The 56669-nt window shown below is 58.7% G+C and carries 57 protein-coding genes (2 of these 57 only partly in view); 11 read left to right on the top strand and 46 right to left on the bottom strand.

The window, feature by feature from the left end; translation table 11 throughout:
* On the bottom strand, positions 1 to 41 hold the start of the coding sequence (gene ccmB / locus QPL94_RS10310; protein ID WP_285357176.1) for a heme exporter protein CcmB. Its footprint begins 685 nt before the window's first position; the window shows 41 of its 726 coding nt (coding positions 1-41); it begins with the start codon at positions 39 to 41; its stop codon lies beyond the left edge, outside the window.
* Positions 31 to 669: a cytochrome c biogenesis heme-transporting ATPase CcmA gene (ccmA, locus tag QPL94_RS10305; protein ID WP_285357174.1), complete on the bottom strand. Its 639-nt coding sequence runs from the start codon at positions 667 to 669 to the stop codon at positions 31 to 33. Before ccmA ends, ccmB begins: the two co-directional genes overlap by 11 nt.
* Before the next feature lie 131 nt (positions 670 to 800).
* Between ccmA and fliK the strand changes: the two genes are divergently transcribed.
* Both fliK and QPL94_RS10295 read left to right on the top strand, forming a co-directional pair.
* Positions 801 to 2153 (top strand): flagellar hook-length control protein FliK, encoded by a 1353-nt coding sequence (gene fliK / locus QPL94_RS10300; RefSeq protein ID WP_285357898.1) that lies wholly within the window; start codon positions 801 to 803, stop codon positions 2151 to 2153.
* Positions 2150 to 2464 (top strand): EscU/YscU/HrcU family type III secretion system export apparatus switch protein, encoded by a 315-nt coding sequence (locus QPL94_RS10295; protein ID WP_137434953.1) that lies wholly within the window; start codon positions 2150 to 2152, stop codon positions 2462 to 2464. The genes fliK and QPL94_RS10295 overlap by 4 nt, the downstream gene beginning before the upstream one ends.
* Here QPL94_RS10295 and QPL94_RS10290 read toward each other — a convergent pair.
* The 16 genes from QPL94_RS10290 to flhA form a co-directional block, all read right to left on the bottom strand.
* Positions 2450 to 3553 carry an ATP-binding protein gene (locus QPL94_RS10290; protein WP_285357172.1) on the bottom strand — a complete coding sequence of 368 codons (1104 nt, stop codon included), beginning with the start codon at positions 3551 to 3553 and terminating at the stop codon, positions 2450 to 2452. The two genes, QPL94_RS10295 and QPL94_RS10290, sit on opposite strands and share 15 nt — an antisense overlap.
* Entirely contained in the window at positions 3550 to 5832 is a 2283-nt protein-coding gene (locus QPL94_RS10285) for an ATPase, T2SS/T4P/T4SS family (protein ID WP_285357170.1), read from the bottom strand. Before QPL94_RS10285 ends, QPL94_RS10290 begins: the two co-directional genes overlap by 4 nt.
* Positions 5833 to 5858: 26 nt before the next feature.
* Positions 5859 to 6251, bottom strand: coding sequence for a DUF2802 domain-containing protein (locus QPL94_RS10280; protein WP_285357169.1), 393 nt, complete (start codon positions 6249 to 6251; stop codon positions 5859 to 5861).
* A 66-nt stretch (positions 6252 to 6317) separates the two neighbouring features.
* Positions 6318 to 6806 (bottom strand): chemotaxis protein CheW, encoded by a 489-nt coding sequence (locus QPL94_RS10275; RefSeq protein WP_137434955.1) that lies wholly within the window; start codon positions 6804 to 6806, stop codon positions 6318 to 6320.
* A 142-nt stretch (positions 6807 to 6948) separates the two neighbouring features.
* Entirely contained in the window at positions 6949 to 7737 is a 789-nt protein-coding gene (locus tag QPL94_RS10270) for a chemotaxis protein CheW (protein ID WP_285357167.1), read from the bottom strand.
* On the bottom strand, positions 7730 to 8527 hold the full coding sequence (locus tag QPL94_RS10265; RefSeq protein WP_285357165.1) for a ParA family protein: 798 nt from the start codon (positions 8525 to 8527) through the stop codon (positions 7730 to 7732). The genes QPL94_RS10270 and QPL94_RS10265 overlap by 8 nt, the downstream gene beginning before the upstream one ends.
* 197 nt (positions 8528 to 8724) lie before the next feature.
* Entirely contained in the window at positions 8725 to 9507 is a 783-nt protein-coding gene (gene motD / locus QPL94_RS10260; RefSeq protein ID WP_285357163.1) for a flagellar motor protein MotD, read from the bottom strand.
* A complete protein-coding gene (locus tag QPL94_RS10255) occupies positions 9504 to 10241 on the bottom strand; it encodes a flagellar motor protein (RefSeq protein WP_285357162.1) in 738 nt (245 codons plus the stop codon). Before QPL94_RS10255 ends, motD begins: the two co-directional genes overlap by 4 nt.
* Positions 10241 to 11383: a protein-glutamate methylesterase/protein-glutamine glutaminase gene (locus QPL94_RS10250; protein WP_285357160.1), complete on the bottom strand. Its 1143-nt coding sequence runs from the start codon at positions 11381 to 11383 to the stop codon at positions 10241 to 10243. Before QPL94_RS10250 ends, QPL94_RS10255 begins: the two co-directional genes overlap by 1 nt.
* Positions 11384 to 11432: 49 nt before the next feature.
* Positions 11433 to 13553, bottom strand: a complete 2121-nt coding sequence (locus QPL94_RS10245) for a chemotaxis protein CheA (RefSeq protein WP_285357159.1) — start codon at positions 13551 to 13553, stop codon at positions 11433 to 11435.
* A gap of 17 nt (positions 13554 to 13570) precedes the next feature.
* Entirely contained in the window at positions 13571 to 14359 is a 789-nt protein-coding gene (locus QPL94_RS10240; protein WP_285357158.1) for a protein phosphatase CheZ, read from the bottom strand.
* Positions 14360 to 14380: 21 nt separating this feature from the next.
* A complete protein-coding gene (gene cheY / locus QPL94_RS10235) occupies positions 14381 to 14764 on the bottom strand; it encodes a chemotaxis response regulator CheY (RefSeq protein WP_114613228.1) in 384 nt (127 codons plus the stop codon).
* A 179-nt stretch (positions 14765 to 14943) separates the two neighbouring features.
* A complete protein-coding gene (locus QPL94_RS10230; protein ID WP_285357156.1) occupies positions 14944 to 15675 on the bottom strand; it encodes an RNA polymerase sigma factor FliA in 732 nt (243 codons plus the stop codon).
* A gap of 29 nt (positions 15676 to 15704) precedes the next feature.
* Entirely contained in the window at positions 15705 to 16517 is an 813-nt protein-coding gene (locus QPL94_RS10225; RefSeq protein WP_137434964.1) for a MinD/ParA family protein, read from the bottom strand.
* Positions 16518 to 16563: 46 nt separating this feature from the next.
* Entirely contained in the window at positions 16564 to 17862 is a 1299-nt protein-coding gene (gene flhF, locus QPL94_RS10220; protein WP_285357155.1) for a flagellar biosynthesis GTPase FlhF, read from the bottom strand.
* A 60-nt stretch (positions 17863 to 17922) separates the two neighbouring features.
* A complete protein-coding gene (flhA, locus tag QPL94_RS10215; protein WP_285357154.1) occupies positions 17923 to 20091 on the bottom strand; it encodes a flagellar biosynthesis protein FlhA in 2169 nt (722 codons plus the stop codon).
* Positions 20092 to 20325: 234 nt separating this feature from the next.
* On the opposite strand from flhA, the gene upp reads away from it, so the two are divergent.
* The 3 genes from upp to QPL94_RS10200 are packed head-to-tail and all read left to right on the top strand — an operon-like array spanning position 20326 to position 23079.
* The gene (gene upp, locus QPL94_RS10210) at positions 20326 to 20964 is read left to right on the top strand and encodes a uracil phosphoribosyltransferase (RefSeq protein ID WP_137434967.1); all 639 of its coding nucleotides are present in this window, start codon (positions 20326 to 20328) and stop codon (positions 20962 to 20964) included.
* A gap of 2 nt (positions 20965 to 20966) precedes the next feature.
* A complete protein-coding gene (locus QPL94_RS10205; protein ID WP_285357153.1) occupies positions 20967 to 22223 on the top strand; it encodes a uracil-xanthine permease family protein in 1257 nt (418 codons plus the stop codon).
* A complete protein-coding gene (locus QPL94_RS10200) occupies positions 22204 to 23079 on the top strand; it encodes a class I SAM-dependent methyltransferase (protein ID WP_285357152.1) in 876 nt (291 codons plus the stop codon). Before QPL94_RS10205 ends, QPL94_RS10200 begins: the two co-directional genes overlap by 20 nt.
* Positions 23080 to 23352: 273 nt before the next feature.
* Here QPL94_RS10200 and flhB read toward each other — a convergent pair whose 3' ends face one another.
* The 23 genes from flhB to QPL94_RS10085 form a co-directional block, all read right to left on the bottom strand.
* On the bottom strand, positions 23353 to 24489 hold the full coding sequence (gene flhB / locus QPL94_RS10195; protein WP_285357151.1) for a flagellar biosynthesis protein FlhB: 1137 nt from the start codon (positions 24487 to 24489) through the stop codon (positions 23353 to 23355).
* A 199-nt stretch (positions 24490 to 24688) separates the two neighbouring features.
* Complete coding sequence (gene fliR, locus QPL94_RS10190; protein ID WP_285357150.1) at positions 24689 to 25471, bottom strand: flagellar biosynthetic protein FliR; 783 nt, start codon at positions 25469 to 25471, stop codon at positions 24689 to 24691.
* A gap of 6 nt (positions 25472 to 25477) precedes the next feature.
* Positions 25478 to 25747: a flagellar biosynthesis protein FliQ gene (gene fliQ, locus QPL94_RS10185; RefSeq protein ID WP_150987977.1), complete on the bottom strand. Its 270-nt coding sequence runs from the start codon at positions 25745 to 25747 to the stop codon at positions 25478 to 25480.
* Between the two features lie 12 nt (positions 25748 to 25759).
* Positions 25760 to 26524 (bottom strand): flagellar type III secretion system pore protein FliP, encoded by a 765-nt coding sequence (gene fliP, locus QPL94_RS10180; protein ID WP_285357148.1) that lies wholly within the window; start codon positions 26522 to 26524, stop codon positions 25760 to 25762.
* Between the two features lies 1 nt (position 26525).
* Entirely contained in the window at positions 26526 to 27005 is a 480-nt protein-coding gene (gene fliO, locus QPL94_RS10175) for a flagellar biosynthetic protein FliO (protein WP_285357147.1), read from the bottom strand.
* Between the two features lies 1 nt (position 27006).
* Positions 27007 to 27531 (bottom strand): flagellar motor switch protein FliN, encoded by a 525-nt coding sequence (gene fliN, locus QPL94_RS10170; protein ID WP_285357146.1) that lies wholly within the window; start codon positions 27529 to 27531, stop codon positions 27007 to 27009.
* Complete coding sequence (fliM, locus tag QPL94_RS10165; protein WP_137434975.1) at positions 27524 to 28525, bottom strand: flagellar motor switch protein FliM; 1002 nt, start codon at positions 28523 to 28525, stop codon at positions 27524 to 27526. Before fliM ends, fliN begins: the two co-directional genes overlap by 8 nt.
* Positions 28526 to 28594: 69 nt before the next feature.
* Entirely contained in the window at positions 28595 to 29107 is a 513-nt protein-coding gene (locus QPL94_RS10160; RefSeq protein WP_285357144.1) for a flagellar basal body-associated FliL family protein, read from the bottom strand.
* A gap of 155 nt (positions 29108 to 29262) precedes the next feature.
* Positions 29263 to 30513, bottom strand: coding sequence for a flagellar hook-length control protein FliK (locus QPL94_RS10155; RefSeq protein WP_285357143.1), 1251 nt, complete (start codon positions 30511 to 30513; stop codon positions 29263 to 29265).
* A 107-nt stretch (positions 30514 to 30620) separates the two neighbouring features.
* A complete protein-coding gene (locus QPL94_RS10150) occupies positions 30621 to 30965 on the bottom strand; it encodes an Hpt domain-containing protein (RefSeq protein WP_285357142.1) in 345 nt (114 codons plus the stop codon).
* 15 nt (positions 30966 to 30980) lie between these two features.
* Positions 30981 to 32726, bottom strand: a complete 1746-nt coding sequence (locus tag QPL94_RS10145; protein WP_285357141.1) for an ATP-binding SpoIIE family protein phosphatase — start codon at positions 32724 to 32726, stop codon at positions 30981 to 30983.
* A gap of 32 nt (positions 32727 to 32758) precedes the next feature.
* The gene (locus QPL94_RS10140) at positions 32759 to 33064 is read right to left on the bottom strand and encodes an STAS domain-containing protein (protein ID WP_137434980.1); all 306 of its coding nucleotides are present in this window, start codon (positions 33062 to 33064) and stop codon (positions 32759 to 32761) included.
* A 123-nt stretch (positions 33065 to 33187) separates the two neighbouring features.
* Positions 33188 to 33628 (bottom strand): flagellar export protein FliJ, encoded by a 441-nt coding sequence (gene fliJ / locus QPL94_RS10135; RefSeq protein WP_285357140.1) that lies wholly within the window; start codon positions 33626 to 33628, stop codon positions 33188 to 33190.
* On the bottom strand, positions 33628 to 35007 hold the full coding sequence (fliI, locus tag QPL94_RS10130) for a flagellar protein export ATPase FliI (RefSeq protein ID WP_285357139.1): 1380 nt from the start codon (positions 35005 to 35007) through the stop codon (positions 33628 to 33630). The genes fliJ and fliI overlap by 1 nt, the downstream gene beginning before the upstream one ends.
* A complete protein-coding gene (locus QPL94_RS10125) occupies positions 34988 to 35881 on the bottom strand; it encodes a flagellar assembly protein FliH (RefSeq protein WP_285357138.1) in 894 nt (297 codons plus the stop codon). The genes fliI and QPL94_RS10125 overlap by 20 nt, the downstream gene beginning before the upstream one ends.
* Positions 35881 to 36921, bottom strand: a complete 1041-nt coding sequence (gene fliG / locus QPL94_RS10120) for a flagellar motor switch protein FliG (protein WP_285357137.1) — start codon at positions 36919 to 36921, stop codon at positions 35881 to 35883. Before fliG ends, QPL94_RS10125 begins: the two co-directional genes overlap by 1 nt.
* Positions 36914 to 38614 carry a flagellar basal-body MS-ring/collar protein FliF gene (gene fliF, locus QPL94_RS10115; protein ID WP_285357136.1) on the bottom strand — a complete coding sequence of 567 codons (1701 nt, stop codon included), beginning with the start codon at positions 38612 to 38614 and terminating at the stop codon, positions 36914 to 36916. Before fliF ends, fliG begins: the two co-directional genes overlap by 8 nt.
* 15 nt (positions 38615 to 38629) lie before the next feature.
* Positions 38630 to 38998: a flagellar hook-basal body complex protein FliE gene (gene fliE / locus QPL94_RS10110; RefSeq protein ID WP_285357135.1), complete on the bottom strand. Its 369-nt coding sequence runs from the start codon at positions 38996 to 38998 to the stop codon at positions 38630 to 38632.
* A gap of 217 nt (positions 38999 to 39215) precedes the next feature.
* Positions 39216 to 40670, bottom strand: coding sequence for a sigma-54-dependent transcriptional regulator (locus QPL94_RS10105; protein WP_285357133.1), 1455 nt, complete (start codon positions 40668 to 40670; stop codon positions 39216 to 39218).
* 16 nt (positions 40671 to 40686) lie between these two features.
* The gene (locus QPL94_RS10100; RefSeq protein WP_285357131.1) at positions 40687 to 41991 is read right to left on the bottom strand and encodes a sensor histidine kinase; all 1305 of its coding nucleotides are present in this window, start codon (positions 41989 to 41991) and stop codon (positions 40687 to 40689) included.
* Between the two features lie 248 nt (positions 41992 to 42239).
* The gene (locus tag QPL94_RS10095) at positions 42240 to 43697 is read right to left on the bottom strand and encodes a sigma-54 dependent transcriptional regulator (protein ID WP_285357130.1); all 1458 of its coding nucleotides are present in this window, start codon (positions 43695 to 43697) and stop codon (positions 42240 to 42242) included.
* Positions 43698 to 43770: 73 nt separating this feature from the next.
* A complete protein-coding gene (locus QPL94_RS10090) occupies positions 43771 to 44097 on the bottom strand; it encodes an SOS cell division inhibitor (protein WP_285357129.1) in 327 nt (108 codons plus the stop codon).
* Between the two features lie 75 nt (positions 44098 to 44172).
* Positions 44173 to 45534: a DUF1329 domain-containing protein gene (locus tag QPL94_RS10085; RefSeq protein ID WP_285357128.1), complete on the bottom strand. Its 1362-nt coding sequence runs from the start codon at positions 45532 to 45534 to the stop codon at positions 44173 to 44175.
* A gap of 258 nt (positions 45535 to 45792) precedes the next feature.
* Here QPL94_RS10085 and QPL94_RS10080 point away from each other — a divergent pair, with 258 nt between their 5' ends.
* Positions 45793 to 46269 carry a DUF6586 family protein gene (locus QPL94_RS10080; RefSeq protein ID WP_285357127.1) on the top strand — a complete coding sequence of 159 codons (477 nt, stop codon included), beginning with the start codon at positions 45793 to 45795 and terminating at the stop codon, positions 46267 to 46269.
* Positions 46270 to 46329: 60 nt separating this feature from the next.
* A complete protein-coding gene (locus tag QPL94_RS10075; RefSeq protein ID WP_285357125.1) occupies positions 46330 to 46587 on the top strand; it encodes a hypothetical protein in 258 nt (85 codons plus the stop codon).
* 19 nt (positions 46588 to 46606) lie between these two features.
* Here QPL94_RS10075 and QPL94_RS10070 read toward each other — a convergent pair whose 3' ends face one another.
* Positions 46607 to 47095, bottom strand: a complete 489-nt coding sequence (locus tag QPL94_RS10070) for a cell division inhibitor SulA (protein WP_285357124.1) — start codon at positions 47093 to 47095, stop codon at positions 46607 to 46609.
* A gap of 84 nt (positions 47096 to 47179) precedes the next feature.
* Positions 47180 to 47788, bottom strand: coding sequence for a transcriptional repressor LexA (lexA, locus tag QPL94_RS10065; protein WP_137434994.1), 609 nt, complete (start codon positions 47786 to 47788; stop codon positions 47180 to 47182).
* 183 nt (positions 47789 to 47971) lie between these two features.
* Between lexA and QPL94_RS10060 the strand changes: the two genes are divergently transcribed.
* Positions 47972 to 48967: an amidoligase family protein gene (locus tag QPL94_RS10060; protein ID WP_285357123.1), complete on the top strand. Its 996-nt coding sequence runs from the start codon at positions 47972 to 47974 to the stop codon at positions 48965 to 48967.
* Positions 48960 to 49727, top strand: coding sequence for a gamma-glutamyl-gamma-aminobutyrate hydrolase family protein (locus QPL94_RS10055; protein ID WP_285357122.1), 768 nt, complete (start codon positions 48960 to 48962; stop codon positions 49725 to 49727). The genes QPL94_RS10060 and QPL94_RS10055 overlap by 8 nt, the downstream gene beginning before the upstream one ends.
* Here the strand turns inward: QPL94_RS10055 and QPL94_RS10050 are convergent.
* On the bottom strand, positions 49712 to 49912 hold the full coding sequence (locus QPL94_RS10050; protein WP_137434997.1) for a hypothetical protein: 201 nt from the start codon (positions 49910 to 49912) through the stop codon (positions 49712 to 49714). The two genes, QPL94_RS10055 and QPL94_RS10050, sit on opposite strands and share 16 nt — an antisense overlap.
* Before the next feature lie 12 nt (positions 49913 to 49924).
* Between QPL94_RS10050 and QPL94_RS10045 the strand changes: the two genes are divergently transcribed.
* On the top strand, positions 49925 to 50611 hold the full coding sequence (locus tag QPL94_RS10045; protein ID WP_285357121.1) for an SIMPL domain-containing protein: 687 nt from the start codon (positions 49925 to 49927) through the stop codon (positions 50609 to 50611).
* Between the two features lie 9 nt (positions 50612 to 50620).
* Here QPL94_RS10045 and QPL94_RS10040 read toward each other — a convergent pair whose 3' ends face one another.
* Both QPL94_RS10040 and QPL94_RS10035 read right to left on the bottom strand, forming a co-directional pair.
* Positions 50621 to 54361, bottom strand: a complete 3741-nt coding sequence (locus QPL94_RS10040) for a translocation/assembly module TamB domain-containing protein (protein ID WP_285357120.1) — start codon at positions 54359 to 54361, stop codon at positions 50621 to 50623.
* Complete coding sequence (locus QPL94_RS10035) at positions 54358 to 56052, bottom strand: autotransporter assembly complex protein TamA (RefSeq protein WP_285357896.1); 1695 nt, start codon at positions 56050 to 56052, stop codon at positions 54358 to 54360. The genes QPL94_RS10040 and QPL94_RS10035 overlap by 4 nt, the downstream gene beginning before the upstream one ends.
* Before the next feature lie 287 nt (positions 56053 to 56339).
* On the opposite strand from QPL94_RS10035, the gene QPL94_RS10030 reads away from it, so the two are divergent.
* On the top strand, positions 56340 to 56669 hold the 5' end (the start) of the coding sequence (locus QPL94_RS10030) for an acyl-CoA dehydrogenase family protein (RefSeq protein ID WP_285357119.1). 975 nt of this gene lie beyond the right edge of the window; the window shows 330 of its 1305 coding nt (coding positions 1-330); the start codon lies at positions 56340 to 56342; its stop codon lies beyond the right edge, outside the window.

Here is a 56669-nt window from a genome sequence, read left to right as displayed (position 1 = left end):
ACCTCGGGGGAGCGCAGGCTGACGGTGAACTCAGTGGCCATAACCGTCGCCTCCGCCCAGGGTAACCCTTTGCATTGAGGGCAGCCGCAAATCATGGTGCGTTGTGACGACGATGGCGCCGCCATTCTCCACCCGCTCAACCAGCAACCTCTCGAGGGCGGCCACGCCCTGAATATCAATCGCGGTGAATACTTCGTCCAGTATCCACAGCGGCTCATCCGCTATCAGCAGCCTGGCGAGGGCTACACGTCGCTGCTGGCCCGCGGAGAGATTACGGCAGGGCACCGTCTGGAAACCACCAAGCCCGGTGCCCTCCAGTGCCTGCCACAGAATCTTGTCCGGCACTGACCGGCGGCCATCCATAAGGGCACGCAGGTTTTCCATGGGGGTGAGCAGGGGCTTGATTCCGGGGCGGTGGCCGAGATAGAGCATATTGCGGAGAAATTCTTCCCGGTATCCATGGCGACTTTTACCGCGCCAGAGCAAGTCGCCACTGTAACTGTCGTTCAGTCCGGCCAGTATTCGCAACAGGGTGGTCTTGCCGGAACCGTTCGGGCCCTCGACACGGATCAGACTAGCGGGCAGTATGGAAAACGAGAGGTCCCGGAACAGTACCCGGTCATCACGTTCACACTCAAGATTGACAGCCTGTAGTAACGGCTCAGACATCGGGGCCCCAGGGCTTATAGACATTACTGACCCGGCGGGTTCAGACGTTCGGGAAGGCAAACCTTGCCGGCGGGGCGTATTATAACGAAAGCGTCTCAGGATTACTCTTGTCTGACATCAAATCAGTGGCAATGAAATTACCAAACGGTAACCCTATACCACCGCCAAAAACAGAGGCACCCGTGCCGGTCCCCAGCCGGCCGGCGGGAGAGCAACCAGTGGCCACACCGGATGCGGCCTCCGCGCGGGTCCTTCTCGACCAGCTCAAGCTTGCCAACCGCGAAGCCACACTGGCACGGGTGGCGGAAGTGATCAACCGCCAGTCGTCCGCTGGCGCGCAGTTGTTGCTGGATATTCGCGGCCAGTCACTGACCGTTCAGGCCGCCATTGGTGATACCTCCCTGGAAATCGGTGATTGGGTCAAGGTCATGCGGGCAGGTAATGAATTGCAGTTGATGGGCAAGCTGGCGCAGGCACCGGAAGCCGGCATTGCCCGCGCCCTGGCCCAGCGCCTGCCCTGGCAACAGTCTATTGATGCCGGCCTGACCAGGCTTGTGAACACGCTGACACAGGGCCTCAGGCAAGATCCGCTCCCCGGCCAGCTGCCCTCGTCAAGGCCGGCACAACCGCTCCCGGAAGCTGCCCGGCAGGCGATTGAGCAAGTAATAGCCAGGCTTCCCTCCGGCAACAACCTGGCACCCGGCTCTGGCAGCCAGCCCACGGCAACGCAACAGGTCCGCCAGTGGATTGCTGAAAGCGGCCTGTTTGCGGAGTCACGCCTGGCCCAGGCTCCTGCCAGCCAGATCCCCGATCTCAAGCTGGCCCTTGGCCGGGTCATTACGGCCTTGCTGACACAACAGGGCAGCACGCCGGAACAGTTCAACCGGCTGACACCCATAGCAACCCCTGAGCTTATGCAGGCTCCGCTGCAATTCCCGCAGGCTCTGGCAGCCCCCCAGGCCCGCAGCGACGGCGAGCCCCCGAGTGTCGGGCAAATGCTCCGCCTGCTGGCGGGAATGCTTAACCGTATAACGGTCAACCAGTTACACAGCCAGGTATTAACGGCCAGAGGCGGTGGCGACACGGCAGCGCCAGCCTCTACCCTGCTGCTGGACCTGCCATGGCTGACACCGCAGAACGAACCCAGACTGGCACAACTGAGGATTGAACAGTATCTGGAGGACACGGAGTCGGAACGAAAATCCCCGACGAGGGCAACGGCCGAGTGGCGGTTATCGTTGGCGATGGATCTGGATGAAGCCGGCCCGCTGCACTTCGATGTTGCCCTGCGGCAGCAGGCGGTCAGTGCCCGGCTCTGGGCAGAGAAACAGACGACCCTGCGCCGGGTGAATCAGGAACTGCCCGCACTGCGGCAATGCCTGGCCGACCTGGGTCTGGAGGTGACAGACCTGGAATGCCGCCGCGGCACACCCCAGAGCAGCGTCACCCGACTCGAACACAGACTGGTGGATACCCGGGCATGACATCAGAGACCGATCACCACAGCAGAGCCGCCGTCGCACTTAATTACGATGGTGACAAAGCCCCGACAATCACGGCAACCGGCACCCACGAACTGGCAGAGGAAATTATCCGCATTGCCCGGGAGCATAACGTTCCACTGTATGAGAACGCAGAGCTGGCAAGTATCCTGGCGCGGCTTTCGCTGAATGAAGAGATCCCGGACTCACTGTACCGGGTGATTGCCGAAATTCTGGCGTTTGCCTTCCATATCCGGGGACTGACCCCCGATGACCGGAAACCGGGAGCACCGGATGCCTCAGCGGATCAGTGACCGGAGCGCCCAGGCCTGCTGCCAGTTATCACCTCGCCTCGGCGCCACCGTTGTCTCGAAGTAATGCCGCAGCCGGCGCCGGTCTTCCGGCTGGTCTTTGAGGGCTGAACCAATAATGTGGTGCATCAGTTGCTCCACTGTCATGCTGCCGCCGCCGTAATACCAGGCGTTCAGGCTGGCCGCGTGGGCCACGGAAACCGCCTCTGCCGTGGACAGGGCGGAACCCGCCAGCCGGTCGGTACTGCGACCATCCAGCGTCTGGCCGTTGCGAAGTTCGTGAAACATGGTCACCAGAACCTCGACCACCGATTCATCAAGGTCCACGTCGATGCCTGCCCGGGCATTGGCCTTACGAACTTCCCGCAGCACCACACCCAATTCGTCCGACAGGTTTTGTATCGGGCGAATTTCCTCAAAGTCCATCCGTCGCTTCAAGGCAGCACTCATGCGGTGGACACCTTCATCGATGCTGTTCGAGGTCGCGATGACATTAAAGCCTTCCCGGGCAAGCACCACACCTTCCGCCCCGGCCAGTTCCGGGATTACGACCACCCGGTCTGACAACACAGACAGCAGAGCATCCTGCAGTGCCTGCGGACAACGGGCAATCTCCTCAAAACGCACCATACGGCCTTCCATCATCCCCCTCAGCAAGGGGCTTGGCACCAGTGCCTGGAGGCAGGGCCCTTCGTTATGCAGAACAGATTCGTTCCAGCTATACAGTAGCTGGCCGACCTGGTTGACCGCGCCGCCCTGAAGAGTGAGGGTGGAGCTGCCCGATATCGCGGCCGACAACAGTTCAGACAACCACGACTTGGCAGTCCCGGGCTCGCCTACCAGAAGGCATCCGCGGCTGGTGCACAATGAAATGATGATCCGGACCACCGTAGCCCGGTCAGCAACGAATTTCCGTTCAATCCCCAGCGTCTCATCTCCCATCACGAATTTTTCCACGGCACGGGGAGACATGTGCCAGCCGGGCGGCACCGGACCGTGGTCCATACCCTTGAGCTTCTCCAGCTCTGCTGAATAGACAACCTCAGCAGGCTCACGCTGGGCGGATTTCGACGTCTGATTATTGCTGCTCATTGCTGACTCCTGCGGCCACCACGGACTTCCGGCGCCATGCGTTCCCTGGGAAGAATCCGTGGCAGTTCCGACAGCGGGATAATGCCTTCAATAACGTGGTCCAGAGCACTGTCTCGCATGGTAATCAGCCCCGCATCCAGGGCTCGCCAGCGAAGCTCTCCGATCGGGGGCTGGCTGGAAATGGCATTACGGATATCGGCATCGACCTCCATATACTCAATAATCGCCACCCTGCCCTGGGTGCCGCGGCCATTGCAGCTGTCACAGCCCGCTCCCTCGAAACACCGGAAGTCCGCCGGCGGACCGTCCGGAAACACCTCGGCCATTATCACCGCATCCGGCTCGGCGGGCTTGCGGCAATGCTTACAGATTCGCTTGGCCAGGCGCTGGGCGATGACTGCCAACAGCTCACCGGCAATGGAATTGGGGTGAACGCCCAGGTCGTAAAGCCGCTGAAGTGAATCGACCGCGTCGTTACAATGCAGTGTCGAAAGCACCACGTGCCCGGTCTGTGACGCACGAATCGCCTCCAGCGCCGTTTCCTGGTCGCGAATTTCGCCCACAAGAATGACGTCCGGATCTTCCCGGACAAAGGCTCTCATGGCATCGGAAAAGCCAAAACCGATTTCAGTGCGCACCCGGGTCTGCTGAACATTGTCGATCGAGTATTCGATCGGATCCTCTACCGTAATGACCTTCCGGCGCCCGTCGTCAGCCAGGGTCTGCAGGCCCGCGTAGAGGGTGGTCGATTTTCCTGAACCAGTAGGGCCAACTACCAGTACCAGGCCTGCCGGGTTGTCCAGCAAACGCTGGTAACGGGCGCCAACCAGCGCAGACATCCCGAGCTCTGAAATGGTCATGGCGCGCCCGGTCTGGGGCAATAACCGGATAATGGCATGCTCACCATGAAGCGATGGCTGAGTCTGGATTCGCAGATCATAGGCCATATCGCCCAGCTGCAATCGGGAACGGCCGCCCTGGGGCAACCGGTGCTCGGCAATGTTCAGTTCCGCCCGGAGCTTGATAACGTTTATAACCCCTTTGATCTCGCGGGGTGACAACTGGTATTGGGGTAAATCGTGGAGGTCGCCATCTACCCTGAGGCGGATGCGGATCCGGTCTCCATACTGTTCAATGTGAATATCGCTGGCTTTTCCACTCACGGCATCCAACAGGATAGCTTCGTAGACGGACACCAGGTACGGACTGACATGCCTGCTCCCCCGATCGCTACCCAGCAGCTGGTCTTTGCTTCCAGCCGCAGCCGGTTTTTCACCCACACCGTCGCCGTGATCGGCCACAAAACCAAGGCCCTTTGCCGTCAGATCCAGCGCTGACCAGATCCGGCGAAAATCAGTCGGCGTTACCAGAAGGCAGTCAATAACCTGGCTGGGGGTCAGGCGTTCCAACTGATCAGTACGCGCATCCGGATCATCGGTCACAACGGTGATTTTGCCGTCGTCCTGGGCAACCGGAATCAGGCGTGACAGATCCAGGAACGTCCGGGAAAATCGCCTGAACAGTGCCGGATGAAGATCCGGGAGCAGCTCATCCGCATCGGTAAAAGTCATGCCCCGCTGTCGGGCGAGGGACCGATAGAGATCAATTTCTTCAAGATTCAGCTTGCGTCGAAGGACATCGAGCAAGGGGCTATTCTGCTTCGCAGCCTCGACTTTTGCCTCTGCCAGAACTTTGTCGTCAATGATCCCCTGGTCTATCAGGATCTGTTCCACGTTGCGGTTAAAGTCGACCCAGCCAAGTGTGCGGACCCGCTCCAGCCGGTCATCCCGTTTCACGAACATGGCCAGACTCGGAACCGGACCCGCGCGCCCTTCAAGACAGACCAGATGCCCACCTTCCCGCAGTAAGGAAACCAAAGCATTCCGTTCTGTGATAAACGTTGTGCACAGGACAAGATCGCACGATTGATCAGGCTCCGGCGCTTCCTCAACACTGGCAACAAGAACATCCACATTGTGCATGCCCAGGCGGAAAAACCGCTCCCGCGCGGCTTCCGCTACCACCGGGTTTTTTTCCAGATAGATTACCCGGTGGGCCAACTCCGAAAGCACTGCCGTAAGGTAGCCGGAGCCACCACCCACATGCATCACCACCTGGTCCGGCTCTATTTCCGGAACCAGAGACAGGATATGGCTGATGGTTTCTTCGCGGGGGATGGAATGGCCGGTTATCGAGGGGGCCAGATCGGAACCGGAAACAAAATCATGGCGGGATACCGACCTGAGGGCCTCAAGGGCCCTGGCGTAGACTCTCTTCATCCAGTAACGTCCGTAACAGCATGGTATCAGGCCGCCTGACGTTTTCTGAGTGCTGACACCAGCTCGGCCTCGGGACGGGAAATTCCGCACGTGTTCATAAGATCGTCGATATCGGCCCCGAGATCAACCAGCCTTGAGGCTTCATCGTAGGATATTCTGAGGGGGTCATTCTGGCGCATTTCGTCGAGCATGCCCCGCAGCTCATGAATCTGGCGCTCACAGGTGACTACCCGCTGCCCCACGCCCATACTGCCACTGGCGGTTGCGTGAAGCTCCCGGCCCAGGGTTTCGCAGCGTTCTTTGAGTTGTTCCCGGAGTTTGTGGTTTTCGCGGCGGGACAACAGGCCCTGAACAAACAACAGGCCCATTGCGACGGCGGTCAAAAGCCACGGAGCCAGGGAAGAAATATCTGCAAACATGATGGACGTCCTCGGTTGATTGTTCCAGGGCCTTCCATCGTGCCTGCGCGCCCGCGACAGCCGGCGTTACAGAGCCGAGACTTCAGCCCATTCGTTCTCTGATAACATCTTGTCGAACTCGACCAGTATGATCAGCTCGCCGTTCTTGTTACACACACCCTGGATGAACTTGGCGCTTTCCTCGTTCCCCACATTGGGTGCCGTTTCGATTTCACTGGCTTTCAGGTACACCACCTCGGCCACGGAATCCACCAGGATGCCCATCACCTGGTTGGACGACTCCATTACCACAATGCGTGTTGCATCTGTTACTTCCGCATCCGCCAGACCAAAGCGACGGCGGGTATCGATAACGGTGACCACGTTGCCCCTCAGGTTGATGATGCCCAGAACATAATCCGGAGCACCGGGAACCGGCGCAATTTCGGTGTACCGCAGCACCTCCTGGATCTGCATGACATCAATGCCATAGGTTTCGTCATCCAGCCTGAAGGTAACGTACTGCAGTACCTGATCGTCCTGGGCCTGATTTTTCTGTCCGCTCGGGGATGCCATAGCCTTGTGTCTCCTGTGGGCCGCCCCTGTGGGCAACCTGATCGTCAAAAATTCATCATCAGTGCCCAATACTATAGTTAAGGGCACAAACCGTGCCAGCACAGCACGGTTTCATTCAGTAACCAACTTTCATTAAAACCGTCTAGCTCAGATCGAGGTGTTGTTCACGCTCGGCCCGGACCAGTAAGTCCGCCATGGTTTTCACGTCAATCAATGCGCACATGTGGTCAATGACCGTTCCGGCCAGCCAGGGCCGCTTGCTGCGGGCCGTTCGCCAGCGCACTTCGTCCGGTTTCAGGGTAAAGGACTGGGCCACGTCATCGCAGGCCAGCCCCCACTCGCTGCTATCCAGCCGGATCACAAACCGGTAGTTGTCCCTGGCATTGGCCGGCGCCCGGCCTGCCATAATCCACTCTGCCGTATCCACCACCCGGAGGTTGTGGTCCCGGTCCGGTCGCATGCCCATATACCAACGCGGGCTTCCGGGAATCGGCTTCACCGGCTCCTCGATGCGGTGAATGGCCCCCAGCAGGATCAGAGGTACCGCCAGTTGCAGGCCTGCGACCGAAAAAATAAGGCACTCGAAAGGCTTGTCGGACCACTCTGGCCGGCCAGGTGGGGCCGCTGCCGGTGGTGACGGAATGTCGGCGGCCTTTTCAGTTTTCAGCTCAGGGCTTTCAACGTCAGGCGTCTTAACCACCGCCGGTACCACAGGCTCCGGTTTTTCAATCTCCACTTCCGGGGCCGGCCTGGCCATAACCGGTGCTGGCCGCGGCGCCACACGGGCACGCTCACGAACAACCGGTTTCGGCGGCTCCGGTATCGGTTCATCCTGCCAGGCGGTATCCGTTGCCGTATGCAGCAATTCATCCAGGTAGCTGGCAATGGCCGACGTCGGGTCCGCCACCTGCGTCAATTTCTTGTCAGGCATGCCGGCGCTCCGCCACTGAACCGGTCATCTCCTGCAGATCGTTTAACAGCCGAACATAGGCCCTGACACCGTGGGTCTCCTTGTCCAGTGATGATGGCGTTATGCCCGCCTGGCTGGCATCCCGGAATTTGGTATCCACAGGAATGGCAAACCGCCAGAGCGAATCGGCATAGGCTTTCCTGAGCTGGTTAAGGCTTTTTACCGACGCCTGGGTGCGCCGGTCAAACAGGGTTGGCACAATGGTGTAGGAAAGCTGGTTCTTCTGGGAGCGCATGATCATGGTGAGTGTGTGCAGCATGCGCTCCAGGCCCTTGATGGCGAGAAACTCGGTCTGTACCGGGATGATCAGGTGCTGTGCAGAGGCAAGGGCATTGACCATCAGTACGCCCAGCGAGGGTGTATTATCCAGCAGGACATAATCGAAATCGTCCCACAGCTGGGCCAGGGCCCGGGATATGATCAATCCCATTCCCTCAACACCGACCATCCGCCGCTCAAGGGTTGCAAGCGCTGTACTGGCCGGCAGCAGGGAGAGCCCCGGACAACTGGTGTCTGTAATCAACTGGGCAGGCAAGCCATCAGGCACCTTGCCCTGGTGCTGGAACAGGTCGAAAACGCTGTGAGCGATGGTGTCCGGATCATACCCGAACCAACTGGTCAGCGACCCGTGGGGATCCAGGTCCACGACCAGCACGCGTTTACCGCTTTCTGCCAGCAGACCACCCAACGCCACAACAGATGTGGTTTTACCCACACCGCCCTTTTGATTGGCTACCGCCCAGATTCGCACGCTGCACTCTCCAGAAATATCAGGCCCGGAAACGCCGGAAACCGTAAGGAGTTATCGGCCGTCATCCGCTCAACTTGAAAACAATTCGGCAAGGGTTTGCCGGCATTAAAGATGTAGCGGAGTTAATACAGATATTATGCCAACTTGCCTATAGGGACCTTCCGTCAACAACCGGCAAGTGGCTGAGTGCAAAGTGCTTATCGCATGGCACCGCGGATACTGGCGTCCCGGGAAACCAGCAATACCACGCGGCGATTGCGCCGCCTTCCCTCTTCGGTGTCGTTGCGGGCCACGGGCTGATATTCACCGTAGCCCACGGCCGCCAGCCGTTCGGATTCCACCCCCTCCATCGACAGCATGCGTACGATGGCAGCTGCCCTGGCAGCCGAAAGCTCCCAGTTTGAAGGGAAGGCATTGGTTCGTATCGGGAGATTGTCGGTAAAGCCTTCCACCCGGATGGCGTTGTCGCGGTTTCGCAGCACGCCGGCAATTTTTTCCACCATCTCAAAAGCGTCGTAATGGGGTTCTGCATCACCGCTGCCAAACAGCAGACTGTTACGTAAGCTCAGTTCCAGCCAATCATCACTGGTTTCGAGCGTCACCACGCCCTGGTTTATCAGCTCATCAAATTCCAGGGCAAGCTGGTCGGCCATGGCACGAAGTGCCTCGGTACGCCCCTGCTCGCTCATCGAGGGATTCTGCGGGGCTTCAGTGACCGGGGGATCAATCACATCTTCGGCCGCCTGAGGCGTTGAGCGGCGTGGCTGGTCACCCACTTCAATGGGCTGGAAGGAGCGCTGGGGCGCGTTGAAGACACCGGTCAGGGTTTCCGACAGTACCTTGTACTTGCCCTCGTTCACCGAGGACACGGAATACATCACCACGAAGAATGCGAACAGCAGGGTAATGAAGTCGGCGTAGGAAATCAGCCAACGTTCCTTGTTGTGAAGATCATCGTCCTGGCGCCTGCGACGTCTCACAGGAAGCCCCGCAGCCGCAGTTCGATGGACTTGGGGTTCTCACCTTCGGCAATGGCTATGATGCCGTCGATCATCATGTCTTCATAACGGGTGCGTTCCCGCAGGATGCCCCGCAATTTGTTGGCAACCGGGAAGAAAAACAGGTTGGCCAGTGCCACACCGTAGATGGTGGCGACGAAAGCCGTCGCAATACCGCTACCGAGTGACTGGGGGTCCTCCAGGTTGGTCATCACCTGGATCAGCCCCATCACCGCGCCAATGATGCCGATGGTCGGGGAATAGCCCCCCATGGCCTCAAATACCCGCGCGGACTCCAGGTCCCGTTGTTCCCGGGATTCCAGATCCACTTCCATGATGCTGCGGATGGTTTCGGTTTCGGCACCATCCACCAGCAGTTGCAGCCCCTTGCGGGCAAAACGCTCGGATTCTTTCTCCGCCAGTCCTTCCAGCCCCAAAAGCCCCTGTTTGCGGGCTTTCACGCTCCAGTCAATGACCTTGCCAATGCCGTCTTCCAGGCTGACATAGGGCGGAAAGAACACCCACCGCGCCTGGGAACAGGCCCGCTTCAGCAGCGGCCAGGAGGTCTGGAGGATCGTCGCTGCGACTGTTCCGCCGATAACAATCAACGCCGCCGGGCCGTTGAACAGGGAACTGATTGCGCCGCCTTCCAGCAGGTTTCCACCAAGGATGGCCACAAACGCAAGAATAACCCCCAACAGGCTGAGAATATCCATCAGCTCACCCCTTCAACCAGGCGGGGGCCGACGTCCTCGAGGGCGAGGACCTCGTCCGTCAGGCCGGCCCTGGCTACCGCCATGGGCATGCCATAAATCACCGACGTTTTCTCATCCTGCGACCAGATATCGGAGCCGCTCTGCTTCATCAGCCGGCAGCCTTCCTTGCCATCCGCTCCCATGCCGGTAAGAATCACCCCCAGCGTCTTGCCCGGGAAGCTACGCGCCAGCGAACCAAAGGTGACGTCCACACAGGGCTTGTAATTAAGACGGTCATCACCGGGAAGGATACGTATCCGGCCCTGACCACCACGGTTTTCGATCATCATCTGCTTGCCACCAGGCGCCAGCAGAGCCAGCCCCGGTTTCAGCATGTCGCCATCGACAGCCTGGCGAACCTCAATCTGACAGAGCTTATTCAACCGTTCAGCGAAGGCGGGGGTGAAACTTGCGGGCATGTGCTGGATCAGTACCAGCGGCGCCGGAAAGCCTGCCGGCAGTGCTGTCAGCACACGCTGAAGCGCAACCGGGCCACCGGTCGAGGTGCCAATGGCCACCACACTGTAATGCTTGGCGGATCCGCGGCGGCTGGAGGAGTTCCGGGCGGGCGTTTGCGGCTCCGGTGCCGGCCGTGGGGCTTCACGACCACGCTCAGGACGGGAACTGACAGGTGCTGCGCGTTCTTTTGCAGCAGGACGCGACACCGGGGGGGCAGCAGGCGACGGAGCGGATTTTGCCCCCGGCCGACTGCCTGCCACATCCATTATGCGATCGATCAGTATCTTCTGCAGCTGGCTGGAGTCTCTGGCAATTTCCTCGAAATTCTTGGGCAGAAAATCCACAGCGCCGGCTTCCAGCGCATCCAGGGTAACCCGCGCGCCCTCGTAGGTCAGCGACGAAAACATCAGCACCGGCGTGGGGTGTTGCTTCATGATTTCCCGCACCGCAGAGATTCCGTCCATCACCGGCATTTCGTAGTCCATGGTGATAACGTCGGGGCGCAGCTTTGCAGCAAGCTCTACGCCCTCGCGGCCGTTTGTAGCGGCGCCTACTACCTTGATCTGACCGGACGCGGTCAGGATTTCCGTCAGTCGTTTGCGGAAGAACCCTGAATCATCAACGACCAGGACAGAAACCGTCATCCATTTCTCCTAAATCCGGGTCTGCTGCAAAACGGCGGCCTAAAAACGGTCAGCCGTAGTTCTGCAGCAGGCTTGGAACGTCAATTATGAGTGCAATACGGCCGTCACCGGTGATGGTTGCACCCGCCATACCCGGTGTTCCCTGCAGGGCCCGGCCAAGAGGCTTGATTACCACCTCTTCCTGGCCAACAAGCTGGTCCACCACAAAGCCAACGCGGCGGGTGCCCATGGCGACAATCACCACGTGGGCGTTCTCCGGCTCCGGCTCTCCCGCCGCGCCTTTCACCAGCCACCGCTTGATGTGGAACAACGGGAAGACCTTGTCGCGGACCACAATACATTCACGGCCGTCAACGATGTTCTTTTTGCTCAGATCCAGGTGGAAAATCTCCACCACGTTCACCAGGGGCAAGGCGAAGGACTGGTCCCCGAGCATGATCATCAGGGTGGGCATGATGGCCAGCGTCAGCGGTACCTTGATGACGATGCGCGAGCCTTTGCCCAGCTCGGATTCGACACTCAGCTGACCGTTGAGCTGCCCGATCTTGGTCTTGACCACGTCCATGCCAACGCCACGCCCGGAGACATCGGAGATCTGGTCCTTGGTGGAAAAACCGGCGGCAAAAATCAGGTTGTAGCACTCTGCGTTTGTCAGCCGGTCTGCAGCATCCTTTTCATAGATGCCCTTTTCAACGGCTTTGCGCCGCAACACGTCCGGGTCCATACCGGCGCCATCGTCTTCGATAAACAACAGGATATGGTCACCCTCCTGCTCAGCGGAGAGAGTTACTTTACCCTGCCGAGGTTTCCCGGCTTTTTCACGGACATCGGGGGCTTCAATGCCATGGTCAACCGAGTTGCGCACCAGGTGGACCAGAGGATCGGACAGTGCCTCCACGAGATTCTTGTCCAGGTCGGTGTCTTCGCCGTGCATCTCAAGATTGATTTCCTTCTTGAGACTCCGCGCCAGATCACGAACCACCCGCGGGAAGCGACCAAACACTTTCTTGATGGGCTGCATTCGCGTTGCCATCACGGCAGACTGAAGGTCCGTGGTGACCACATCCAGATTGGAGACAGCCTTGTGCATGTGCTCGTCTTCGCTCTGCGCACCCAGGCGCTGCAGGCGGTTACGCACCAGCACCAGCTCACCCACCATGTTCATGATGTCATCAAGGCGCTTGGTATCGACCCGTACCGAGGTCTCGGCGACCGGAGCATTTGCCTCCCGGGATGGCATCGCGGGCGCGGCTGACGTGGCACCGGCCTTGCCTTCTGCCTGCGGCTTGTCAGAATTATCGGACGATTTGTCAGGCTTTGTGCTGGCTGGTCTGGCTGCCGGTTTTTTGTCGGCAGGGGCTTCAGCGGCGCCCGAAGTTTCTGCCGTGGGGCTACCCCCCTTACCGTGCAGATCGTCCAGCAGCTTCTCGAACTCGTCGTCGGAAATCAGATCCTCACCGTCATTATTGCCGGCATCTTCAGGCTTCTCCGGCTCTTGATCATCAGCTTTACCCGTTTCTGGCGGGCCGGCGAACTGGCCCTTGCCATGGAGCTGATCCAGCAGTGCTTCAAATTCATCATCGGAGATTTCGTCATCACCGCCGGCAGACGGGCTGCCTCCCCCGGATGTGGCCGGGGCGCTGTTTTTCTCGTCTTCAAGGGCATCCAGCAGTTGTTCGAATTCGTCGTCGGTGATATCACCGTTATCGTCGCTTGAGCCTGCTTCCGTCGCTGGTTCTGCCGGCTCTGCCGCTGCGCTTGCTGCCGGGGCTGCTGCTCCCGCAGGTTTCGCCAGCGCATCCAGGGCGGCAATCAGTTCGTCGGGAGCGGGCGTCAGTTCTTCATGGTGACGAACCTGTTCGAACATGGCGTTGACATGGTCCAGCACTTCCAGCACCACGTCCATCAGCTCAGAGTCCACCTTGCGCTTGTGATTGCGCAGGATATCAAACACGTTCTCCGCGGAATGGCAGCAGCGGACCAGGGCATCCAACTGAAGGAAGCCGGCACCGCCTTTTACCGTATGAAAACCACGGAAAATGGCGTTGAGCAGATCACTGTCATCCGGATGTTGCTCAAGGTCGACAAGCTGCTCTGACAGCTTTTCGAGTATCTCGCCTGCTTCAACAAGGAAGTCCTGCAGGATCTCTTCATCGGCATCAAACGCCATGGGTTACCCTCTTTTACTCAGAAACCAAGACTGGACAGAAGATCATCAACATCGTCCTGGCCCGATACAACATCTTCGCGCTCTTCGGCTTTTATCTGCGGCCCCACACCCTGCTCCGCCGATACTTTTTCCTTCTCATCCAGTTCGTGCACGGTGCCGGTCATCTGGTCCACATGGCTGGCCATCACCACCAGGCTCAGCAGATGTTCCTCCACCTCTTTGACCAGTGTGGTGACCTTCTGGATGACCTGGCCGGTCAGGTCCTGAAAATCCTGGGCCAGCAGTATTTCCGACAGGTTCTCGTACATGGCGCCGGCATCGGTATTGAGGCTGACAAAAAAGGTATCTATCCGGGCATAGAGTTCGCGGAATTCTGCCGGCGCCATCTCACGGCGGCGCAGCCTCTGCCACTCGTCCCTCAACTCTGCCGCTTCATCACGAATGGCGCTGGCCCGGGGCATGGCTTCTTCCACCAGGTCCATGGTGCGGTTAGCCGCCTTTCCCGTCATCTGGACCACGTATTCCAGGCGGTCCGACGCGTCGGTCATTTTTGACAGCGCTTCGGACTGTTCATCATTACGCGGATCGACATGAAAGTTGCGAATTGCCTCATGGAGGCTGCGGGTCAGCCGGCCAACCTCGCGGTACAGACTCTGATCCCTTACCTCGCTGAGCTCATTGATCAGGGTCATGGCCCGGGCATACTCTCCGGCATTGACCTGTTCAGCCAGTTCAGCGGCCTGGCTACGGAGCTTTTCCGTAATCTCCGGGTCGAGGCCCTGGTGGTTCTTGTCATTTTCGCTCATGGGAGCCCGTCCGACCTCTGATTACTGGATTCGCTCGAAGATCTTCTCAATCTTCTCCTTGAGGACCGCTGCAGTGAACGGCTTGACCACGTAGCCATTCACCCCGGCCTGCGCCGCCGCCACAATCTGATCCCGCTTGGCTTCGGCCGTTACCATGAGCACCGGCAGGGTCTTGAGGTTCTCATCAGCCCTGACTTCCTTGAGCAGGTCCAGCCCGGACATGCCCGGCATGTTCCAGTCGGTAACCAGAAAATCGTATTTTCCACTGCGGAGCATGGGCAGTGCGGTATTGCCATCATCCGCTTCATCGGTGTTGGTAAAGCCAAGATCGCGAAGCAGGTTCTTGATGATCCGTCGCATGGTGGAGAAATCATCCACGATCAGGATTTTCATGTTTTTGTCCAATGGGACCTCCAGTATAAAACGCCCGGAATTCGTTTTTGGCTTCCGGCTCTCAGTCCAGCAAGCCGGCAGATTTACCGCTTATTGTGTTGCCTTTGGCCCGGTTGTAAAGCACCGGTTACCAAAAGGCTACAGTAAAGAATGCTTTGCAACGCTGCACCACGACTGTGACCGGGCAGAGCTCACTGCTTCCAGTCGGAGAGCCGACCCCGCAATCGAAGTGCCGCCTGGCTGTGGATCTGGCTCACCCGGCTTTCGCTGACACCCAGAACTGCGCCAATTTCCTTGAGGTTCAGTTCTTCCTGGTAGTACAGACCAAGCACCAGTTTCTCGCGCTCTGGCAGATCGCCAATGGCCGCGGCCAGGTTCTTCCGGAAGTTGTCCGATGTCAGGCCTTCCAGTGGGTTATCACTGGTCTCTGCTTCGTTTATCGGCAGGTCGCCGGATTCATTGAGCTCATCGAGGCTAAAAAGTCGGCCACTGTTGGCATCGCTCAGTGAGGAGTGGTATTCATCAAGGCTCTGGCCGAGTTCCTCGGCGACTTCCCAGTCCAGGGCTTCACGACCCAAGCGGTCCTCGACGGCCTTGATAGCTTTGGCAATACGGCGGGAGTTTCTGTGCACGGAGCGGGGAACCCAGTCCCCCTTACGGATCTCATCCACCATGGCACCGCGGATCCGGATGCCTGCATAGGTTTCAAAGGTAGCCCCCTTGGTGGAGCTGTAACGTTGGGCCGCTTCCAGCAAACCGATCATACCAGCCTGCATAAGGTCCTCAAGCTGGACCGAAGCCGGCAACCGGGCCATCAGGTGAAGTGCGATTTTCTTGACCAGCGGCGCCTGCTCCTCAACAAGCTGTGAGGGCCCCTGCGTGCCGGTCCGGTGGTAGATTCCAAGTTCTTTCGCCAATGTCATGTATCCGGCTTTTCAGTGAAGGATCAAAATCAGACTTCGACGAGCCGCTCCACAAAAAATTCCAGATGCCCCCGGGGCGATTGTGGTAATGGCCAGTTGTCGACTTTATCCGCCAGGCTCTTGATGGCAAGCGATGCCTTGGCACGGGGATAGGCATCAAGCACAGCGCGCTGGCGTTGAACCGCCTTTTTTACGGCCTCGTCGTAAGGCACTATACCCACATATTGTAGTGCTACATCCAGAAACCGCTCGGTCACTCTGGTCAGTTTTTCAAACAGATGGCGGCCTTCCTGCTCGTTACGCACCTGATTTGCCAGAATGCGGAAGCGGTTAGTGCCGTAATCACGGTTCATCAGTTTGATCAGGGCGTAAGCGTCGGTGATGGAGGTGGGTTCATCGCATACGACCAGCAACAACTCCTGGGAGGCTCGCAGGAAGCTGACCACAGAATCGGAAATACCGGCCGCGGTATCCACAATCAGAACGTCAATCTGGTCGCCCAGTTCGCTGAAGGCATTGATCAGCCCGGCGTGCTCGAGCGAGGACAGCTGGGTCATGCGCTGGGTACCGGAGGAAGCTGGCACAATCCTGATTCCGCCAGGACCGCTGACCAGCACATCGCGCAGGTCGCAGTCACCGGCAATAACATCCTGGATGTTCCGGTTGGCGGTAATCCCCAGCAAAACGTCAATATTGCCAAGACCAAGATCGGCATCAAGCAGCACGACACGCCGCCCTTTCTGCGAAAGGGCGATGCCGAGGTTCACCGCAACGTTACTCTTGCCAACGCCCCCCTTCCCGCCGGAAATCGCAATCACCTGTACCGGATGTGGTTTGCTCATACTGATTCTGATCTCTTGCCACGTTGAACCACAGGCTGTGTTGTTATTAAACAGCGACCGCCTCTTGCTGCTGGAGTTTTTTCAGCCTCTCCACGGCCAGCCGCACCAGCGGAATGGGTTCGGCGTGGTGCAGGTCTTCAGGGATCTTCTGGCCGTCAGTGTAATAGGCAACCGGCAATCCCGTTTCCATAACAAATCCCAGCGATTCTCCCAGGGTCAGTGCTTCATCAATTTTTGTCATCACACACCCTGTGAGATTTGCCATCTTATAGCAATGCCAGACGGATTTCATGATGCGTGGCTGACTGGTCGCAGAAACCACCAGATGGGTGCGAATATTGTGATGACTGCGGGCCAGTTCCGTGAGTTGCTCCTCGTACCCTTTATCGGTACTGGTCAGGCCTGCAGTGTCGATCAGCACAAGGTGGCGGTCCGACAATTCGTCGAGAATATCATCCAGTGAATGGGTCTCATCCACTACCCGCACCGGGACATTCAGAATGCGCCCGAACACGAACAGTTGCTCGTGGGCAGCCACCCTGTAGCGATCCGTGGTCACCAATGCCAGGGAATCGGCTCCGTGGCGCAGTACATAATGGGCCGCAAGCTTACCGATGGTGGTGGTCTTGCCAGAGCCTGTGGGGCCCACCAGGGCATAGACGCCACCCTCCTCGGGCCACTCGGCCCGGGAGGTTTTTACGCCGGCTGCCAGCATTTTCAGCGACTGTTTCCAGCCATCTTCAAGACGCCCGGCACGGTGGCGACGGGACAGTGAACCGGCAAGCTCCTGGCCCAGACCGAATTCCTGCAGCCGTTCCGCCAACCGTTGCTGCACCGCATTCACTGCCGTTTTTTCAGGCTCGGCCGCCGCTCGACGGGCACCGACCAGGTCTCTGAGAGAGCTGATTTCAGCGCGCATCTGGGCCAGCTCACCGGAATAGCCCGGGTTCACGCTAACAGGCTCTTCCACCGTTAATTCGCTGCCGCCAAAAGCATCGGCCGCCAGACTGGCATAACCCTGATCCGAGCCATTATTGCGGCTGCCCGCCCCTGAGCGCTTTTCCCGGACTTCGCGGATTCGCTCACGGGAACGGCCAAGCTCATCCTCCAGGCGGCGGTGCTGTTCCGCCTGGAGTTCTGCCAGCCGGGATCCATTGGTGGCTTCCCGGGCTGCATCTCCCAACCGTTGGCGCGCCATATTTTCGTCATAATCCAGCGCTGTCACAATTTCGACGCCACCATCCACACGACGATTGGACAGAATCACTGCATCGGGGCCCATCTGGTCCCGCACCTGGCGCAGCGCCTCTGCCATGCTCTGGGCAAAAAACCGTTTTACTTTCATGATGACTCTTCCTCCCCGGTCAGCGCTGTGTGGCGCCTTCCGCCTTGCCGTCCGCGGCCTTTACTGGCCAACGGATGCCACAATGGTGATCTGTTTGTTATCCGGTATTTCCTGGTACGACAACACGTGCAATCGCTCAACCCCGAAACTTGCAAACTTTGCCAGTACCGGCCGTAGCGGCCCGGACACCAGCAGTATCGCCGGCTTGCCCAGCATCTCCTGGCGCTGGACGCTGTCCTGGAGTGAACGCTGGAGCTTCTCGACCATATTCGGTTCCAGCACCAGCCCGATGTCTTCCTGACCGCCGGATTGTTGACTCTGCTGCATGGACTTTAGCAATAACTGTTCCAGGTCTGGATCCAGCGTGATCACCGGGATTTCGGAATCGTTGCCACAGATGCTCTGGACAATCATCCGGCGCAGGGACTGACGGGCAACCGTGGTCAGCAGTTTCGGGTCCTGGCTCTTCGGATGTACGTTCACGATGGCCTCGGCGATCGAGCGCATATCGCGGATTGGCACCTCTTCCTTCAACAGGCTCTGCAGCACTTTCAACAGCAGGCTGATGGAGACGGTGGTGGGAACCAGCTCTTCCGCCAGCTTCGGAGACACCTTTTCAAGCTGATCCAGCCATTTCTGGACCTCCTCGTGACCCAGCAATTCATGGGCGTGCTTCTGGAGGATCTGGTTGAGGTGTGTGGCCACTACGGTACTGGCATCCACCACGGTATAGCCCAGGGTCTGCGCCTGGTCCTTCTTGTCCGGCTCTATCCAGCTGGCATCCAGACCAAAGGCGGGGTCCTTGCCCTCAATACCTTCGATCTTGCCAAACACCTGGCCGGGATCGATGGCCAGCTCCCGGTCCGGATGGATTTCGGCCTCGGCGATGGTCACGCCCATCAGGGTAATGCGGTACACGTTGGGCATCAGGTCGAGGTTGTCGCGGATGTGAACCGAGGGCATCAGGAACCCCATATCCTGGGAGAGCTTCTTGCGCACACCCTTGATCCGGCTCAGCAGCTGACCACCCTGGGATTTGTCCACCAGGGGAATCAGACGGTAGCCGACCTCCAGGCCAACGATGTCCACCGTCGCCACATCATCCCAGCCCAGCTCACGTGTCTCACCCGGCGCCGGAAGCTGGGCACCCTGGTCCCCACCATCACCAACGGAGGGAATATCCCGGCCAGTCGGTCTTGCGCCGCCGCCCCTGACCGGAAACACCCCCTCTTCCTCAATGGTCTGGCGCTCCTGCTGCCAGATATACCATGCAATGCCACCGGAAATGGCGCCAAGACCGAGAAAGGCGATGTGAGGCATGCCCGGAATCAGGCCGAGAATGACCAGAATCACCGCCGCAATACCCAGGGCCTTGGGCGCATTGAACATCTGCTGGAGTATCTGCCCACCCATATCCTGGCTGGAGGTTACGCGGGTAACCATGATGGCGGCAGACGTCGACAGCAACAGCGACGGAATCTGCGCCACCAGACCGTCACCAATGGTCAACAGCGCGTAGTTCTGGGTGGCGGTACCAAAATCCAGGCCGTGCTGCACCATACCGATGGCGATACCGCCAATCAGGTTGATGGCGAGAATCAGCAAGCCGGCGACGGCGTCGCCCTTGACGAACTTGCTGGCACCGTCCATGGACCCGTAGAAATCGGCTTCCTGGGCGATCTCGGATCGACGGTGCTTGGCCTCGTCCTGGTTGATCAGGCCGGCATTGAGATCCGCATCTATGGCCATCTGTTTGCCGGGCATGGCATCCAGGGTAAACCGCGCACTGACCTCCGAGACCCGGCCGGCACCTTTGGTAACCACTAGGAAGTTGATGATCATGAGGATGGCAAACACCACCAGGCCAACCGCGTAGTTACCACCGATCAGCACCGCCCCGAAGGATTCGATGACTTTACCGGCAGCGTCCCCGCCTTCATGGCCATTGAGCAGTACGATCCGGGTGGACGCAACGTTGAGCGCCAACCTGAGCAGCGTGGCCACCAGCAATACCGTGGGAAAGGACGCAAATTCCATAGGGCGCAGGGCGTACACGCACACCAGCAATATCACGATGGAGAGAGTGATGTTGAAGGTAAAAAACACGTCCAGCATGAATGCCGGCATGGGCAGTATCATCATGCCCAGCAGTCCCATCAGCATGATGGGTACGCCCAGATTACCCCGCGTCAGGGATTTGACATTATTGAGGACAAACGCTCGGTCCATGCCGGGAAACTCTCCGATAAGCGGTTAACCGCGGTCTTTCGCGGGTGGTTTTTTTGACGCCGACGCATCAATTGAAGGTGTGTTCGCAAGATCCGTACCAGCCCTCAGGGTTTTTATCTCCACCATGCCTGACGGACCTGTCGATATACGGTATCCTTGCGCCATTTGCCGGCCTTTGCGCCGCGCCAACATTCAGCATTCAGCCACAGACCAGAACGCAAAAAAGGTGAGCCCATGCCCATTCACGAGGTGAAACACCCGCTGATCCGCCACAAGCTAGGCCTGATGCGCCGCGCCGACATCAGCACCAAGAATTTCCGGGAGCTGGCCCAGGAAGTGGGCGCCCTGCTGACCTACGAGGCCACCAAGGATTTCTCGCTGCAGAAGAAAACCATTGAAGGCTGGGCCGGCCCGGTCGAGATCGAACAGATTCAAGGCAAGAAGATCACCGTTGTTCCAATTCTACGCGCCGGCATGGGTATGCTGGACGGCGTACTGACCCTGATTCCTGGCGCCCGCGTGAGCGTTGTCGGCCAGGTAAGAAATGAAGAAACCCTCGAAGCCAGCACCTATCTTGAGAAGCTGGTGGGCGAGCTTGACCAGCGTATGGCGATGATTGTGGATCCGATGCTGGCCACGGGTGGCTCCATGATTTCCACCATTGATCTGCTGAAAAAAGCGGGCAGTACGGAAATACGTGCGCTGGTGCTGGTCGCCGCGCCGGAAGGCATAGAAAAGGTGCTGGAAAAGCACCCGGATGTATCCATCTACACCGCATCCATTGACGAGCGGCTGAACGAGAAAGGCTATATCCTCCCCGGCCTTGGCGATGCCGGCGACAAGATTTTCGGCACCAAGCAGAAGGACGTCTGATCATGCAGGACCACCTGAACGACCCGGTCTGGAAACAGGCCATTGCGGGCTCGCAGATGTTACTGGTGGCCTTCGGCGCACTGGTATTGATGCCGCTGATCACCGGCATGGACCCCAACGTTGCGCTGTTCACTGCCGGCATTGGCACCCTGATTTTCCACATCGTCACCGGCGGCCAGATCCCCATCTTCCTGGCGTCTTCCTTTGCGTTTATCGCGCCAATCATCGCTGCCAAGAGCCGGTTTGGACTTGAGGAAACCCTGGGTGGCCTGATGGCTGCGGGTATTCTCTACATCGTCCTGAGTGGCGCTGTGCGCCTGCGTGGCACAGGCTTCATTACCCGCCTGCTGCCCCCGGTGGTCATTGGCCCGGTGATCATGGTAATCGGCCTTGGCCTGGCCCCGGTCGCCGTTCACATGGCCTCCGGCCGCACCGGCGATGGCGCCGAGCAACTGGTACCCTATGACACCGCCATCTGGATCGCGATGATCTCCCTGACGATAACGGTGATCATGGCGGTCTGGTCCAGCGGCATTTTCCGGCTGATCCCGATCATGTTCGGCATCATTGTGGGTTACATTCTCTCGGCCATCGCCGGCATCGTGGACCTGTCACCTATCACCGAAGCGCCCTGGTTTGCCGTTCCCAACTTTGTGACACCGGAGTTCAGCTGGGCGGCTATCCTGTTCATGATTCCGGTTGCGATAGCACCGGCCATCGAACACATCGGCGACATCCTCGCCATCGGCACAGTTACCCGCAAAAACTACCTGGTAAAACCCGGCCTGCACCGCACCCTGCTGGGTGACGGCCTGGCCACCAGCGCGGCCTCTGCCCTCGGTGGCCCGCCCAACACCACCTATTCCGAAGTCACCGGCGCCGTGGTGCTGACCAAAAACTTCAACCCGAAAGTAATGATCTGGGCCGCCTGCATCGCTATCGTACTGGCCTTCGTAGGCAAGTTCGGTGCCGCCCTGCAGACCATACCGGCGCCGGTCATGGGCGGCATCCTGTGCCTGTTATTCGGCTCGATTGCGGTGGTAGGCCTGAACACCCTGATCCGCCACCAGGTAGACCTGTCACAGGCCCGCAACCTGGTCATCGTGGCCATCACCCTGGTGTTCGGCATTGGTGGCATGGCCATAGGCAATATCGAGGGCATCGCCCTGTGCGCCGTGGTGGCCATCGCCCTCAACCTGGTCCTTCCCGGCAGTGGCGAGGCGTGGGGTAAAAAGATCCATGAACACGACACCCTCTGACAAAAGTCCGAGCAAAAAAGCTGACAGCTCCGGCATCAGCTTCACCGCCCTCTATACCGGTGCCGTCTGGCACCGGCACGGGCTTTCGGACGACGTACTCGCCACCGACCAGGGCCGTTGGCTCTACCACCTGATGACCCCATTCGAAGCCAGCAGCAAGGCCCTCATCGGCGGCAGCATCCGCACCTTCCTGCTGCAACGCCACCTGATTATCGACCACCTGATCGAGCAGGCCCTCGAACGGGGCGTCACCCAGGTGCTGGAAATTGCCTGTGGCATGTCGTCCCGGGGTATCCGATTGCGGGACAAACACCCCCTGCTCCACATGGTGGAAGCCGACCTCCCCGGCATGGCCACCCGCAAAGCTGCACGGTTGCTGGTAGCCGGTCGCCTGGGCGATCGCCATCAGGTCACGCCTGTCGATATTCTGGCGGAGTCGGGCGAGCAGGCACTGGAGGCGGTGGTGGAAAGAGCTTTCAACAACAACGAACCCATGGTTGTCGTCACCGAGGGCCTGACCAGTTACTTCTCACTGCCGGTCATTTCAGAGTTCTGGAAACGCCTTGCCCAGCTGATGCAACAGCGCCCGGGCTCGGTCTACCTGTCGGAAAGCTACCTGATGCCAGGCCAGCCGCTGCTGCGAGGAACGCTGAAGTCCCTCGGCGGTTTACTGGGGGCGGTTACCCGGAGTGATGTCAGCTTTCATTTCCTGAACGACCAGCAGGCCGCTGAGCATTTCGCTGCATGCGGGTTCCCTTCTGTAGCGGTCCACAATCCTGCGGACTTTTATGGTCGCCTTCCGATTCCCGAAAGCCGGCATGATCCCATGGTTCGGGTTATTGAAGCTCGGTCCTGACCTGCACACTTGTAGGTCGGATTAGCGAAGCGTAATCCGACAAATGTTGTATGGCCGAGGCACAGCGTCGGATTACGCTTCGCTAATCCGACCTACGTTTGGAGTTATCTGAGAGGCCGAACGTGGTTCGTCGGGTGGGCTTTCCAAAACTGTGCGGAGCCATGGATGGCGGAGCTCAAGCGCCACAGGGATGTGCTTGAGCGTGTTTTGGAAAGCCCACCCGACGAACCACCTCCTCCGCCATCAGAAGGCTACAAGCAGGCAAACACCCCACTAAACATCCCGCCGCAAATCCGAAGGAATCGGAAAATCCGGAACATGGGGTTTCTGGCCGCGCCCCTTGCGGAACTGGCGAAGCTGGAATACGTAGGCAAGAACCTGGGCAATCGCCATGTACAGGCCATCCGGAATTTCACCACCCACCTCGGTGTTGTGGTAAACCGCCCGGGTCAGAGGCGGCGTGCGGAGGATATCCACCTTGTGTTCCCGGGCAATCTCCATGATCTTGAAGGCCGTTTCGTCAGAACCCTTCGCCACCACAATGGGCGCCGCCATCTTCTTCTGGTCGTACTTCAACGCCACCGCGTAATGGGTCGGGTTGGTGATCACCACATCAGCACCCGGCACATCCTGCATCATCCGGCGCTGGGCCATTTCCCGCTGCAGCTGACGAATCTTGCCTTTCACTTCCGGCTTGCCTTCGGTGTCCTTGTACTCGTCCTTCACCTCCTGCTTGGTCATGCGCAGCTTTTTCTGGTGATCGAAGATCTGGAAAGGTACGTCGATCGCAGCAATGACGATGGTGGCGCAGGCGAGGACGAAAAAGCTCCAGCCCAGGGTCCACAGCACGTGCTCCATGGCGGGCCTGACAGACTCTTCCGAGATGCTGAGGAGGTCGTCCGTGCGCAGGTTGAGGATCAAAATGGCCACAGCCATCACAAGGCCCACTTTCAGGATGGCTTTGACCAGTTCGATCAGAGAGCGCAGGGAAAACATGCGTTTCAGGCCCTTGAGGGGGTCCATGCGATTGAGTTTTGGTGCGATGGCCTTGCCACTGACCAGCAGGCCGCCGATGCCGATGGAGCCGGCGATGGCTGCAATCAGCAGCACGATCAGCAGTGGAGCCAGGGCGAGGGCCGCTTCCTTCGCTGACGCCAGCAGCTGAACGCTCATGTGGCGGGTATCGAAAATAGCGGAGCGCTCTATGGTGAAGCTGTCCCGCATGATGCTTTCCATGGAGGCGCCCATGGAGGCTCCGAATACCAGCAGGCCGCCGGCGCCGGCCAGCAGGACTGCCATGGTGGCCAGTTCTTTGGAACGCGCGGTCTGGCCATCCTCCTTGGCCTTTTCCAGCCTTCGGGGGGTGGCCTCTTCGGTTTTCTCCTGGCTGTTGTCGTTTTCTTCGGCCATGTTTTGTCTTCTTTGATTCGGAGTATCGGCCGGTGGGGATGGCTATCCAAAACACGCTCCTTCGGCACATCCATGTGGCGCTTGAGCTCCGCCATCCATGGCTCCGCACAGTTTTGGATAGCCATCCCCACCGACCTCTGCGAACTACAGTGTCAGATCCGAACCAATACCACCTTTCCTGTCAGTTGGTGGTTAGCGGTTAAGGCTGGCCCTGCAGGTTTCGCATGAATTCGAACGTTTCCCTGGTGTACTGCTCGAAGTGCGGCAGAAAATTGGCGTGCAGCACCCATATGGCAAATAATCCAAAAATCAGGCCAATCGGGAAGCCGAGGGCAAAAATATTCATCTGGGGGGCGGCGCGGGTCATGACGCCGAAGGAGATGTTGACGATGAATACGGCGGTTACCGCCGGCAGGGCCAGCAGCACTGCGGAGACGAACATCCAGCTGATGCGGTGGGCCAGTTCCCAAACACCCGCCTGCCCCAGGCCTTCAAGGCCGATGGGGAGGGTGCGGAAGCTTTCTATGAAGACTTCGAAAGCCACCAGGTGGCCGTTCATGGCCAGGTACAGAAGTGTGATGGTGATGCTGTAGATCTGTGCCAGTACGGGCACGTTTACACCGTTGGCCGGGTCGACCATGGAGGCGAAGCCGAGGCCCATTTGCATGGCAATCATCTGACCAGCGACGACGAATAACTGGAATAACGCGGTCAGGGCGAAGCCCATGCCGACACCGATCAGGATCTGCTGCAGGGTGATGATGACCCCATCCGCGCTGAAGGCGTCGACTTGCGGTACCGGGGGTATCATCGGCGCCACCAGGATGGTAATGAGCAGGGCCAGGCCCAGCCGGACCCTGGCGGGTACCAGTTGGGTGCCGATAAAGGGGATGACCATCATGAAACTGGCCAGCCGGAACAGTGGCCAGAGGTGTTGGCCTATCCACTGGTTAATCAGGTCGGCTGGTATTTCTGTGGGCATGCCCGGTCAGCCGATCAGGTAGGGAATGCTGGTAATCAGCCGTTCCGCATGATCAAGAAGCTGGGTGAGCATCCAGGGGCCGGCGACGATGATGGTGATCAGGGTGATCAGCAGGCGCGGCAGGAAGCTCAGGGTCTGTTCGTTGATCTGGGTGGCGGCCTGGAAGGTACTGACCACCAGGCCGATGACCAGGCCGGGGCCGATGATCAGGCTTGCCAGCAGTACAATCATCCACAGGGCTTCACGGAGGATGTCGATAACGGTTTCGGGTGTCATGTCTGCACTCCCCTATAACCCGTAACTGGCGGCCAGGGTGCCCATGATCAGGGCCCAGCCGTCTACCAGTACAAACAGCATGATCTTGAATGGCAACGAAATGATGATCGGCGACAGCATCATCATACCCATGGCCATCAGCACACTGGCGACCACCATGTCGATGATGAGAAACGGAATAAACAGGATGAACCCGATCTGGAAGGCGGTTTTCAGCTCGCTGGTGACAAAGGCCGGCAGCAGCACCCAGAAGGAAACGTCCTGGGCGGTGGCGTATTGTTCATCGGCAATGCGCATGAACAGGCCCAGGTCGCTTTCACGGGTCTGGGCCAGCATGAACTTGCGGAACGGCTGGCTGGCCTGTTCCACGGCCTCCAGCGATGTCAGCTCTTCTTCCATGTAGGGCTGGAGCGCAACTTCGTTCACCTCTTCCAGCACCGGCTTCATGATGAAGATGGTGAGGAACAGGGTCAGTCCGAGAAGGATCTGGTTGGACGGTGTGGACTGCAGACCGAGGGCCTGGCGGAGTATGGCAAACACCACGATGATGCGGGTAAAAGACGTCATCATCATCAGCATCGCTGGCAGGAAGGTCAGCGCTGTCATCAGCGCCAGGATCTGCAGCGATACCGAGTATTCCTGTACGCCTTCTTCTTCGCCCGGCGTTACCGTGAAAGCAGGTATCCCCGGAATATCTGCCAGTGCCGCAGGCGCCCAGGCGGTAAGCAGTAGCAGAGCCAGTAGCGCAATCACACGACCGGGAACATGCGCCAACATGTCAGGAACCTTCCTTCGATGAAGAGCCGGAACCCCAGGATTTACCGATCATGCCCTGGAGCTTGCGGGCGAAGTCACCGGATACCGGCTCACCGGCGCTGACCACTGGCTCGTCAAATACATGGAGTGTGCGAATCGTGGACGGGGTGACGCCCAGCAGAATCTGTGTGCCACCCACTTCGATCAGTGCTATCCGTTCCCGCGTGCCCATGGGCATCACCGAGACCACCTTGATGGCGCGGGTATTGCCCCCGCTCATTCCGCCCATCCGCCGCACAATCCAGGCGCAACCGAAAATCAGGGCCAGCACCGCCAGCAGGCCGACACCCAGGGTCAGCATGGTGACCAGGGTGTCGGGCGCTGATGTCGCTTCCCGCGCAGGGGCTTCCTGCTCCTGGGCCGTGGCAAGGGCTGGCGTCAGGAGTGTCAGGATCAAGCCGGCAAGCCCTTTGCGAGCCAGAAGACCAGATGGCAGCGTCATATTACTTCTGCAACCGTTTGATACGTTCGCCGGGGCTGATCACGTCTGTCAGGCGGATGCCGAACTTTTCGTTGACCATTACCACTTCGCCATGGGCTATCAGAGTGCCGTTCACCAGCACATCCAGCGGCTCGCCGGCCAGTCGATCCAGCTCAATGACCGAGCCCTGGTTCAGCTGTAACAGGTTGCGAATCGGGATCTGGGTATTGCCCACTTCCATGGAGATAGTAACGGGAATATCGAGAATAACGTCCAGATCGGGGGCCGGGCCATCACCCTGGGTGAAGTTGGCACCTTCCGGAAACTCCTCCATGGGCGCGGCACGGACATTGTCCCTGCGGTTCCCACTGTCATCCCCGGCGCCATCATCCCCGGATTCACCCGCTTCCGCCATGGCAGCCGCCCATTCATCCTCCCGACCGTCGTCATCGCCATCGCCAGACTCTTCCATGGCAGATTCCCACTCGGCAGCGAGCTTCTCGTCTTCGCTGAGCTCCTGCTCGTCTTTCTTGTCGTCATCAGCCATTGTTGCGTCCCACCTTCAGTTGCTTTTTCACCTTGGGCACGGTTGCCCGTTCATGAATTCTCAGTGCCAGCTTGCCATCGCGGGTACCCATCGTGGCTTTATAGATGGGGATACCGTTGGCAGTCAGGGTCAGAAATTCGGGAATTTCCACCGGAATGATGTCGCCTTCTTTCAACTTGGCAATATCGCGAAGGGAAATGCGGCGCCGGCACACCGTGGTATTGACAGGTACGTTGACTTCCTTGATGTCTTCCTGAAGGGCGCTGACCCAACGTTCGTCTACATCATCAATGTCACTCTGGACGCCAGCGTCCAGCACGTCCCGGATAGGTTCAATCATCGAATAGGGCAGCGCCATGTGCAGCTCCCCACCGCCGCCATCCAGCTCAATATGGAAGGTGCTGACCACCACCACTTCGCTGGGGCTGACGATGTTGGCCATGGCCGGGTTTACCTCGGAGCTGAGGTACTCAAAATCCACCTTCAGCACCGCATGCCAGGCTTCCTTCATGTCGTGGAAAACCTGGTCCAGCACCATCTGCACGATGCGGGTTTCCGTCGGCGTGAATTCGCGGCCTTCAATTTTGGCGTGACGGCCCTCACCGCCAAAGAAATTGTCCACCAGTTTGAATACCAGCTTGGCGTCCAGCACGAACAGGGATGTGCCGCGGAGGGGCCGGACCTTGCACAGGTTCAGACTCGTAGGCACGTACAGGGTGTGGATGTATTCGCCGAACTTCATGATCTGAACGCCACCGGTGGACACATCGGCATTACGGCGCAGGAGGTTGAACAGACTGATACGTGTGTAGCGGGCAAAACGCTCGTTGATCATTTCAAGCGTAGGCATGCGGCCACGGACAATACGATCCTGGCTGGCAAGATCGTAGGACTTGATACCGGTCTCGTCGGCCTCGTCATACGTATCAATATCGCCGTCGTCCACACCGTGGAGGAGCGCGTCGATTTCGTCCTGTGACAGTAAGTCCTGCATACGTTTCTCTGCCCCTTTATCCGCCCTCGCCGGGCCTGATGAGCTGTTTAATACATTCTGTTGAACGCTCTATTGAACGACGAAGTTCCTGAACAACACCCGCAACAAGGGAGGCTCTCCCTCCTGCTCGAGCGCACTGTTGACGGCCTCCAGCATGTCATCGGCCAACGCCTGCCGACCTTCCGGCGTCTGCAGGTTCTCAAAACTTCTGCCCCCGAGCACGCTGATCAGCCGGCTCCGCAATAGCGGCATATGCTGGCTGGCTGCGGCCAACGCCTCGGGATTGTTGGCTTCAAAAGCAAGATAAGCCTGGGCATAACGCTGGCGGCCCTCGGCCTGTACCGTGGTGACCAACGCCTTGTCCAGCAAGGTATAAGTGCTGGGAACAAAAACGTCGACCTGCTCCGCAACCTCTTCGTCATCACCACCGGTGATACCGGGAATACCTCCTCCCCCCAGGAACCACATGGTTCCGACCACAGAGAGCCCTACAGCCAGAGTAACCACCAATACCAGCAGTATAATCAGCTTGAGTTTGCCTTTCTTTGCCGGCGCCGCCTTGGGCGCATTGTCTTCAGCCATAACGTGCTTCTGCCAGAAATCCGTCAACCGGAGAGGATATATGAAGGTACAAGCAAAGGACGGGCCAGAAAGCCGCATCCTCCTTATCAGAACAGCAGTTTAGCCTTGCTGTGGAGGATGGGCAAAAGAAGAATTACCGGGGAAGGGAAATCCGTTCAGGCGAAGATATCAACTTCGCCTTTCCAGGTCAGATCCAGGGATTCCGCTTGCAGGTCCTGATCCTCCGGGCTGCGGTCTGCCAGGGCACCACTGCCGTTTCCGTTCTGTTCACCAGGGCCCTCTTCCCCGGCCTGTTGCTGCGGGGAGTCTGAAACATCGAACTGTTCGAGGGAAAGGCCCTGCTCGCTCAGCATATCCCTGAGGCGATGGCTGTGGAGTTCCAGCTGATCCCGTACGGCAGGATTGGCCGAATGCACGGTTATATTTGCCTGTTCCTGCTGAACCTGGACCCGCACTTCCATCGGGCCCATATCCGGTGGTGTCAGGTGTATTTCAGCAACTGACATATTGCGTGCGGTCAGCCACGTCAGCTTGCCAACCAGCTTGTCGCCCCACTCCGCGTGATTGACCGGCACATCGATAGACGTAGTGTATCCCCGCAACGCGGCTGCCTCGGCGGGCAACTTTGCACTGTTGGGATTGGCCACCTGCTGGCTGGCCAGCTCGGCAGCTGCCTGAAAGCGTATTGCACCCTGAACTGACGGCGTCTCCTGGGTACGGGCGGTGTCGGCTGCCACGCCCGACATGAATGCCTCGGTCAGGGCCAGTCCGGCCCCTGCCCCGACACCCTGCCCATTGCCCTGGCCAGGTTTGCTGCCGGCGGCGCCAGGCAGGCCTGTCATGAATCCGGCAATTGCCTGCACCCCCGGCATTACGCCATTACCGCCAGCCTGGCCGCCACTCTTGCCGGTGGCGGCGAAAGGCAGATTACTGCCATCAGTCCCCTCGGCCGGCATCAGCAAAGCCTGAAGACCGGCAAACGTCAGAGGCACGGCCTCTTCTGGCAGGTTCTGGTCAGTCATCTGTTGCGGAATAACGTTGTCGGCACCAGAGGCGGTATCGGCCATTGCCGAAAGGTCAGCTGATTCACCAGTCTCGGCGGCGGCCTGGTTGTCTGTATTTCCGGTTTCCGTTGCCGCGGCGGCGTCCTTGCGGTCGTCCGGGCGTGTGTCGCGGCTTTTCTCCTGGCGCGCCTGTTCATTTCGGGCTTCATTACGGGCGGTTTCGTCAGAGCGCGCCTGATCCCGTTTTTCGGCCTGCTTTTTGTCGAGCCGCTGCTGTTCGGTACGGGAAACAGCATCAAAATCACTGTCACCGTTTTTTTCGCGGCCGCCCGACGCAGGCTTTACGCTATTATCGGACTGCGGCCCCTGCGGGGATGTCTGGGGAAGAACCATTTGGGACATGGCAACCTCTTGCCGCTTTTTGCTGATCGGAGTGTATCTATATGCGTTATCCGGGTATTTAGCAAAAGTGGTGCCATTCTGGAAAAAAGCAGTGACCTTTCGTCAAGTTACTCCAGAAACCGTCGGAGATTTGCTTTTACCTGCCCGAATTCGCTCTCGATGGCATCGACCATGGCAACAGCCTCCCCCAGGCGATTATTGCGCCCGGCCTTTTCAGCTTCGGAACACAGTTCACCCAACCTCGGTGCACCAATATTGATGCAACTGCCCTTGAAGCTGTGCGCGGATTTGGAAAAGCTGTCCGCGTCCTCCTGTTCCAGGGCCGAACGCAAATGAGCAATGCGATCAGAGGAATCCTTGATGTAGGTGTTGATCAGGATATCGAACTCATCCTCCATCACATCCTGCAACTCGGCCAGTGCCTCTTGATCAAGGTGCGGCTTTTCCGTCATGACCAACCCCCCTGTTTATGTATTGGTGCTGCCCTCCCGGGCAGCAACCTCGGAAAAATGCCAATCATAGATAATCTCCGTCCGGGTGCCATTTTCCCGGAGACTGAGGGAGTGCCCCAGCTTCCGCAACAGCATCAGCCCCCGCCCGGAGTAGCCACTGTCATTGCCGGCCGCGGCGACGCTACGGTAATCGAATCCGCTACCACTGTCTTCACAAACTATGGTCAGTTGCCCGCCCCGGCCCGTCATGGTATGGGTCAGAGAAAACCGGATAAAGTGGCCTGATACCGACCGCAAGCGCCGTTCCCGCTCGGCATAGTAGCGGCCGAAACCGTCCGGCGTTGCCTTCCAGTCTGAAGACAGCCCCAAAACACCGTGCTCCAGGGCATTGGTGTAAAGCTCTGATAACAACGTGTAGATTTCTCCACTCTTGCGCCGCAATCCCGGCACTTCCATACAGATATGGAGCAACAACGGTAACGGACTGAATTGCCCCAGCGACCGGTCCTGGATTTCATAGACACAATGCCATTCCGCAGGGCCTTCCAGTGCCGATTGGGGCAAACCGTCCGATACTCCCTCAAGCTCGGCTTCCTCCACCATTTCAAGCGACAATAGCGTTACATCATCCTGTTCTGGCCGCTTGCCGGTGAATGCGTGTATTCCTGCCATCACCGCGTCGAACGGTGAACCGGCATTGCCGGCGTCATCCAGCGAACGTTTCAGGCGGTCCTCGCCGTACATGTCGCCGTGACGATTCTCGGCTTCCATCACGCCATCGGTCATCATCAGCAGGGTATCTCCCGGCTCCGTGCGAAATATCTCCATGCCTGCATCAAAGCGCGCGGCACCAAGCACGCCCAACGGCAGATGCCTTGAGGCAATGCTCTCCAGAATCCCGTCCCTCTTTACAAGAACGCCATCCGGCAACCCCCCGTTCCAAATCTGCAACTGATTCAGGTGAAAGTCTGCCTGAATCATTGCTGCGCAACAGAACATGCCGGTGGGCAGTATCCGGCCAAGCTTCTGGTTAATTTCCCGCAGCACATCACTACCGCTGAAGCCCTTGCTGGTCATGCCGTAGAAAATCTCGGCCACCGGCATGGCACCGATGGCTGCCGGCAGGCCATGGCCGGTGAAGTCGCCAACCAGTATCTGCATCCCCCCTGCCGGACGCGGACAGGCGAAAAGAATATCGCCGTTGAAAATCGACATGGGAGAGGCGTGATAACGGATATTTGTCGAGTTCAGGCAGCCAGTGTGGGCTATGTTGTCGAACACCCGCTTGGCAACGTCCTGTTCCTCGAGAAGCTGACGGTTGCGGTCGCGGATCAGGTCGCGGTGTTCGCTAAGAGTGCGGTGCATCAGCCGCATGCGGTTGAAGGCATTGATCTTGGCTTCAATGATTGTGCGGTTATAGGGCTTCGTGAGGAAGTCGTCGCCGCCGGCTTCCAGGCAGCGGGCCAGCGCGTCGGCATCAGACAGCGAGGTCAAAAAGATAAGTGGCACCAGGCGCTCGCCCGCCAGCGCCTTGATATGACGGGCAGCTTCCATTCCGTCCATAACCGGCATCAGCGCATCCAGCAACACAATGTCCGCGCCGGACTGACGGAATATTTCGACGGCGTCTTCGCCGTTCCTTGCGTCTTCAACCTCATGGCCAAGACGACGTAGAAGGGTTTTGAGAATCAGGCGGTCACTGTCGCTGTCGTCGGCGATCAGAATCCTCAGCGGCCGGTTCTCTGAGAGTGAATCATCCACGACGAACCTCCGTGACCCCGCGATGTCACGACTCAGCGAATCGCAAACAACTGTTCAAAATTGGATATGGACAGTATACGGCGAACGTCATTGTTGCAGTTTTCGATGCGAATTTTCGCGCTGTCGCCGCCGGCGTAGTCTCTCAGTAACAGCAGCATTCCCAGAGCCGAGCTGTCAAGATAGGTGGTGTCGGAAAGATCCACCACAAAGGCCGTCACATTTTCGTCACCATGTTCATAGGCATCACGAAAGGCCTGATGGGTACTGAAATCGAAGCGCCCTTCAATTTTTATGGTCAGGGTTCGACCGTCCTCACTGCGATGCGTCTGAATCGGCATTCCGGTGCCTCCATGAAGTACTAGCCGGGTAACAGGGAAAAGTGTGAGCCTCGGGGGCATCCTCAGGTAAAGGATAGCTCACCATGCTGATTTTGCACCCGCACCGCAATGTCAGCAAATGTTTCAGCGCCGCCTGGCAACTATTCGGCCGGCGGCCTCGTCCATCTGTTTCTGCTCCCTCAGATCCTGTTCCCGCTGTTCCTGCCGGCGGCAGGTTTCAATATACTTTTCCATGCCCCGGCGTCGCTCCCAGGCCCGTTGCCACTCCTCACGGCAATGCCTGAGCCGATCCTCGGCCTGGACAAGCAGTTTCTGCTGCTGACCAATCACCTGATCCAGCTGGGCAATGAACGCCTGCCAGCCCTGCAACCGAGCAACCGACACCACGCCCTGCTGGCTGCTGCGAATCTGCTCCCGGTACTCTTGCTGGTAACGCTCCAGGTTTTCAATCTGCTGGCGCTGAGCCTCGTGGTGTTGCTGGGCTTCAGCCATTTTCTCCAGGGCTGTTTTTTCCTTGCGTTCCTCAAGGGTCAGCACCACTGCCAGCCGCTGGGATCGCAACATCAGCTACCTCCTCCGACGGCCGGCGGGTGTTTGGCGCGGTCAGGAGACCGTCTTTCGGGCACCACCGCCAGCAGTTGCTGAATGCTTTCTTCCAGGGGGGCGCTCTCGTTCAACCCCTGTTGCAGGAACTGCCCCATGTTGGCGATATGGGCCATGGCGAAATCGGTTTCCGGATCCGACCCTTTCACGTAGGCGCCAACGCTGATCAGGTCCCGGGCCTGCTGGTAGCGGGAATAGACCTGCTTGAAACGCTGGGCGCGGGCGAAGTGCTCCGGCTGAGTTACCTGGGGCATAACACGACTGATGGACGCCTCGACATCAATGGCGGGATAGTGTCCCTCTTCCGCCAGCCGACGGGAGAGCACAATGTGACCGTCCAGGATGGCCCTGGCGGCATCGGCAATGGGGTCCTGTTGATCATCGCCCTCCGTCAGCACGGTGTAGAACGCCGTTATCGAGCCAGCACCCGGGCGACCATTGCCGGTTCTCTCCACCAGTTGCGGCAGCTTGGCGAAAACCGATGGGGGATAGCCCTTGGTGGCCGGCGGCTCACCCACAGCAAGGGCGATTTCGCGCTGGGCCTGGGCATAACGGGTGAGGGAATCCATCAACAACAGCACCCGCTTGCCCTGGTCGCGGTAATACTCCGCAATTCGGGTGGTCAGCATGGCAGCACGCAGCCGCATCAGTGGCGAATCGTCGGCGGGAGAGGCAACCACCACGGATCGGTCAAGGCCCTCATCCCCCAGGATATCTTCAATAAATTCTTTGACTTCGCGACCCCGCTCACCGATCAACCCGACCACGGTGATATCTGCGTCGGTAAAGCGCGTCATCATGCCCAGCAGCACACTTTTACCCACACCACTGCCGGCAAACAGTCCCAGGCGCTGGCCCTGGCCTACGGTCATCAACGCATTGATGGCCCGGATTCCCACGTCCATGGACTGGCGAACCGGCGCCCTGTCCAGCGGGTTGATGATATCGCCACTCAGAGAAACCCGGGATTCAGCCTGTAGCGGGCCCTTGCCATCAAGCGGCTCACCATTGCCATTCACCACCCGCCCCAGGAGCTCGGGGCCTACCGGCACCCGACTGGCCACCGACAACGGCACCACCCTGGCACCGGGGCGCAGCCCTTCAATAGCGGTCAGGGGCATGAGATAGACGCGCTCATCCTCAAAACCCACCACTTCCGCTTCCACAGTGCCGGCGCCCTGCCCGGTAATCACACAACGGTCGCCCACCACCATGGGGCAACCCACGCATTCCAGGGTAAGGCCAACCATTCGTGTCAGGCGGCCGGAAAGCTCCGGTTGCAGTTCTTCGGTAAACGAATCCTGTAATCTTGCGAGGCGTTCAGCCAGGTGCGCCGTCATCGCTCTCACCCTTATCCTTGCCCTCGTCGGTCTCCCGCTCGCGGCTCTCGCCCTGATCGGAATCAAGTACACCGTGCTGGAAGTCAGTGAGATCGCTCATCATGGCGTCAAGTTCTTCCACGTCACCGGCTTTCTCAGTGTCCAGTTGTTTGTCCAGCATGCCCTGAATGGCTTTCTGGAACCGCTTTTCAACCGTGAAGTCCACCAGGCTGTGACGGGTTTCCAGCTTGCAGCCACCCCGCAGAATCGAGGCATCCTCAACAATGGAGGTGGCTGCCTCAAACTTCCCGGCGACCTCGCTGACCCATTGATAGTCGTCGGGGTGAATATGAACACGCACGTTTTCCGAAGTAGACGGCAATGACGCCATTGCGTGCCGGACCACCTCGGCGATGTGGGACGAGTCCAGTGACAGTTCCCTGAACACAACGGCGCGGGCAAGCACGGTGGTCAGATTAACCAGGGCAGTTTCCACCTCATCCTCGTGGCGCTGGATGGGAACCAACAACTCACCCAGCAAGTGCTCCAGCCGGTCCAGCTTGACGTCGACTTCCTTGCGGGTTTCCGCCAGTCCCTGCTCGGTCCCCCGCTCGCGGCCTTCGGCAGCACCCGCCTCATACCCTTCCTGATAACCTTGTTCCCGGCCTTCGCTGAAACCGGCCTGGTATCCGGCCTCCCGGCCTTCACCATGGCCGTCTTCATGGGCCGCCTGGCGAATGTCGTCAATATCGGCCGCGGTCAGGGGCTTTACTTCACGCTCCTCTTCCCGGGCCACCTCGTTACCCCGGGCATCCAGCAGAGGCAGCTCCCAGCGCTCATAAGCGGTGAGATTCTCCTTGGGAATGCGATCGAGGTTGCGACGGGGATCTTTCATCACATCATTTCTTCGCCAGCACCGCCGAGGGTGATTTCACCGGCTTCTGCCATGCGGCGGGCAATAGTGATAATGTCTTTCTGTGCCGACTCCACTTCACTGACACGCACCGGCCCCTTGGCCTCCAGATCATCCTGCAGCAGTTCGGCAGCGCGCTTGGACATGTTCTTGAAGATTTTTTCCTGGACACCGTCGTCGGCACCCTTGAGCGCCACGACCAGCACCTCCGAGGACACTTCTCTGAGCAGTGCCTGAATACCCCGGTCGTCAATGTCCTTCAGATTGTCGAAGACGAACATCAGGTCTTCAATTGTGGACGCGAGATCCGGGTCCATATCCTTGATGGAATCCATCAGGCCGCCCTCAATACTGCGGTCCATGAAGTTCATGATATCGGCAGCGCGCTTGACGCCGCCAATGCGGCTGGTCTGGGCCGCGGAGCCACCGGAGAACTGCTTCTCGAGGATGTCGTTCAACTCCTGGAGTGCCTGTGGCTGGATACTTTCCAGGGATGCCACCCGCATCATCACATCCAGGCGCACCTTGTCGTCGAGAGTGCCGAGGATTTCGGCAGCCTGGTCCGGATCAAGATAGGAGATAACAATGGCCTGGATCTGAGGGTGCTCATAGCGAATGATGTCCCCGACGGCACGGGGCTCCATCCACTTCAGGGTATCCAGGCCGGTGGTGTTGCCACCAATAAGAATCCGGTCAATCAGGCTGGAGGCCTTATCGTCACCCAGGGCCTGGGTAAGCATGGTGCGGATGTATTCATCGTTGCCAACGCCCAGACCAGTCTGGCCGCCGACGGCCTCGACAAACTGGTTCAGCACAAAGGTAACGTCATCCTTGCTGACATCCTTCATCTGGGCCATGGCCACGCCAACCCGCTGCACCTCTTTCGGGCCCATGTGCTTGAGCACTTCGGCAGCGTCGTTTTCGCCAAGTGACATCAGCAGGATCGCCGCCTGTTCTACCCGCGGAATTTTCCGCTGGAGCTTTTGCGGCGCCTCAGGCTGGCGGTTGTTCTCATCAGTCATCAACATTCACCCACTGGCGCATCACCTGGGAGACCCGGGCGGGGTCTTCCGCAATCAGGCCTTTCAGTGCATTAAGCTGCCTATCATAGCTGTCTGTTGCCCCGGGCAAAAGCAGATCGTCCTGCGAGTGCATGGCCTCCCGCAGGGCGTCGCCACCCTCAATGCCATCCAGGCCTTCGTAACCGTCTTCACCAGAATCGCCCCGACGTTCGTTGCGACCGCCACCAGAGAGACTCTTCAGGGTCGGGCGCAACAATCCCAACACCAGCACCAGGATCACGAGTCCTGCCAGTACCTGCTTCATCAGGTCCCAGAACCAGGGCTGCTCCCAGAATCCCGGCGCTTCGAATTCCACCTGCTCCTGGGCTGCGAAGGCTGTATTCATGACCGTAACACTGTCTCCCCGGGCCGCAGAATAACCAACAGCGTCACGCACCAGCATGGTCAGGCGCTGCAGCTCCTGCTCAGGCCAGGGTTCGTAGCTGACCTCTCCGGTCTGGGGATCCACTACTTTCATGTCATCCACGGCGAGGGCTACAGACAATCGTTTTACCCGGCCCAGTTCCTGGCGCACGTAGCTGACCGTGCGGTCCATCTCGTAGTTACGGGTGGACTCCTCACGCACATTCACCGGCGGCGCCTGTGCCTCGCCCTCGTCGCCACCATTGGCCTGCTCCGGGACGGTTGCCTGGGCCGGCGGCTGGTTGGACAGAGCACCGGGAATGCCACCGGTACCGCCAGCAGCACGACGCTCGGACATCTGGCGTTCACTTCGCACTGCCTGTTGTTCAGGATTGAAAAGCTCCTCGGCCTGTTCCACCGAAGAAAAATCAAGGTCTGCCGTCACTTCGGCGCGGAACCGCCCGTCTCCGACCACGGGGCGCACCAGAGAGGCAACCCGACGGGTCAGGCGGTCCTCAACGCGTGCAGTGTAATCGTACTGGTCTTCCATCTGACGACTGTCGCCGCCGTCATCGCGACCGGTGAGCAGGTTTCCACTCTGGTCAACCACGGTGACATTGTCCTTGGACATTTCCGGAATGCTGCCGGCGACCAGGTTCACAATCGAGGCAATCTGTTCGTGCTCCAGACGGCGGCCTGCGACCACTTCCAGAAAAACAGAGGCAGTCGGCGTGCGGGCGTCACGGACAAACACGGAGCGCTCGGGGATTGCAAGGTGAACCCGTGCCGCACGAACCGTGCGCATGCTGCCAATGGTTCGCGCCAGTTCCCCTTCCAGGCCCCGGCGGAAGCTGATGGTTTCCATGAACTGGGAGGTGCCCAGACCGCGATCCTGGTCCAACAGCTCGTAACCCATCGTCTGCTCGTCTGTCACACCCTCGGCCGCCAGCTTCAGGCGGGCGTTATAGACCTCATCCGAGGGCACCAGCAAAGCGCCGGTGCGTGGCTCCATGCGGTAGTCAATACCGTTGGCGTCAAGAATGGTGGTGACGTCCTGAGGGTTGTACCCGGACATATCCCCCACCACCGGCTGGTAGTTGGGTTCCTGCGCCCAGAGAACCACGGCAACACCGAGGGCAACACTGGCGGCAAGCCCCACCATCAGTCCCACCTGTCGCAGCAGGTTGAGCCTGTTGAACCCGAATATCAGATCACTACGGCTTTCGCCGGTATCGTCACCACGCGCTGCGGGCATATTCGAGGATGAGGTTTCGGCAGGTAAACTGGCCATGGGTCCGCTCCGCTATCAAACCGGCATATTCATGATGTCTTCGTAGGCCTTGACCACCCGGTTACGTACCTGGGTGAGTGCCTCGAAGGAAATGGACGCCTTTTCGGACGCAATCATGACACGGGTAATATCCACATTTGGATCGCCCATATCGTAAGCCGTCTTGAGATCATTGGACGACTGCTGCAACTCGTTCACTGACCCTACGGCCTGGCTGAGCATGTCACTGAATTTCGGGGTTTCAGGGGTTTCCTGCACCCGGGAGGGCCCATCTATCCGACCGCGGATATTGTTATCCTGCTCAACCCGCTGATTCTCCATCATCTGCGAGCGCATATTGCGGATTTCGGACAGAACACTGTTGATGTCAGCACGTTGAACCATGATTCACTCTCCCGGACCGCCCCTGTAGCGGGCAAGCCATTGAACTGGATATCGCTTTCCGGAGTTAAAGCAAACCACAGGCCAATATTATTTATTGCTTTATTTTCATTAAGTTAATGAACTTTCTGGCAGGAAGGCGCAAGACAACGACAGTCTTTTGACGAGCCCATAAAAAACGGCACCCGAAGGTGCCGCACGAAGGAGTGCCTGACGGGATTCAGGCGGCGGCCAGCTCGGCGTCCAGATCAATGCCCGCATCGCGCATCTGGGCCAGTTTGTATCTGAGCGTGCGGGGGCTTATGCCCAGCTGTTCCGCAGCCCGGTTACGACGGCCACGTTCCTTTTTCAGGGCCTGGATTATGATCCGGAATTCACGCTGGCGAACCTCGTCACCAAGAGACGTTGAAGCCAGATCCTCAAAGCCCTGCCCGGTGGATTGATCAGCCGTCTCCTCGCCTGTCTGAGCAACTGCTCCGGAAGGCGGTTCGAGCGCAACCTGCCCGGGCGTGACAGGGGCTGAACCGCTGTCCATCCGCCCGGTAATACCCAGTTCCAGACACAGGTCGCCGGCATGAATCACGTTACCCTGGTGCAGCACCAGTGCGCGCTGGATAGCGTTATCCAGTTCGCGAACATTGCCGGGCCACAGGTGTGCCATCAGGGCGTTCCTGGCGTCTGGCGCAAAAGTCACGCCTGTAAGCTTCATCTTGCGGCAATGAGCCTTGAGCAAAGCAGTGGCCAGGGGCATGATGTCCAGTGTGCGCTCGCGCAGTGGCTGCCAGTGCATGGGAAATACCGTCAGCCGATAATAAAGGTCTTCGCGGAACTTGCCTTCCCGGACATGGTCGGACAGGTCCCGGTTGGTAGTGGCGATCACCCTCACGTCCAGCACAATGGTCTTGCGTCCGCCCACCCGCTCCACTTCACGTTCCTGCAACACTCGCAGTAATTTGGATTGCAGGCTCAGATCCATTTCCGAAATTTCGTCCAGCAGAATGGTACCGCCGTTGGCCTGCTCAAACTTGCCGGGCGATGATGCAACAGCGCCGGTGAAGGCGCCCTTCTCATGGCCGAACAGGATGGCTTCCAGCATGTTCTCGGGAATCGCCGCGCAGTTAATGGCGACGAAAGGCTGTTCGGACCGGGGCGATTGCTGGTGAATATAGCGCGCCAGCACTTCTTTACCGGTACCACTCTCGCCGGAAATCATCACCGTTGAATCGCTGGCCGCCACCTTCGTAGCCAACTGGAACATGCGCTTGCTAATGGGGTCTTCCGCTACCGGCTGATCGCCACCTTTCTGGCGGCCGCCACCCACGACCTTGCTGACGGCGTCCACCAGCACGGCGGGCTCGAACGGCTTCACCAGGTAGTCAATGGCGCCCGCCTGCATGGCGGAAACTGCGTGGCTGATCTGGCCGTACGCGGTAATCAGCATGGTCGGCAACCCGGGGTACAACCTCTGTATCTCATGCAGCAGGTCATGGCCGGACATACCGGGCATATTCACGTCACTGACGACCATGTCCACCGGTGACTCGGCCAGTTGCGCCAACGCCTGCCCGGCATCGGCGGCTTCGCGCACCCGGAACTTCGCCAGCTCCAGCGTGGTCACCAGCGCTTCACGCAGATCGTGGTCATCTTCAACGATCAGAATTTGGGCTTTGGCCATGATTGCCTCCGGTCAGTTATGCTTTTTTTGCTTGCGAATGCAGGCCACCGGCCGACAGCGAACGCAGCAACGGTAGCGAAATGGTTGCCACAGCGCCCCCCTCGGAGGGCGCCTCAATAGCAAACCGGCCCTGGTGCGCTTTCACAACAGCCTGGACAACCGCCAGCCCGAGCCCCGTGCCGTGCGACTTGGTGGTATAGAAAGCTTCCAGAAGCTGACTGGCCTGTTCCGGAGCAAACCCGGGGCCGTTATCGGCGATCCGAACCAACAGTTCGCCGTTGGCAGAAGCAATGGCAACTGTGACTGTCGTTGCGCCAGCTTCCACGCTGTTATTCACCAGGTTGGTACACGCGCCGACCAGGGCATCGCGGTTACACATCAGCGCCTCGTTGTCCGCCTGGCTGTCCAGCTCCACGGCCACGCCGGAAGGCAGTTTCAGCCCGTCCAGCGCCGACGCCAGCGCCTGGACCAGCGCAGGAGCAGACAGCTCCTCCGCCAGCCGGGTCTCGCCGCGGGCGAAAATCAGCATGTCGCGAACCTGCTGCTCAAGATGCGTCAGACGGGACATCAAGCGGGAAGCGCAACGCTGGCGCATCTCCTCATCCAGATCGTCCTGGCCAAGGTGCCCGCCATACAGGATGGCGGCGGAAAGCGGCGTGCGAATCTGGTGAGCCAGCGACGCTACCATCTTGCCCATGGCCGACAGGCGCTGGGCATGGGCCAACTGGGCCTGGAGATGACGGGTCTCTGTCAGATCCGTCAGCAGGATCAACTGTCCTGGCTGGTTCTCCATGGTACGGATTTCAATACTCACCCGGCGGCCATCCTTCAGCGACACCTCATGGCCGTCATCCCGCCGGGGTGCAAAACAGCGACGAATGACATCCACCCAGCGCTCACCGTCAAGGGGCTCACCGAGCAGGGTGATTGCTGCCGGATTGGTCTGCGTCACCACACCCTGGCTGTCGAGTACCACCACGCCGGCAGGAAGCGCATGAAGCAACGTGGAAAGCCGGTCCGCCAACTCCTCCTTCTGCTCCAGCTCCGCCTGGCGCTGCTGCGACTCTGCAGACAACTCCCCGGACAACTGGTTAACACGGGATTCCAGCGTGCGATAGGAATCAGTAATCTGCCGGGACATCTGATTGAACAGATCCAGCGCCGTACCCACAGCCTCATCATCCTGCTCCGGGAACAACGCCGTCACCTTGTCATTGACATCCGCCGCCGCATTGGCTGAAGGCCCTTCAGTGGCTAAAGGCTTCCTATTGGCTAAAGGCTTCTTCGCCGACGACAAACCAACAAACTGCAACTGACTCATAAACTCGCCCTCTGACCGGACCAAACTCCGGCCCGTACCAATCGGATGGATCGTTTGGGCAGACCTAAGCCAGCACCGTGCCAACTTTACTTTTTGCTTATATTTCAACAGGAAGGAAAATCAAAGAATGGACAGATGACGGGTTTACGTCACCCGAAAACAACAACGGCGCCGAAGGTTACAAACCTTTGACGCCGTTTGAAACATAGTGCTGGGAGGGCTCCTCCACAGTTAGAGGCGTGCAGCCGTCAACCTTCCCCGGCCTCTTCATCCTCATCCCGGAGCCCATACTTTCGCACCTTCTCCACCAGCGTCGTCCGCCGAATGCGCAATTTCTCCGCCGCCCGGGCCACTACCCCACCGGCCTCGTCCAGTGCCTGCTGGATCAGCTGCTTCTCAAGGTTGGAGAGGTAGTCCTTCAGATCGATACCGTTCACTGGTAACAGGGCCGGTGCATCCAGCCCCACCAGCCCCGGAATATTGGAGGGCATCCCCGAATCCTCGACCGGCCGGTTTTCATCGTAGTCGTCCACGTAGCGGAACTTCTTGGGCAGCTCCTGCACCCCGATGACCCCGTACGGATTCATGATCGCCAACCGCTCCACCAGGTTCGCCAGCTCCCGCACGTTACCCGGCCAGTCGTGGCGACACAGGCTCATGATCGCAGCGGAATTCAACCGCAGTGAGCCACGCTTCTCTTTCTCCATACGGGAGATCAATTCATTGATCAGCAGCGGGATGTCTTCTACCCGTTCCCGCAGGGCCGGCATCTCAATGGGGAAGACGTTCAGGCGATAGTACAGATCTTCCCGGAAATCGCCGTTTTCGATCATGTCTTCGAGAATCTTGTGGGTTGCCGCAATTACCCGCACATCGGCGGACTGGGTGCGGTTGCTGCCCACCCGCTCGTAGGTGCGCTCCTGCAATACCCGCAGTATCTTCACCTGCATGTTCAGGGGCATATCGCCAATTTCATCGAGGAACAGAGTGCCACCTTCGGCGAGCTCAAACCGGCCAACACGGGCGGTAATCGCCCCGGTAAAGGCACCTTTCTCATGGCCGAACAGCTCACTTTCCAGCAGCTCTGCAGGTATAGCGCCACAGTTGACCGGGACGAAGGGCTTGTCCCGTCGGGCAGAATGGTAATGCAGATTGCGAGCCACCACTTCTTTACCGGTACCGGATTCGCCGGTAATCAGCACGCTCACATCCTTGTCTGCCACCTGCTCCATCAACTGGCGCACAGATTGCACCTTGCGGCTGGTACCCACCAGGCTGCGGAACAGCTGCAATCCACGCTGCTGGACACGCTCACGCGACCGCGAAAACTGGTCACGGTAGACCTGGGCGCGATACATGGAATCCACAAACTTGGTGTAGTTAAGGGGCCACTCCATGCGGGCAATAACCCGACTGGCCTGATCTTCTGACAACTGCTTGAGGTCCGGGTACCCGATCATCAACACAGGCACGCCCACAGTGGCCTCACAGACCACCGAGACAGTCTTGCGCACCCCGGCGTCTTCACCGTTGACGACGACAGCAGAGATCTCATCCAGCTTTTCCGGATCGCCACTGGCAAGCAGTGCATACGCCTCCTCACCGAACACGACGTCTTCCTCGCCAATGAACTCAAGTATGGTGGCAATATCACGCTTTCTGGAGTCGTCCTCGCTGAGCACCAGCACCTTATTATTCTTCGACATTCAAACGAATCTCTTGCGGGGATTTGTGAGCGGTATTTAAGACTGTAAGTGCGCCCGAGTCAATTTTATGACGCTATTTGGGACGATTTGAAGAGACGTTCTGATAGGCTTTTGCCGCGCTTCGGTTCTGATTCACTTCCTTGAGCGCTTGCTGGGCTTCCGCCTTGGCCGCATTTGCCGAAATATTGGCACGGTCACAATAGGTCTGAAGGGTTGCCAACCGTTCCCGTACCGGCTCCGGGGACAGCTCTCCGGCTTCCAGGGCTGTCATCACCGGTTCAATGGTCGGCTTGACCAATTTGCTCAGGCGCGACAGTTCTTCCCAGTTTTTCTCCGCTAGAGCGGTTTTCAGATGCTCCACCAGGGTATCCACTGCTTCCAGTTGTTCCGGCACCGACATACCTGCATCTCCAGTATCGCTGTATGGCCCGGACAATGGCCGGGGATTCAAAAGGTCCCCCGGCCATCATGGTTATCAGCGACGAGCCGCCCTGCGGGCCGCTGACGCCGAGAACTGGTTGCCGCGGAAGCCGGGATTGAAATCGAGGGCCGGGAAACCGTTATCCAGACCATCAATATAGTAACGCTGCGCCTTGAGGTCGTACGTCATTTCCATAGTAGTCCAGAATACCGGCTCACTGTAGTAGCTGATATTGTGAGCCTCGGATACGCGCCAGAGCTCTCCCTCACTGTCATATTCCTCACTGGCCAGAATCTGCCAGCTGTCTTCGTCAACATAGAATACACGACGGGAATAGATATGGCTGATACCGGTGCGCAGCTTGGCTTCCACCACCCATACCCGATGCAGTTCATACCGCGCCAGCTGCTGATTGATGTGCTGCGGGCGAATGACATCGTCGGGTCTGACGTCTTCATCATGAAGCTTGTAAGCGTTGTAGGGGACAAACATTTCCCGCTTCCCTTTCAACTCCCAGTCGTACTGGTTCGGAGCGCCGTTGTACATGTCTTTCTGATCAACGGACCTCAGAGAGGAGGAATTGGGCAGGTCAGTTTCATAGGCCAGGTTTGGTGACCTGCGCAGGCGCCGGGAACCGGAGTCATACCGCCAGGCAAGACGCGGCGAGCGAATCTGGTCCAGTGTCTCGTGCACCAGGGTGATGGTCCCTGCCAGGCTGGAGGGCGCTATGGTGTCGGTCTTCAGGTAAAAGATCTTGTTGTCGATGTCCTCTAGATCCGCCCCTTTGCGGCTGTAGGCAAAAAAATAGTCGTACTGGTTTACAACCTGGTTGTACGAACCGTTCACCTGCGGGGTCGCGGAGGAACTGCGAAATGAAAGTTCCTCGCCCCGATAACGAAGAATGTGATTCCAGATTACTTCAAGACCATCGTTCGGAATCGGGAAGGGACTGGTCATGATCGTGTCCCGCACACCGTTACCATTACTGAGCAGTTCGGCACTCAGTGCATTTTCCCGGGATTTTTCATAAACATGCTCCGGAAAGGCCGCCGTACGGCGGGTCTGGTAAACCGGCATTACAAACTCCGGGCCATACTGCTTCAGCATCTGGATGTGGCCATCTGTGAGCTTATCGCGATACAGATCCACATTGTCTGCGGAAATCACGAACAAGGGCTCATCCTGGGGAAATGGATTGATTTCCACCTGCCCCTGCTTCCAGCCCGACGGTGGTGTTGTCAGACCGCCGGTCCACTCCGGAATACTGCCAGAACCATTGCCTTTTCTTTCTGCACCAACGGGGGTGAGTTCATTGCCCAACCGCTCGGCCTCGGACTCACTGACCTTCGCGTAGACGCTACTACCGGAAAATCCGAGCATTGCCACTGTAAAACCTGCGACCAAATGGTTACGCATTCCCTTCCACCTCCACTGAAACTGATCTGGACGCCGGACAGCCAGGACTTTCCGTTCACTGGAATCCCGAGCCAGACGATCAAAAGTTACTCAAACCGGGCGCCTTTTTGCCAAATTCAAACGACCGTTTCAAGTGATTCTTTGTAGATTCTTGTCAAAGGCCCGTGGATTCTCAGGAAGGAAGAAATTCCTGACCAGAAATGTTATCATTGCCAGTTAATTCGTCGCGCGACCTTAACCCCGTATGCAGGTATCTCCATGGCGTCATCGTGGCATTCACTGGTTTCCCAGAAGATTTTCCTTGCCAGGACCCTGCTGGGTCAGCTGGATGGCAACGACAGTGTGCCCGCGCGTGAAGCCCTGATCCAGGGAGCCGTTGAACTTGCTTTGCGGGCCAGAAAGCTGGTTCTGGTCATGGTCGCAAGAATGTATCAGGACAAGCTGGGGCGGCCCGAAAGCCTGGAAGCTTTGACGGAACTGCTGGGCGATGAGATTCCGGAGACAGCAGAACTGAACCAGCTCGTTAACGAAGCTCACAGTTGGTGGAACCATCTTGAGCAACTGGAGCGGCACCAGGGCAACCCGCCAGCGGCCAAAAAAACCGTGAGTGACGAAAATGTGATTGCTGTTGCTGCGGATACGGGCCCAGACAGATCGAAACAGGCGCTTGAGCAAACCCTGAGTGCGATCAAACACTTTACCGACACCCTTGAGGAACGGCACAGCGAGTGGTAATACCACGGTCCGCCGCTGCAAACTGCCACCACCCGGGGAATGAACTGAAAGGCTAACTGAATGTCACCCTCTTTTTTCGAGATTGTACAACTGAGCAATGGCGACTATGCACTTCGCCGGATTGACGACGACAGCGCACCATTGGTGAAAATATCGTTCTCGGCTGAAGCCAGGGAAATGATGGAAGACCGGGAGATGGACGTGGCCAAGGCCATGATTGCCGCCGGCATAGAAGCAGCAGGCAATGTCGCCCACGATATCGACTGGGAAGAAGAGCCGGACTCTCATGAAATCCGGCCTTCCTATACGCTTCACTGATCCCGGATTTACTGAACCTTCAGCGTTGGCGCAGCACAACGCCGTGGCTGTTGCCCCGGGCAGAGGCCTGCTCCAGTGAAGTCAGGGCTTCACGCCCAAGTTTCCGTGTCCACATCACGACGGCATGACAGGTGCCTGCGCTCAATGCCCGCTCGGCCAGTTGCCGGGCTGGGTAGTCCGAAGTAGACCGCAACACCAGTAATTCGCCTGCCACAATCCCACGCATGGTCTGCCACTTGCTGACCAGGCTTTGGGGTGGGTCGATCCAGGCCAGCCAGCGTTTTTCCTGGTTCAGCTGTGTCAGCATCGGCAGCAACAGCTGGAAATTTTCAACCTGCCCTTCAGGCAGAATGATTTCCGTCACGTTACCCTTTGGCTGTACCGGGCGGGTGCGGCTGACCGGCGCCCGGCTCACATCATGGCTGCTCAAACCGACAGCCTCCGGGCCGACGAATCTGCCGCCTCCGTGAGCGTAAGCCAGGTTCTGATTAAAGCTGAGTTGTTCCATGATAAGCCTCATTTGCCTTTAAGCCGGGCCCTGCGTAATTGATACCTTGCAGAGCACTGCCGGAAATGTCCGGATACCGCGGTATCAGTGAAGATCCGAGCGCCGGATAACACCGACACCCAAACCTTCAATAAATAATTCCTGTTCTGTCAGATCCACTTCAATGGGCGCAAACTCTTCGTTCTCTGCGATGAGATACACTTTCGAGCCGTCCTTGCGGAACCGCTTCACAGTCACCTCCTCGCCGACTCTGGCCACAACGATCTGGCCATTGTGTACGTCGCTGGTCCTGTGCACGGCGAGCAGATCACCATCCAGGATGCCAATGTCCTTCATACTCATACCGCGCACACGCAGCAGGTAATCCGCCGAGGGCGAGAAGAATTCGGGCTGCAGGGTGCAGTGATCTTCGATGTGCTCCTGGGCCAGAATCGGGCTACCGGCTGCCACCTGGCCTATCACGGGCAATCCGGGGTCCGCTTCGACTTCCGGAAGACGGATACCACGGCTTGCCCCCGGCACCATCTCGATGGCCCCTTTCCTGGCCAGTGCCCTGAGGTGCTCTTCAGCGGCATTGGCTGAACGGAATCCGAGCTCGGCGGCGATCTCCGCGCGTGTCGGCGGATATCCCGTCTCGTCGACGGAGCGACGAATGATTTCCAATACCTGTGTCTGCCTTGCTGTCAGCTTCATGTGTCGGTGACCCCGGTTAGCCCTGTTTTTATATACAGTGATTTGACTATATACAGTGTTTTATCCAGTGTAAAGTCCATGCCTGAAGTTTTTCCGGTGCCCCGCTTTTTTTGGCCGGTAACCGTCACTTTCAGCCCGAGGGACTGTGGTAAGGTATTGCTAACCCTTTGTGGAGACGCATGAATGAGCAAAAGATGCCGAATGCCGGACATCATGAGAACCGATGACGGAAAGGAACGGAAAGTAGGTGTCGAGATAGAATTATCCGGCCTCGGGTACGGGGATCTCGTATCGCTTTCCACACGATTGCTTGGCGGTGAGGCGAAGCCGGTTTCCCGCTACGTGTCGGAAATCACCACCGATGTAGGCGCCTTCGCCATCGAACTGGATTCGGACCCCATCAAGGACCTGGATCTGCAGGACCAACGGTTACCGGAATCGGTCCGGGAACTCGGGGGCCAGGCAATGAGTGTGATAGATGCCGCGGCCGAGAAAATCGTGCCCCTGGAAATTGTCAGCCCTCCGTTACCCTTCAGTGAACTGGAGCGCATCGAAACGCTTTGTGACGAACTCCGCAAGGCCGGCGCCCTTGGCAGCCGGGAAGCCCTCTACTACGCGTTCGGTCTGCAACTGAATCCAGAGCTACCGGACCTGAAAGCTTCAACCCTGGTGCGTTATCTGCAGGCGTTTGCAGCGCTTTACGAATGGCTCAAGGCACGACATCAGATCGATCTGAGCCGCAAACTGACCAGCTACATTGAACCCTGGAGCAGCAACTACATCGATTTGCTGATGTCTGAAGGCTACGATCCGGACATGGATCAGTTGATGAAGGACTACCTCCACTATAATCCGACCCGGAACAAGGCGCTTGACCTGCTACCGCTGTTTGCACACCTGAACAGCGAGCTGCTGGCCAGGTACGTAACAGACGAACGCATCAAGAGCAGGCCCACCCTGCATTACCGGCTGCCGGATTGCGATATCGACAACCCGCTCTGGCATTTCTCAACGGTATGGAATGACTGGGTGATACTGGAGCAACTGGCGGCCAACGCCGGCGATCTGGCCACATTGGTGACCGAGTTTCGCAACAGCCGCAAACTGAGCTTCCACAATTTGACCCATAGCTGGCTCGATACATCTGACCAATGGCTGCGGTCCCGGAACTATGCCTGACACCGTCCAGGAAAAGCCGGAACATCCCGGCCTCACCATCGGCATCAGTGGCCCCGCCCGGCGTAGCCTGGCACACCGGCTGATCAGCTTTGCCCTGCGTATGCACGGGGCTCGCACCCACTTCATCCGGCCTGGATCCAAAGTGGACGTATCCCTGCTTGACGGCCTGGTGCTTTCTGGTGGCACCCACGTGCACCCCTCACGTTACGGGCAGACACCACAGGTAACGGCAAATTATGACCCGCGCCGGGATGAAACCGATGTTCGCCTGCTCTCCCGGGCCGAGGAGCTCAATATCCCTGTACTGGGCATCTGCAGGGGCGCCCAGTTCATCAATATTTTCCGTGGCGGCTCACTTTGCCAGAACGTGACCCCACTACGCATAAACACCCGCCACCGTCCGCTGCTGCTGCCCATGCAAACCGTTCGGGTGGTCAGCGACAGCCGTCTCGGAGAAGTCATGCGCCAGCCGGTGATTGGCGCCAACCGGATTCACAGCCAGACCATCAAAAGGCTCGGACACCACCTTCGTGTGGTCGCCCTGGACAATGATCATTTCGTGCAAGCGATAGAAAACACTCGCGGGCAGTGGCTGATGGGTATTCAGTGGCATCCGGAATATCTGCTGTATCACGGTGGCCACCGGCGTATCTTCAAGCATTTTGTTGACGCTGCGGAGGAGAGAAAGCTGATAAGGCTGGATGAACCGACAGACACTGACGACGCCAGTGACGACCTGCCAGGTCAAAGCGGCAGATAATGCTGCAGAACAGCCTTGATTTCCCGTATTTCCCTGGCATCACCGGGCAGGGCTTCCAGGTGACGGGCAGCCCACTCTTTCAGTTGCGCGCGGGTCGTCACATAATGGGGATCGCTCCCGGTCAGCCTGAGCAGGATGTCACGCTCCCGGGGAGTCAACCTGACCTGATTATTGTGTAAAAGCATGGAGATCCCACAATGTTGCCCAACGTCCATCGATACCTGCTGTTTCCTGCCACCCTGGTGCTCTTTCCCCTGTGCGCAGTCGCCGGGGAAGTAAGCCTGAGCGGCCAGGCTTCCGTAAAGTATACGCCAGACAGCGCACGGCTGCAGTTTACCGCCAATGCCGAGCACAGCCTGCCGGAGACAGCGACCCGGCGCGTGAATGAGCAGATGGAACAATGGCGGGATGGCATCAGTGACTACCGTGACCAGCTGGGCTCTTACAGCGATGCATCGGTTAACCTCTACAGCCGCTCGATTCCGTCCCAGGAGCGTAGTCAGAAACCGGAAAAGGTGGCCGTCGCCTCACAGACTGTGAGCTTTACCATTGACGACCTTGCCCTGCTCAATCCCATCCTGGAGCAGGCCCAGGCACTGGGTATGGACCACAACGTGGGACCGCACCAGTTCTTTCATTCCGATGAAAGCAGCCTCCGCAAGCAGGCACTGGCCGGCGCCATCGCTGACGCCAGGGCAAGGTGTGAGTTTGTTGCCAACGAACTTGAAAAGCAGTGCGGCGAGGTGATCAACATCAACATCGATGGTGGCTACCAGCCCCCGGTTCCGATGATGGCAGAAATGCGCGCCTCGTCTGACACCGTGTCCAACATCGGCCCGCGGGAACTGACATCCCGGGTCAGTGCCACCTTCAAGCTGGAATAGCAGGCCGGGTCAGAAATCCCGGGTGTAGAAAATATCCAGGGAAGCTGCCAGGCCGCTGGCAGCTTCCAGATAGAAATACCGGCCAAGGTCATAGCGCAAGGCAACGGTGGTGATCGGCTCGAAAATGCCCACACCATAACGAATACTGAGCTCATCGGTCAGGTAGCCACTGGCCACCACGGCCGACTCATCGCCTGAACCCTCCGCCTCCAGCATAAGATTCTGTATACCGATCTCTTCCCCGAGGCCCTGGGTGACCTTGTTCGCCTGAGTCAGGCCCAGGGAAATCGCTGCCCGGCTCATCTGCCCCTCGTCGCCCCTGCTTTGGGGTGCCCGGCCCAGAATCACATAGGACAATGCATCGGTCTGGGGCATCTCCGGTTCGGAAAACACTTCAGTCTGGGGCGCGCTTACCGGCCCGGTAAGCCGGATGCCCGCCACGACGGTATCGACCCGCCGGATGGCTTCGATATCCAGATAGGGCTCTGTCAGAGGCCCGACAAACATTAACCTTGCCCTGCGCAGCTCCAGTTCCTGACCATAGGCTTCATACTGGCCATCAACCAGCCGCAGCTCCCCCCGGGTGTCCATATTGTTGCCGATGCGCAGGGTGCCTTTCAGGTTACCGGTTACCCCGAAGCCATTGAAACTGACCTGATCATCGCCGACCACCACCGTCACATCCATATTCAGGGAGCGCAAACCGCCCTCTTCCTGCTCCGCCCCCACGATCACTTCGTCTTCCGAAACCGAAACCGCCTGAGCGGGGAGTTCCCTGATCTCGATCTCGCCACGGGGAACCTCCAGGCGGCCAGTGACCGCCAGATCACCGCTGCCGTAGGTGATGGTAATATCCGGCACCAGCTCTACACGGGCGTAGGGATCGTAACTGAACGGCAATCGGTCACCGGTAAGATTGACCTCTACGGACGGCTCCGCCGACCAGTCCAGGCCTCCCTTGATGTTGCCGGTACTGCGCTCGTTACTGCGCCAGCGGCCGGACAGATCCGCGGAATAGCCATTCAACTCCAGGCTGACAACCATGTCTTCCAGCGGTATCGGGAGCTGCGGGTCGGAGATCCGCCCGCCGGTCAACGCTATTTCGCCATTCACCGCCGGCTTCAGTAACGGGCCGGACAGCGTGCCTTCGCCATTGAGCTTACCTTCGACCACTTCCAGCCCGGCAAACACCCCGGCCATCGCAATGTCCAGGCCCTGGATGCGGAACTGGCCATCAACCTCCCGCTCACTGGCGTTCGGATCAACGGCGATTGCTACAGAAAGATCGCCCACTTCGGGCCCCTTCAGCCTGACATCCAGCTCGGCGATGTCCGGTTTCAGTTGAAGCCTGGTGGTGAAGGTGTCGTATCCCAGGCTCTGCCATTCGTCCCTGGCCATGACTTCAAACTCGCCCGCACCGGCATCCACTGACACCTCGCCATCAGGGCCATTGTCGGTCATCACCAGCCTGACGTCTGCGTTCAGGAGGGCGTCCCAGCGCAGGGTTTCCGGCATCAGCGGGGACAGCGCGGTGGTCGGGAAATTCTCGATCCGGTAGGCAATGTCCTGGGTCGGCAACAGGGTCTGGTCTTCGGCACAAACCGAAGCCTGTTGCCATTGCCAGCAGTGACGGCCGAAGGTCAGTCTGCCGGTTTCTGTGTACTCCAGTGCCGCGGGGTCCGCCAGCGTCCATTGCTGCCCCTGCTCGGGAACATCAATCCGCCCCTGCTCCAACGCTCCCTGCCAGGCATTCCAGTCCTCGGAAGCATTGCCGGCAAATACCAGCCCGACCTCGGCCTCCTCATGAACGGCGTTAACCTCCAGCCGGTGATCATCCCGGGTGCCTGACAGCCCCAGTGTCAATGACTGCAGCAACTGCTCGCCGTAGCGGAGTTCACTCGCCTGAACATCGGCGCTCACACTTAACCCTTCACCAAGGGTGGCATTGAGGTCCAGACTGGCCAGGCTCAGCTTATCCTGCCATGCCAGGTCGGACCCAGACACTTTCGCGCTGCCTTGCGGCTGATCGGGCGTCCCGGAAACCGAAGCGATTCCGCTCAGCGAGCCCGCCAGTCCCGGCAGGAAGGTTTCCGGAGAAGGCAGTTCCAGCGCCAGATTGCCCGCAATCTCGCCACCCCACTCGCCGCTACCGGTAACGCGGTTATCGCCCACTTGGAGCTCCAGGCCAGACACCGCCCATGCGCCTGCGTCACTGCTCAGTGCGCCACGGATCAGGGCATCATTGGCCCGCCAGTCGCCCGAAAGGTCCCACTCTGCCTGTAACGAAGGATTTCCACTATCCTCCAACCGCCCACTGGTGGTGACATCACCATTCAGGCTCGCCTCCAGTGCCGGCAACCAGTAGCCGGGGTTGAAACTGTCCAGCTCCAGGCTTGCATCCCACGCCAACTGGTCAGCAAACTCGACGTTTCCCTGACCACCGAGGAAGCCGGCGCCCGTGTTTACCCGCAGACGGGTGATCTTCACGGACTCCATATCGCCATCCAGCTCCCCTGACAGATCAGCCTCCCCATGTGGGCCGTCGACGCTGGCTTCTACACTCGCCTGATAGGCGCCTGACTGGTATCGAACCTCACCGTTCAGTTGGTTCAAGATAACCGGCGGCTGCTCAAAATCCGGTATCAGGCTGTACCAGGGGAAGGCTTCCATCGCGACCCGTGCATCCGCCAGGAAGGCTTGCTGCCAGTCCAGGCTTCCGGTCACCGAGGCCGTGCCGGTCTCGGCTTCACCCGTTCCCGGGCCCGAAAGCGAGAGGTCCAGATCTTCCACGCCAGCGGTTGTCACCAGCCCTTTCAGCGCAACCGCAATGTCACCGGAAGTACCCGGTAACGAGGTACGGGAATTGGAACGGAAACCGTCCTCCAGGCTACCTTCCAGAGCAACGACCGTATTCTGCAGTACCAGGGTTTCAGGCAGGCCTTCAGCAGGAACAAAGCGTTGAGCCTCAACGGTCAATTGAGCCGGTAGCGCACTGTCCAGGGGAGCCACCCGGCCGGCCAGGGTGGCTTCCAGGTAACCAGTGCTTTCACCCCTCACCCTCAGGTCCACTGCGCTTCCGGTGAGATTGAGAGCCAGATTCCAGTCGGGGCCATAGGGCGGCGGCAGGCTTATGCCGACATTCAGGTCCAGTGGCCAGTCGCCGCGGGTCTGGATGCGGCCGGACCCATCAATTTCGATATCGTCACGAACAAAGCTGAGACTCTGAAGGTGCCAGTCAGATCCGGAGCCTTCGGCCCGTAACTGCAACCGGTCCCAGATTTTGCCATCGTTCAGGGTGAAAGTGCCAAGATCTACCTCCCTGACAGCCAGACCAATCGGCAGGTTAACGCCAGGCAGACTGATGTCGCCACGGTCATCCTGCTGATCTGTTGACGGTTGCAGGGTCAGGTCAATGGTTTCCACCTGCAGGGATTCAAGGCACAGCTGCTTGCTGAACAGGCAGGTCGGTGACCAGTCAACTACCGGCGCCTCCAGCCGAAGACCCACGCCGTAACCCTGCCATGTCAGGGACTGCGCCTGCCACTGTCCCAGCAATGATCCCTGCCCCTGTTCCACGTCAAGGCCGGGAACCTGGTCGATGACCCACGCCGTTCCGGTTTCCGAACGCAAGGCCAGTAACAGTGCCCCCACCACTAAAAGTGGCAGCAGAATGATAATGGCCAGCGCAATCAGCAGGCCGTTCCTCAGGCGTTTTGGTTTGTGGACCTCATTCTTTGGGGCTTCGGTCATAACTCGGGCCCCATGGAAAAGTGAATGCGCCACTCACCGCCAAATTCCGGGTTCAACCCTTTGGCAATATCCAGACGCAAAGGCCCCACCGGGCTTATCCAGCGGATACCAAGTCCAACGCCGGTGGCCAGAGGGTCCGCCAGATCATCAATGGCATTGCCTTCATCTACAAAGGCAGCTACCCGCCAGTTGTCGGCAAACTGGTACTGATACTCAGCGCTGCCGACCATCAGGAAACGACCACCCACGGCAACATCCTCATCGTCTCGCGGCGACAGGGTTTCGTAACCATAACCCCGGACGCTCTGGTCACCACCGGCAAAAAACCGCAATGACGGTGGCACATCCGAAAAGCGGTTGGTTGCCACCCCGCCAAACTGGAAACGCGTCAGGAAGCGGTGGTTATCCGCCAACGTATACAACCCCTTGACGAGAAAATTCGCATGAAGAATGTCCACGCTCGACAGGACGGCCCGATGGGAACCTGTCACATCAAACTGAATCCGGTAGCCGCGGGATGGGTCCAGAGGCGAATCTGAATGCAGTTTGGAATACCCCAGCCCCGGCAACAACAGGCTGCTCTGCTCAGTCTCATCGTCGCCAATCCGGAAGCGCTCCCCCTCCCACCTCAGAGAGGCGATCTGCTGCCAGCCGTCATCAAGCTGATGCTTCCATTGCTGACCGAAGGTCAGCAATTCCGACTCAACATCCTCAATGTCTTCCCGTTGATAACCGGCAGACAAACGAATGGAATCGGTCATGGGTGGATCCAGGGGCAATTCATACCAGGTGCTCAAGTTCTGGCGTGGCGCTGAAAGTTCAGTTTCGACACCACGACTGTGGCCCATCGGATTGATCCAGTGCTCCCGCCAGTTGCCCCGCAGCCGGGGCCCCACGTCGGTTGAAAAACCTATGCCTGCGGCCACTGATCGGGGTGGGCGCGTGGTCAGCCCGACATTCACCGGAATCACCCCGTCCTCGGCGGCGCCGGGAGAGGCCTCAATATCCACTCCGGAAAAATAGCCACTGTTGGACAAATCGGTATTGAGCCTGGCGATCTTGTCCGCATGAAAGAGTTCACCCGGCTCAAAACGCACGAACTGCTCCAATAACTGTTCCTCGAAGCCATGGCCCTCATTGAAACTGACATCACCCAACCGATAACGTTCACCGCTGCGATAAACCAGGGTGATATCCGCCACTCTTTTTTGCGGATCCACTTCCAGCCTGCGGGTAGTGAACTCGCCGTCAAAATAGCCCAGCCGACTGGCGCGATTCTGGATAGTCTGGCGCAGCGAGCTGTACTCGCCATGATTCAGCACATCACCCTCAGACGGTTTCTGCGGCAGGGAACCCGTGAAACCGGAATCTTCACTGGCAGGGCCCTCGATCTCAACCTTACGGGAACGGACAAGCACCGGCTCACCCGGCTGCACAGTGAGAACCAGGCGCGCCGGTTCTTCTTCCTCGCCGGGCGGCTCGACAATTTCCCACTGGATTACCGGGCTGTAGTAACCGAGCGCGCGAAGCGCATCTTCCACCTGGGTTTCGGCGGTGCTGGCATAACGCCTCAGACTGTTGGCGCTACGGCCTTCAACGTCTCCGACAAACGCCTCGGCATTGTCCTGCAATTGCGGAAAATCCCCCTCCACCTTTATTTCCACTTGCTGGGCCCAGGACAACGCCGGCATGGTCCAGACAAAAAACCAGAGAATCAGGAACCGACGGTGAAAACGAGAACTAATGTGGGGCAGCATCCAGCAGCGTTACTTCAGTCAATGTGAGTTGAGGGGCACGGTAACAACCGGAGTGTAACGGGTAGAGGTACGGTTAATCCATGGCTATTGACCATCTTGCCTGTGGGTAATGTACGACATGCCAATGGCGACGGATCGGCCCGGGCTCATGATCGTCAGATAACGACCTCCCCTGATCGCCTGCAGGCGAAATCAGGACAGTGCCACCAAGGAGACAACAGATGATACGGGACCCCATGGGCTTTGCCCTTTCCATGATGAACAGGCTTGCCGCCAATCCGTTGCTGGACCGGCTGGGCCTGCGCACCCCGCTCGAAAGGACCGCCTATCACGGAACCCGAAGCGGTTTTCGCACCCTTGCTTTTGCCGGACGGGAGTTCAATCGAGTCAGTAACTGGCTGCCCAGGAAACGTCTGCCTGATGGCAGCGCCTCCGACTTGTTCGATCTCTCGCTCAGCGACGACCAGCGTATGATCACCGATTTGCTGGGGCGGTTTGCCCGTGACGAACTCAGAACTGCCGCTGGCATTGCCGATGAAACCAGGGAGATA

The sequence above is a fragment of the Marinobacter sp. SS13-12 genome (assembly GCF_030227115.1).
Classification (GTDB): Bacteria; Pseudomonadota; Gammaproteobacteria; order Pseudomonadales; family Oleiphilaceae; genus Marinobacter.
This window is presented reverse-complemented; position numbering and strand designations above follow the sequence as displayed.

What these genes read in the sequence shown, in the direction of transcription:
- ccmA (WP_285357174.1), bottom strand. Translation starts at nt 669, where the DNA reads ATGTCTGAGCCGTTACTACAGGCTGTCAATCTTGAGTGTGAACGTGAT.
- fliK (WP_285357898.1), top strand. Translation starts at nt 801, where the DNA reads ATGAAATTACCAAACGGTAACCCTATACCACCGCCAAAAACAGAGGCA.
- QPL94_RS10295 (WP_137434953.1), top strand. Translation starts at nt 2,150, where the DNA reads ATGACATCAGAGACCGATCACCACAGCAGAGCCGCCGTCGCACTTAAT.
- QPL94_RS10290 (WP_285357172.1), bottom strand. Translation starts at nt 3,553, where the DNA reads ATGAGCAGCAATAATCAGACGTCGAAATCCGCCCAGCGTGAGCCTGCT.
- QPL94_RS10285 (WP_285357170.1), bottom strand. Translation starts at nt 5,832, where the DNA reads ATGAAGAGAGTCTACGCCAGGGCCCTTGAGGCCCTCAGGTCGGTATCC.
- QPL94_RS10280 (WP_285357169.1), bottom strand. Translation starts at nt 6,251, where the DNA reads ATGTTTGCAGATATTTCTTCCCTGGCTCCGTGGCTTTTGACCGCCGTC.
- QPL94_RS10275 (WP_137434955.1), bottom strand. Translation starts at nt 6,806, where the DNA reads ATGGCATCCCCGAGCGGACAGAAAAATCAGGCCCAGGACGATCAGGTA.
- QPL94_RS10270 (WP_285357167.1), bottom strand. Translation starts at nt 7,737, where the DNA reads ATGCCTGACAAGAAATTGACGCAGGTGGCGGACCCGACGTCGGCCATT.
- QPL94_RS10255 (WP_285357162.1), bottom strand. Translation starts at nt 10,241, where the DNA reads ATGGATATTCTCAGCCTGTTGGGGGTTATTCTTGCGTTTGTGGCCATC.
- QPL94_RS10250 (WP_285357160.1), bottom strand. Translation starts at nt 11,383, where the DNA reads ATGACGGTTTCTGTCCTGGTCGTTGATGATTCAGGGTTCTTCCGCAAA.
- QPL94_RS10245 (WP_285357159.1), bottom strand. Translation starts at nt 13,553, where the DNA reads ATGGCGTTTGATGCCGATGAAGAGATCCTGCAGGACTTCCTTGTTGAA.
- QPL94_RS10240 (WP_285357158.1), bottom strand. Translation starts at nt 14,359, where the DNA reads ATGAGCGAAAATGACAAGAACCACCAGGGCCTCGACCCGGAGATTACG.
- QPL94_RS10230 (WP_285357156.1), bottom strand. Translation starts at nt 15,675, where the DNA reads ATGACATTGGCGAAAGAACTTGGAATCTACCACCGGACCGGCACGCAG.
- QPL94_RS10225 (WP_137434964.1), bottom strand. Translation starts at nt 16,517, where the DNA reads ATGAGCAAACCACATCCGGTACAGGTGATTGCGATTTCCGGCGGGAAG.
- flhF (WP_285357155.1), bottom strand. Translation starts at nt 17,862, where the DNA reads ATGAAAGTAAAACGGTTTTTTGCCCAGAGCATGGCAGAGGCGCTGCGC.
- flhA (WP_285357154.1), bottom strand. Translation starts at nt 20,091, where the DNA reads ATGGACCGAGCGTTTGTCCTCAATAATGTCAAATCCCTGACGCGGGGT.
- upp (WP_137434967.1), top strand. Translation starts at nt 20,326, where the DNA reads ATGCCCATTCACGAGGTGAAACACCCGCTGATCCGCCACAAGCTAGGC.
- QPL94_RS10205 (WP_285357153.1), top strand. Translation starts at nt 20,967, where the DNA reads ATGCAGGACCACCTGAACGACCCGGTCTGGAAACAGGCCATTGCGGGC.
- QPL94_RS10200 (WP_285357152.1), top strand. Translation starts at nt 22,204, where the DNA reads ATGAACACGACACCCTCTGACAAAAGTCCGAGCAAAAAAGCTGACAGC.
- flhB (WP_285357151.1), bottom strand. Translation starts at nt 24,489, where the DNA reads ATGGCCGAAGAAAACGACAACAGCCAGGAGAAAACCGAAGAGGCCACC.
- fliR (WP_285357150.1), bottom strand. Translation starts at nt 25,471, where the DNA reads ATGCCCACAGAAATACCAGCCGACCTGATTAACCAGTGGATAGGCCAA.
- fliQ (WP_150987977.1), bottom strand. Translation starts at nt 25,747, where the DNA reads ATGACACCCGAAACCGTTATCGACATCCTCCGTGAAGCCCTGTGGATG.
- fliP (WP_285357148.1), bottom strand. Translation starts at nt 26,524, where the DNA reads ATGTTGGCGCATGTTCCCGGTCGTGTGATTGCGCTACTGGCTCTGCTA.
- fliO (WP_285357147.1), bottom strand. Translation starts at nt 27,005, where the DNA reads ATGACGCTGCCATCTGGTCTTCTGGCTCGCAAAGGGCTTGCCGGCTTG.
- fliN (WP_285357146.1), bottom strand. Translation starts at nt 27,531, where the DNA reads ATGGCTGATGACGACAAGAAAGACGAGCAGGAGCTCAGCGAAGACGAG.
- fliM (WP_137434975.1), bottom strand. Translation starts at nt 28,525, where the DNA reads ATGCAGGACTTACTGTCACAGGACGAAATCGACGCGCTCCTCCACGGT.
- QPL94_RS10160 (WP_285357144.1), bottom strand. Translation starts at nt 29,107, where the DNA reads ATGGCTGAAGACAATGCGCCCAAGGCGGCGCCGGCAAAGAAAGGCAAA.
- QPL94_RS10155 (WP_285357143.1), bottom strand. Translation starts at nt 30,513, where the DNA reads ATGTCCCAAATGGTTCTTCCCCAGACATCCCCGCAGGGGCCGCAGTCC.
- QPL94_RS10150 (WP_285357142.1), bottom strand. Translation starts at nt 30,965, where the DNA reads ATGACGGAAAAGCCGCACCTTGATCAAGAGGCACTGGCCGAGTTGCAG.
- QPL94_RS10140 (WP_137434980.1), bottom strand. Translation starts at nt 33,064, where the DNA reads ATGCCGATTCAGACGCATCGCAGTGAGGACGGTCGAACCCTGACCATA.
- fliJ (WP_285357140.1), bottom strand. Translation starts at nt 33,628, where the DNA reads ATGTTGCGATCCCAGCGGCTGGCAGTGGTGCTGACCCTTGAGGAACGC.
- fliI (WP_285357139.1), bottom strand. Translation starts at nt 35,007, where the DNA reads ATGACGGCGCACCTGGCTGAACGCCTCGCAAGATTACAGGATTCGTTT.
- QPL94_RS10125 (WP_285357138.1), bottom strand. Translation starts at nt 35,881, where the DNA reads ATGAAAGATCCCCGTCGCAACCTCGATCGCATTCCCAAGGAGAATCTC.
- fliG (WP_285357137.1), bottom strand. Translation starts at nt 36,921, where the DNA reads ATGACTGATGAGAACAACCGCCAGCCTGAGGCGCCGCAAAAGCTCCAG.
- fliF (WP_285357136.1), bottom strand. Translation starts at nt 38,614, where the DNA reads ATGGCCAGTTTACCTGCCGAAACCTCATCCTCGAATATGCCCGCAGCG.
- fliE (WP_285357135.1), bottom strand. Translation starts at nt 38,998, where the DNA reads ATGGTTCAACGTGCTGACATCAACAGTGTTCTGTCCGAAATCCGCAAT.
- QPL94_RS10105 (WP_285357133.1), bottom strand. Translation starts at nt 40,670, where the DNA reads ATGGCCAAAGCCCAAATTCTGATCGTTGAAGATGACCACGATCTGCGT.
- QPL94_RS10100 (WP_285357131.1), bottom strand. Translation starts at nt 41,991, where the DNA reads ATGAGTCAGTTGCAGTTTGTTGGTTTGTCGTCGGCGAAGAAGCCTTTA.
- QPL94_RS10095 (WP_285357130.1), bottom strand. Translation starts at nt 43,697, where the DNA reads ATGTCGAAGAATAATAAGGTGCTGGTGCTCAGCGAGGACGACTCCAGA.
- QPL94_RS10090 (WP_285357129.1), bottom strand. Translation starts at nt 44,097, where the DNA reads ATGTCGGTGCCGGAACAACTGGAAGCAGTGGATACCCTGGTGGAGCAT.
- QPL94_RS10085 (WP_285357128.1), bottom strand. Translation starts at nt 45,534, where the DNA reads ATGCGTAACCATTTGGTCGCAGGTTTTACAGTGGCAATGCTCGGATTT.
- QPL94_RS10080 (WP_285357127.1), top strand. Translation starts at nt 45,793, where the DNA reads ATGGCGTCATCGTGGCATTCACTGGTTTCCCAGAAGATTTTCCTTGCC.
- QPL94_RS10075 (WP_285357125.1), top strand. Translation starts at nt 46,330, where the DNA reads ATGTCACCCTCTTTTTTCGAGATTGTACAACTGAGCAATGGCGACTAT.
- QPL94_RS10070 (WP_285357124.1), bottom strand. Translation starts at nt 47,095, where the DNA reads ATGGAACAACTCAGCTTTAATCAGAACCTGGCTTACGCTCACGGAGGC.
- lexA (WP_137434994.1), bottom strand. Translation starts at nt 47,788, where the DNA reads ATGAAGCTGACAGCAAGGCAGACACAGGTATTGGAAATCATTCGTCGC.
- QPL94_RS10060 (WP_285357123.1), top strand. Translation starts at nt 47,972, where the DNA reads ATGAGCAAAAGATGCCGAATGCCGGACATCATGAGAACCGATGACGGA.
- QPL94_RS10055 (WP_285357122.1), top strand. Translation starts at nt 48,960, where the DNA reads ATGCCTGACACCGTCCAGGAAAAGCCGGAACATCCCGGCCTCACCATC.
- QPL94_RS10050 (WP_137434997.1), bottom strand. Translation starts at nt 49,912, where the DNA reads ATGCTTTTACACAATAATCAGGTCAGGTTGACTCCCCGGGAGCGTGAC.
- QPL94_RS10045 (WP_285357121.1), top strand. Translation starts at nt 49,925, where the DNA reads ATGTTGCCCAACGTCCATCGATACCTGCTGTTTCCTGCCACCCTGGTG.
- QPL94_RS10040 (WP_285357120.1), bottom strand. Translation starts at nt 54,361, where the DNA reads ATGACCGAAGCCCCAAAGAATGAGGTCCACAAACCAAAACGCCTGAGG.
- QPL94_RS10035 (WP_285357896.1), bottom strand. Translation starts at nt 56,052, where the DNA reads ATGCCGGCGTTGTCCTGGGCCCAGCAAGTGGAAATAAAGGTGGAGGGG.